The 54,971-nt window shown below is 64.7% G+C and carries 58 protein-coding genes (2 of these 58 only partly in view); 25 read left to right on the plus strand and 33 right to left on the minus strand.

The features are described 5' to 3' along the window. Positions 1-1,241 carry the beginning of an HWE histidine kinase domain-containing protein gene (locus tag L0F51_RS10185; protein ID WP_234629050.1) on the minus strand. 1,309 nt of this gene lie to the left of the window's left edge, so the window shows 1,241 of its 2,550 coding nt (coding positions 1-1,241); its start codon is at positions 1,239-1,241; its stop codon lies off the left edge, out of view. After that, on the minus strand, positions 1,234-1,812 hold the full coding sequence (locus L0F51_RS10190) for a biliverdin-producing heme oxygenase (RefSeq protein WP_234629051.1): 579 nt from the start codon (positions 1,810-1,812) through the stop codon (positions 1,234-1,236). The genes L0F51_RS10185 and L0F51_RS10190 overlap by 8 nt, the downstream gene beginning before the upstream one ends. 395 nt (positions 1,813-2,207) lie before the next feature. Here L0F51_RS10190 and L0F51_RS10195 point away from each other — a divergent pair, with 395 nt between their 5' ends. The 4 genes from L0F51_RS10195 to L0F51_RS10210 all read left to right on the plus strand — a co-directional run bounded on the left by L0F51_RS10195 (position 2,208) and on the right by L0F51_RS10210 (position 6,142). After that, on the plus strand, positions 2,208-2,969 hold the full coding sequence (locus tag L0F51_RS10195; RefSeq protein ID WP_234629052.1) for a Crp/Fnr family transcriptional regulator: 762 nt from the start codon (positions 2,208-2,210) through the stop codon (positions 2,967-2,969). Between the two features lie 197 nt (positions 2,970-3,166). After that, positions 3,167-4,639: an ATP-binding protein gene (locus tag L0F51_RS10200; protein ID WP_234629053.1), complete on the plus strand. Its 1,473-nt coding sequence runs from the start codon at positions 3,167-3,169 to the stop codon at positions 4,637-4,639. Positions 4,640-4,678: 39 nt separating this feature from the next. Then, a complete protein-coding gene (locus L0F51_RS10205; RefSeq protein ID WP_200170620.1) occupies positions 4,679-5,098 on the plus strand; it encodes a response regulator in 420 nt (139 codons plus the stop codon). Between the two features lie 24 nt (positions 5,099-5,122). After that, on the plus strand, positions 5,123-6,142 hold the full coding sequence (locus tag L0F51_RS10210; protein WP_234629054.1) for a histidine kinase dimerization/phosphoacceptor domain -containing protein: 1,020 nt from the start codon (positions 5,123-5,125) through the stop codon (positions 6,140-6,142). 133 nt (positions 6,143-6,275) lie between these two features. On the opposite strand, the gene L0F51_RS10215 is transcribed toward L0F51_RS10210, so the two are convergent. Then, on the minus strand, positions 6,276-6,533 hold the full coding sequence (locus tag L0F51_RS10215) for a YjhX family toxin (RefSeq protein ID WP_128290985.1): 258 nt from the start codon (positions 6,531-6,533) through the stop codon (positions 6,276-6,278). Between the two features lie 348 nt (positions 6,534-6,881). Between L0F51_RS10215 and L0F51_RS10220 the strand changes: the two genes are divergently transcribed. After that, positions 6,882-7,631, plus strand: coding sequence for a YebC/PmpR family DNA-binding transcriptional regulator (locus L0F51_RS10220; RefSeq protein ID WP_128290984.1), 750 nt, complete (start codon positions 6,882-6,884; stop codon positions 7,629-7,631). Between the two features lie 74 nt (positions 7,632-7,705). Here the strand turns inward: L0F51_RS10220 and L0F51_RS10225 are convergent, their stop codons facing one another. The 3 genes from L0F51_RS10225 to L0F51_RS10235 all read right to left on the minus strand — a co-directional run bounded on the left by L0F51_RS10225 (position 7,706) and on the right by L0F51_RS10235 (position 10,344). Further along, positions 7,706-8,467: a sulfite exporter TauE/SafE family protein gene (locus tag L0F51_RS10225; protein WP_234629055.1), complete on the minus strand. Its 762-nt coding sequence runs from the start codon at positions 8,465-8,467 to the stop codon at positions 7,706-7,708. A 46-nt stretch (positions 8,468-8,513) separates the two neighbouring features. Further along, a complete protein-coding gene (locus L0F51_RS10230) occupies positions 8,514-9,200 on the minus strand; it encodes a DUF1013 domain-containing protein (protein WP_092815458.1) in 687 nt (228 codons plus the stop codon). A gap of 139 nt (positions 9,201-9,339) precedes the next feature. Further along, positions 9,340-10,344: an NAD(P)H-quinone oxidoreductase gene (locus L0F51_RS10235; RefSeq protein WP_234629056.1), complete on the minus strand. Its 1,005-nt coding sequence runs from the start codon at positions 10,342-10,344 to the stop codon at positions 9,340-9,342. A 139-nt stretch (positions 10,345-10,483) separates the two neighbouring features. Between L0F51_RS10235 and L0F51_RS10240 the strand changes: the two genes are divergently transcribed. Together L0F51_RS10240 and L0F51_RS10245 are read left to right on the plus strand one after the other, a co-directional pair. Then, on the plus strand, positions 10,484-10,672 hold the full coding sequence (locus L0F51_RS10240; RefSeq protein ID WP_234629057.1) for a DUF1192 domain-containing protein: 189 nt from the start codon (positions 10,484-10,486) through the stop codon (positions 10,670-10,672). A gap of 319 nt (positions 10,673-10,991) precedes the next feature. Then, entirely contained in the window at positions 10,992-11,516 is a 525-nt protein-coding gene (locus L0F51_RS10245; RefSeq protein ID WP_234629058.1) for a DUF1465 family protein, read from the plus strand. 298 nt (positions 11,517-11,814) lie between these two features. Here the strand turns inward: L0F51_RS10245 and rpmE are convergent, their stop codons facing one another. Continuing rightward, on the minus strand, positions 11,815-12,036 hold the full coding sequence (gene rpmE, locus L0F51_RS10250) for a 50S ribosomal protein L31 (protein ID WP_092816464.1): 222 nt from the start codon (positions 12,034-12,036) through the stop codon (positions 11,815-11,817). 209 nt (positions 12,037-12,245) lie between these two features. On the opposite strand from rpmE, the gene L0F51_RS10255 reads away from it, so the two are divergent. Continuing rightward, positions 12,246-14,054 carry an ABC transporter transmembrane domain-containing protein gene (locus tag L0F51_RS10255; protein ID WP_234629059.1) on the plus strand — a complete coding sequence of 603 codons (1,809 nt, stop codon included), beginning with the start codon at positions 12,246-12,248 and terminating at the stop codon, positions 14,052-14,054. A gap of 137 nt (positions 14,055-14,191) precedes the next feature. On the opposite strand, the gene efeO (L0F51_RS10260) is transcribed toward L0F51_RS10255, so the two are convergent. From efeO (L0F51_RS10260) to efeU, 4 genes are read right to left on the minus strand one after another with little or no spacing between them, the layout of a single operon-like run. Continuing rightward, entirely contained in the window at positions 14,192-15,028 is an 837-nt protein-coding gene (gene efeO, locus L0F51_RS10260) for an iron uptake system protein EfeO (protein ID WP_234629060.1), read from the minus strand. A 29-nt stretch (positions 15,029-15,057) separates the two neighbouring features. Continuing rightward, the gene (gene efeB / locus L0F51_RS10265; RefSeq protein WP_234629061.1) at positions 15,058-16,389 is read right to left on the minus strand and encodes an iron uptake transporter deferrochelatase/peroxidase subunit; all 1,332 of its coding nucleotides are present in this window, start codon (positions 16,387-16,389) and stop codon (positions 15,058-15,060) included. Between the two features lies 1 nt (position 16,390). After that, positions 16,391-17,533, minus strand: a complete 1,143-nt coding sequence (gene efeO / locus L0F51_RS10270) for an iron uptake system protein EfeO (RefSeq protein ID WP_234629062.1) — start codon at positions 17,531-17,533, stop codon at positions 16,391-16,393. 31 nt (positions 17,534-17,564) lie between these two features. Beyond that, a complete protein-coding gene (gene efeU / locus L0F51_RS10275) occupies positions 17,565-18,431 on the minus strand; it encodes an iron uptake transporter permease EfeU (protein WP_128290976.1) in 867 nt (288 codons plus the stop codon). Positions 18,432-18,683: 252 nt separating this feature from the next. Between efeU and L0F51_RS10280 the strand changes: the two genes are divergently transcribed. Beyond that, a complete protein-coding gene (locus tag L0F51_RS10280) occupies positions 18,684-19,493 on the plus strand; it encodes a DUF2189 domain-containing protein (protein ID WP_234629399.1) in 810 nt (269 codons plus the stop codon). A gap of 3 nt (positions 19,494-19,496) precedes the next feature. On the opposite strand, the gene L0F51_RS10285 is transcribed toward L0F51_RS10280, so the two are convergent. The 9 genes from L0F51_RS10285 to L0F51_RS10320 form a co-directional block, all read right to left on the minus strand. Next, positions 19,497-20,612, minus strand: a complete 1,116-nt coding sequence (locus L0F51_RS10285) for a Tat pathway signal protein (RefSeq protein ID WP_234629063.1) — start codon at positions 20,610-20,612, stop codon at positions 19,497-19,499. 84 nt (positions 20,613-20,696) lie between these two features. Next, the gene (locus L0F51_RS19960; RefSeq protein ID WP_255701302.1) at positions 20,697-20,831 is read right to left on the minus strand and encodes a hypothetical protein; all 135 of its coding nucleotides are present in this window, start codon (positions 20,829-20,831) and stop codon (positions 20,697-20,699) included. Between the two features lie 37 nt (positions 20,832-20,868). Then, a complete protein-coding gene (locus L0F51_RS10290) occupies positions 20,869-21,897 on the minus strand; it encodes a peptidoglycan -binding protein (protein ID WP_234629064.1) in 1,029 nt (342 codons plus the stop codon). 3 nt (positions 21,898-21,900) lie between these two features. Next, positions 21,901-22,965, minus strand: a complete 1,065-nt coding sequence (locus tag L0F51_RS10295) for a flagellar motor protein MotA (RefSeq protein ID WP_234629065.1) — start codon at positions 22,963-22,965, stop codon at positions 21,901-21,903. Positions 22,966-23,048: 83 nt separating this feature from the next. Further along, entirely contained in the window at positions 23,049-23,843 is a 795-nt protein-coding gene (locus L0F51_RS10300) for an inositol monophosphatase family protein (protein WP_234629066.1), read from the minus strand. Between the two features lie 16 nt (positions 23,844-23,859). Then, positions 23,860-24,423 (minus strand): elongation factor P, encoded by a 564-nt coding sequence (gene efp / locus L0F51_RS10305; RefSeq protein WP_234629067.1) that lies wholly within the window; start codon positions 24,421-24,423, stop codon positions 23,860-23,862. 49 nt (positions 24,424-24,472) lie between these two features. Next, positions 24,473-25,582 (minus strand): 5-(carboxyamino)imidazole ribonucleotide synthase, encoded by a 1,110-nt coding sequence (locus L0F51_RS10310; RefSeq protein WP_234629068.1) that lies wholly within the window; start codon positions 25,580-25,582, stop codon positions 24,473-24,475. Then, positions 25,572-26,036, minus strand: a complete 465-nt coding sequence (gene purE, locus L0F51_RS10315) for a 5-(carboxyamino)imidazole ribonucleotide mutase (protein WP_234629400.1) — start codon at positions 26,034-26,036, stop codon at positions 25,572-25,574. Before purE ends, L0F51_RS10310 begins: the two co-directional genes overlap by 11 nt. 213 nt (positions 26,037-26,249) lie before the next feature. Then, entirely contained in the window at positions 26,250-26,477 is a 228-nt protein-coding gene (locus L0F51_RS10320) for a YdcH family protein (RefSeq protein ID WP_092816487.1), read from the minus strand. Between the two features lie 213 nt (positions 26,478-26,690). Here L0F51_RS10320 and L0F51_RS10325 point away from each other — a divergent pair, with 213 nt between their 5' ends. Then, positions 26,691-26,873 carry a YdcH family protein gene (locus L0F51_RS10325; RefSeq protein WP_128290971.1) on the plus strand — a complete coding sequence of 61 codons (183 nt, stop codon included), beginning with the start codon at positions 26,691-26,693 and terminating at the stop codon, positions 26,871-26,873. A 338-nt stretch (positions 26,874-27,211) separates the two neighbouring features. Here the strand turns inward: L0F51_RS10325 and L0F51_RS10330 are convergent, their stop codons facing one another. The 3 genes from L0F51_RS10330 to L0F51_RS10340 all read right to left on the minus strand — a co-directional run bounded on the left by L0F51_RS10330 (position 27,212) and on the right by L0F51_RS10340 (position 31,224). Then, positions 27,212-27,736, minus strand: coding sequence for a hypothetical protein (locus tag L0F51_RS10330; protein ID WP_234629070.1), 525 nt, complete (start codon positions 27,734-27,736; stop codon positions 27,212-27,214). 9 nt (positions 27,737-27,745) lie between these two features. Further along, the gene (locus L0F51_RS10335; RefSeq protein WP_234629071.1) at positions 27,746-28,744 is read right to left on the minus strand and encodes a crotonase/enoyl-CoA hydratase family protein; all 999 of its coding nucleotides are present in this window, start codon (positions 28,742-28,744) and stop codon (positions 27,746-27,748) included. 191 nt (positions 28,745-28,935) lie between these two features. After that, positions 28,936-31,224, minus strand: a complete 2,289-nt coding sequence (locus L0F51_RS10340) for a bifunctional diguanylate cyclase/phosphodiesterase (protein ID WP_234629072.1) — start codon at positions 31,222-31,224, stop codon at positions 28,936-28,938. Between the two features lie 208 nt (positions 31,225-31,432). Here L0F51_RS10340 and L0F51_RS10345 point away from each other — a divergent pair, with 208 nt between their 5' ends. Next, positions 31,433-32,167 carry a sulfite exporter TauE/SafE family protein gene (locus L0F51_RS10345; protein ID WP_234629073.1) on the plus strand — a complete coding sequence of 245 codons (735 nt, stop codon included), beginning with the start codon at positions 31,433-31,435 and terminating at the stop codon, positions 32,165-32,167. Positions 32,168-32,190: 23 nt separating this feature from the next. Here the strand turns inward: L0F51_RS10345 and L0F51_RS10350 are convergent, their stop codons facing one another. Genes L0F51_RS10350 through L0F51_RS10360 form a run of 3 tightly spaced genes read right to left on the minus strand, consistent with a single transcriptional unit; the run spans position 32,191 to position 33,709 of the window. Beyond that, a complete protein-coding gene (locus L0F51_RS10350) occupies positions 32,191-32,961 on the minus strand; it encodes a sulfite exporter TauE/SafE family protein (protein WP_234629074.1) in 771 nt (256 codons plus the stop codon). Positions 32,962-32,997: 36 nt separating this feature from the next. After that, entirely contained in the window at positions 32,998-33,393 is a 396-nt protein-coding gene (locus tag L0F51_RS10355) for a cell division protein ZapA (protein WP_234629075.1), read from the minus strand. A gap of 4 nt (positions 33,394-33,397) precedes the next feature. After that, a complete protein-coding gene (locus L0F51_RS10360; protein WP_128290965.1) occupies positions 33,398-33,709 on the minus strand; it encodes a DUF4164 family protein in 312 nt (103 codons plus the stop codon). A 255-nt stretch (positions 33,710-33,964) separates the two neighbouring features. Here L0F51_RS10360 and tkt point away from each other — a divergent pair, with 255 nt between their 5' ends. From tkt to L0F51_RS10410, 10 genes are all read left to right on the plus strand, one after another. Then, positions 33,965-35,965 carry a transketolase gene (gene tkt, locus L0F51_RS10365; RefSeq protein WP_234629076.1) on the plus strand — a complete coding sequence of 667 codons (2,001 nt, stop codon included), beginning with the start codon at positions 33,965-33,967 and terminating at the stop codon, positions 35,963-35,965. 9 nt (positions 35,966-35,974) lie between these two features. After that, positions 35,975-36,979 carry a type I glyceraldehyde-3-phosphate dehydrogenase gene (gene gap, locus L0F51_RS10370; protein WP_234629077.1) on the plus strand — a complete coding sequence of 335 codons (1,005 nt, stop codon included), beginning with the start codon at positions 35,975-35,977 and terminating at the stop codon, positions 36,977-36,979. A 13-nt stretch (positions 36,980-36,992) separates the two neighbouring features. Continuing rightward, positions 36,993-37,577 (plus strand): putative glycolipid-binding domain-containing protein, encoded by a 585-nt coding sequence (locus L0F51_RS10375; protein WP_234629078.1) that lies wholly within the window; start codon positions 36,993-36,995, stop codon positions 37,575-37,577. A gap of 56 nt (positions 37,578-37,633) precedes the next feature. Continuing rightward, positions 37,634-39,574, plus strand: coding sequence for a potassium/proton antiporter (locus tag L0F51_RS10380; protein ID WP_370642347.1), 1,941 nt, complete (start codon positions 37,634-37,636; stop codon positions 39,572-39,574). A 69-nt stretch (positions 39,575-39,643) separates the two neighbouring features. Beyond that, positions 39,644-40,843, plus strand: coding sequence for a phosphoglycerate kinase (pgk, locus tag L0F51_RS10385; protein ID WP_234629079.1), 1,200 nt, complete (start codon positions 39,644-39,646; stop codon positions 40,841-40,843). 59 nt (positions 40,844-40,902) lie between these two features. After that, the gene (locus L0F51_RS10390; protein WP_234629080.1) at positions 40,903-41,931 is read left to right on the plus strand and encodes a class I fructose-bisphosphate aldolase; all 1,029 of its coding nucleotides are present in this window, start codon (positions 40,903-40,905) and stop codon (positions 41,929-41,931) included. 76 nt (positions 41,932-42,007) lie between these two features. Continuing rightward, positions 42,008-42,694 carry a thiamine phosphate synthase gene (locus L0F51_RS10395; RefSeq protein WP_234629081.1) on the plus strand — a complete coding sequence of 229 codons (687 nt, stop codon included), beginning with the start codon at positions 42,008-42,010 and terminating at the stop codon, positions 42,692-42,694. Continuing rightward, entirely contained in the window at positions 42,691-44,052 is a 1,362-nt protein-coding gene (locus L0F51_RS10400) for a tetratricopeptide repeat protein (RefSeq protein ID WP_234629082.1), read from the plus strand. Before L0F51_RS10395 ends, L0F51_RS10400 begins: the two co-directional genes overlap by 4 nt. A gap of 98 nt (positions 44,053-44,150) precedes the next feature. Then, positions 44,151-44,435 carry a 30S ribosomal protein S21 gene (rpsU, locus tag L0F51_RS10405; RefSeq protein WP_370642386.1) on the plus strand — a complete coding sequence of 95 codons (285 nt, stop codon included), beginning with the start codon at positions 44,151-44,153 and terminating at the stop codon, positions 44,433-44,435. Between the two features lie 62 nt (positions 44,436-44,497). Continuing rightward, positions 44,498-45,328 carry a tetratricopeptide repeat protein gene (locus L0F51_RS10410; protein WP_234629084.1) on the plus strand — a complete coding sequence of 277 codons (831 nt, stop codon included), beginning with the start codon at positions 44,498-44,500 and terminating at the stop codon, positions 45,326-45,328. 36 nt (positions 45,329-45,364) lie between these two features. Here L0F51_RS10410 and L0F51_RS10415 read toward each other — a convergent pair whose 3' ends face one another. Then, positions 45,365-46,168 (minus strand): GntR family transcriptional regulator, encoded by an 804-nt coding sequence (locus L0F51_RS10415; protein ID WP_234629085.1) that lies wholly within the window; start codon positions 46,166-46,168, stop codon positions 45,365-45,367. 424 nt (positions 46,169-46,592) lie between these two features. Between L0F51_RS10415 and L0F51_RS10420 the strand changes: the two genes are divergently transcribed. Then, positions 46,593-47,477: a MaoC family dehydratase N-terminal domain-containing protein gene (locus L0F51_RS10420; protein ID WP_234629086.1), complete on the plus strand. Its 885-nt coding sequence runs from the start codon at positions 46,593-46,595 to the stop codon at positions 47,475-47,477. A 72-nt stretch (positions 47,478-47,549) separates the two neighbouring features. Here the strand turns inward: L0F51_RS10420 and L0F51_RS10425 are convergent, their stop codons facing one another. Genes L0F51_RS10425 through L0F51_RS10435 form a run of 3 tightly spaced genes read right to left on the minus strand, consistent with a single transcriptional unit; the run spans position 47,550 to position 50,057 of the window. Further along, a complete protein-coding gene (locus tag L0F51_RS10425; protein ID WP_234629087.1) occupies positions 47,550-48,479 on the minus strand; it encodes a U32 family peptidase in 930 nt (309 codons plus the stop codon). Between the two features lie 34 nt (positions 48,480-48,513). Beyond that, positions 48,514-49,500, minus strand: a complete 987-nt coding sequence (locus L0F51_RS10430) for a peptidase U32 family protein (protein ID WP_092816403.1) — start codon at positions 49,498-49,500, stop codon at positions 48,514-48,516. Continuing rightward, positions 49,497-50,057, minus strand: a complete 561-nt coding sequence (locus tag L0F51_RS10435; protein ID WP_234629402.1) for an SCP2 domain-containing protein — start codon at positions 50,055-50,057, stop codon at positions 49,497-49,499. The genes L0F51_RS10430 and L0F51_RS10435 overlap by 4 nt, the downstream gene beginning before the upstream one ends. 97 nt (positions 50,058-50,154) lie before the next feature. Here L0F51_RS10435 and L0F51_RS10440 point away from each other — a divergent pair, with 97 nt between their 5' ends. Then, positions 50,155-51,681, plus strand: a complete 1,527-nt coding sequence (locus L0F51_RS10440; RefSeq protein ID WP_234629088.1) for a UbiD family decarboxylase — start codon at positions 50,155-50,157, stop codon at positions 51,679-51,681. 15 nt (positions 51,682-51,696) lie between these two features. Here the strand turns inward: L0F51_RS10440 and L0F51_RS10445 are convergent, their stop codons facing one another. Together L0F51_RS10445 and L0F51_RS10450 are read right to left on the minus strand one after the other, a co-directional pair. Beyond that, positions 51,697-53,037: an ATP-binding protein gene (locus L0F51_RS10445; RefSeq protein ID WP_234629089.1), complete on the minus strand. Its 1,341-nt coding sequence runs from the start codon at positions 53,035-53,037 to the stop codon at positions 51,697-51,699. Beyond that, on the minus strand, positions 53,034-53,690 hold the full coding sequence (locus L0F51_RS10450) for a response regulator transcription factor (RefSeq protein ID WP_234629090.1): 657 nt from the start codon (positions 53,688-53,690) through the stop codon (positions 53,034-53,036). The genes L0F51_RS10445 and L0F51_RS10450 overlap by 4 nt, the downstream gene beginning before the upstream one ends. 158 nt (positions 53,691-53,848) lie before the next feature. On the opposite strand from L0F51_RS10450, the gene L0F51_RS10455 reads away from it, so the two are divergent. Both L0F51_RS10455 and L0F51_RS10460 read left to right on the plus strand, forming a co-directional pair. Further along, complete coding sequence (locus L0F51_RS10455; RefSeq protein WP_128290951.1) at positions 53,849-54,133, plus strand: PepSY domain-containing protein; 285 nt, start codon at positions 53,849-53,851, stop codon at positions 54,131-54,133. A 1-nt stretch (position 54,134) separates the two neighbouring features. Further along, on the plus strand, positions 54,135-54,677 hold the full coding sequence (locus L0F51_RS10460; RefSeq protein WP_234629091.1) for a cytochrome b/b6 domain-containing protein: 543 nt from the start codon (positions 54,135-54,137) through the stop codon (positions 54,675-54,677). 57 nt (positions 54,678-54,734) lie between these two features. Here the strand turns inward: L0F51_RS10460 and L0F51_RS10465 are convergent, their stop codons facing one another. After that, positions 54,735-54,971: the 3' portion of a TraR/DksA C4-type zinc finger protein gene (locus L0F51_RS10465; RefSeq protein ID WP_234629092.1), read on the minus strand. The gene runs 120 nt beyond the window's last position; the window shows 237 of its 357 coding nt (coding positions 121-357); the start codon falls outside the window, past its right edge; the stop codon is at positions 54,735-54,737.

Genomic DNA, 54,971 nt, shown 5'->3' on the forward strand with positions numbered 1-54,971 from the left:
TCGGCAAAGCGCCGTGCAGGTTCGTATTTCGCCCCGATCTCGTGCTCGGCGCAGACCTCGTTCACGCCCCTGTCGCGCAGATGCGCCGCAAGCCCGGCAAAGTCGTCTTCATTTGGCGTCAGGCCCCGCAACGTGGCGCGCCCCTCCACCCACAGGCCGATGCCGTCGCAGACGAGAAGGTCGGCGATCTCGTCGAGATGATCGACGATGCTCTCAAACCGCGTCGCTTCGGTCGCCATCACGGCAACGAGCTGATTGTGCAGCTTGCTGGAGCGCTCCTCGTATTCGGATTCGGTCTGGCGCTCGCGGTTTTCCACCAGAAGCGAAAACATCTGGCCGAAGAGTTCCGCCGCCGTCCGCCGCTCGAAGGTGACGTGATGCGGCGCGTAATGATGGCAGGCGAACAAACCCCACAGCCGGCCTTCGCGCAGGATCGACACCGACATGGAGGCATCGACGCCCATATTCTGCAGATATTCGATATGGATGGGCGACACGCTGCGCAGAATGCTCATCGACAGATCGAGCGGCTCACCGTCGCGATCGAGCGCCGGCTCGACGGGCGAGGGTTCCGCCGAGATATCCGGGATGATCCGCAGCCAGTTCTTTTCGTAGAGAATGCGCGCCTGGCGCGGAATGTCGGTCGACGGATAATGCAGGCCGAGAAACGAGCCGATGCCGGAACGCGCCGATTCCGCGATCACCTCGCCCGACCCGTCATGATCGAAACGGTAGATCATCACCCGGTCGAAGCCGGTCAGAGCCTGCATTTCGCGCGCGGCGATGCGGTAGAAGTTCCGGAGATCGTCCGTGCGCTGCAGTCGCGCCACCATGCCCCGCACCATGGCGGCTGCATTGGCGGCGGGCTCGGCCACGGAGCGTTCGCACTCCACCACCACCTCGTCGCCGGAGAGATGCACCGCCATGTCGCAGACGAGGCCCGCTTCCGTGACCGTCACGCCGAAGGCGCGCGCCACCGTCTCGCCCATCACCGCGCCCTGCAGATTGTTGCGGATCGTGTGCACGGCCTGACCGAGAAAGACCTGGTCGATGGGCAGACCGACGAGGTCCTCGCCCGGACGTCCGAGCCACTCCGCCGCGTTGCGCGAGACGCGCGTCACCACCCAGCTCGAGCGCGACACGGCCACGAGGAATCCGAACGGCTGTACCGCCCCGAGAAGATGGATCGGCTCGCGATCGCAATTCGTCAGATCGACTTCGAATTGGGTCGGATCAGACATGGCCGGGCACCCGGTCGGCCTTTGCAACGCTCTCCGCTGCTGCATCGAAAAGCGCAAAGACGGCTTCGGCGCCCTTCACGGCCTCGTCCGGCGCGTCGTGCACGGCGGCCGATTCCTCCAGTCTTTCGACGAAGCTCGGCCACAATTTCCGGCCTTCGCCGTGACGAAGAAACCGTGAGGCCACCTTCATCCGCGGGCCTGCATCGGCAAGGATGTCTCGTGTCAGGATCTTCGCGCCGAGGCGCGAGCCTTCCAGCACATAGACCGCCCCCAGCATGAAGGCTTCGCCATGCATCTCAGGCGCAGAAACGGGTTGCGGGCGCTCCGCCCCAAGAATCTGGATGTCGTCGAGAAGCGCCGCACTCCGCCGGCGTTCGTCCCAGTCGGGAAGCAGCGCCTCGATGCCGGCCCCCTCCAGCGTCTCTTCGACGGGCAGGATCGCAGCCGCATTCGCGCGCAGAAACGAAGCATACCCCGTCTCGCCTTGAACGAGCATCGGATTGAGACGCGCTTCGACCTCGGCATGAAGCTCGGCCGTAGCGGCGTGCAGAAGAGCGCGGACAGACCTCAATGAAAGAATTTCCTAACGAACGGTCGGGTGCAACCGCATCACGTGCCACTGGCTGTTACGCCCAGATGCGGTGGGCGGAGCGAATCTGACGCACGAATTCGGCCAGCTCTGGGCAGCTAGCAAGCACGAACTCCGCGCCGCTGTCTGTTCACTTGTGAACACAAGGGAGGGGAAGGATACCGATTTACCCGCAAAGGGCGCGAAAAACCGGCCTTTTGCCGGCTTCCGACATTCCCCCGAGCCTCCTGCGGGAGCGACAACCCTGCGCAACGAGGCGACAAGCTCGCCTCCGGATGCGACGGAGTGCGGCACAATCGCCACAGATCATGGGTTGCGCTGTGTTCACTACCGCACATAAAAGCGGGCAACTGACGACACGCGCGGGACGAGCGCCAATGTTACACGATCCTGCCCGGGAGACTTCGGCGGAGACGCGCCCTCTCAACAATCTCCTGAAGGTGCTGAAGGACGAAGACTACGCCCTTCTCGCGCCGCATTTCCAGCTGCTGCACCGCCACAGCGACCATGTCATGTACAATCCGGGCGATAACGTCGACATCGTCTACTTTCCGTGCGGACCGGCGCTCGCCTCGTTTCTCGTCGCCAACGAGGACGGCGAAGACACCGAGACCATTCTGATCGGCCGCGAAGGCGCCGTCGGCGGCATCGTCAGCGCCGGTCGCCTCCCCGCATTCTCACGCATCATCGTGAAATTCGAAGGCCCGTTCGTCGGCCTGAAACTCTCGGAGCTCGAGGCGGCGAAGCAGAAATCGCGGGCGGTACGGCACCTCTTTGCGCGCTACGCCGATTGCCTGGTCGCACAGATGCTGCAGTCGATCACCTGCAACGCCATTCATTCCGTCGACCAGCGGGCGGCGAAATGGATCGTCGCGACGATGGAGCGGACAGGCGACCACATCGTTCCGCTGACGCATGAGCAGCTCGCCCGCATGCTCGGCGTCGGGCGCTCCTATACGAGCCGCGTCATGCAGACCTTCAAGGCGGAAGGCATTCTGGAAACGCAGCGCGGCTCGCTGCTCGTGCGCGATCATTCCGCACTCCATGCGCGCTCGTGCAAGTGCAACGATGCCGTCAAACATCATTTCGACGCCGTTCTCAAAGACGTCTATCCGGAGCCCGACCAGGAGGCCAATTGAGGGCGACGGGCCTCGCCGTGCGCCTTGGCCAACGCGCCGAAAACGGCGACGAGAGGCCGAACCCCGGTCAGTCGATCCGTCGCCGGCCGCCGCTCGACAGATCAGGCGATCAATTTAGCCGGCGTCCCTCCCACCGATTGAGCCGCGCCTGCAAGCGGGCTATGGCCTCTTCTCTTCCTGCCGGGTGACCCAGAACCATGAAAAATTCGGAACGGCGCATCAGCCGCTTCATCTTGGCTGCAATCGTCGGCGGCTTTCTCGTGCTGCTTGCCGCAGGCGTCAGCTTTCTGGTCGTGCTGCGCCAGACCCAGGTCAGTGCGGAATGGGTGGTGCACACGCAGGAAGTCGCCGCAAGCCTTGCCGAGCTCGGGGCTGCGCTCGAACGCTCTGAGACGGCACGGCGCGGCTATCTTCTCTCGGCGGACGAGCGTTTCGCCAACGCCTTCGAACAACTCGCCGGCGAAATCGAGACCCGCATGGATGCGGTGGAAGGCCGTATCACCGACAACACCGACCAGCAGAAACGCCTCGCGCAACTGCGCCAGCTCGTCGCCTCGCACCTCGCCTATGCCCGCGACACGCTGCAAAACCGCCGCCAGAGGGCGGACGCTGCGGCCGGCACGACGACGTTCGATGACGACGACATCGCCGTCATTCGCCGGGCCCGCGCCGCAGCCGCCGAGATGCTGCAGGCGGAAGAAGCTCTCCTCGTCGAGCGGCGCGCCCGCCAATTCCGCAACGTGCAGCTCTCTTATGTCGTCCTGGCGCTGTCGGGCATCGTTTTCATAGCCCTCGCAGGCGGCACGATCTGGGCGACCCGCCGCAACGTTCATGCCCTGACGACTGCCGGCGAGCGCCTGCAGCTTCTCAACGAAGACCTGGAATCGGCTGTCGGCGAGCGCACGGCGGAATTGCAGCGGGCGAACGACGAGATCCAGCGCTTCGCCTACATCGTCTCCCACGATCTGCGCTCGCCGCTCGTCAACGTCATGGGCTTCACCAGCGAGTTGGAGGTGGCCGTCAAGCCGCTCACCGAGCTCATCGCAAAAGCCCGCGAAGAGGCGCCCGATCTCGTCACCGAAGAGGTGCGGCAGACGATCGAGGAGGATCTTCCCGAGGCCATCGGCTTCATCCGCTCGTCGACGCAGAAGATGGACCGCCTCATCAATGCCATCCTGCATCTGTCACGGGCCGGGCGCCGGGTTCTGTCGCCGGAGAAGATCGACATGAACGGCCTCGTCTCCGGCATCGCCGACACGCTGCAGCACCGCCTGCAGGAGCTCGACGCCGAGATCCGCATCGAGCCGATACCGACATTGGTGACCGATCGCCTCGCCATCGAGCAGATCATCTCCAATCTCGTGGAAAACAGCGTCAAATACCTGAAGCCCGGCCGCCCCGGTCTCATCAAGGTGCGGGGCCGCCAGCAATCCGGGCGCATCATCATCGAGGTCCAGGACAACGGACGCGGCATCGATCCGAAGGATCACGAGCGCATCTTCGACCTCTTCCGCCGTTCCGGATCGCAGGATCAGCCGGGCGAAGGCATCGGGCTCGCACATGTCCGTGCTTTGGCCTACCGCCTGGGTGGAATGATCGAGTGCGATTCGAAGCTTGACGAAGGCGCAACCTTCCGCCTTTCAATGCCGCCAGAATTGCAGAAAGCGTAGGAACCCGTCGTGTCGAGCCATCAACCGGTCACCATCATCATGATCGAAGACGATGAGGGGCATGCGCGTCTCATCGAAAAGAACATCCGGCGCGCCGGTGTGAACAACCCGGTGCTGCATTTTGTCGAGGGAACGGCCGCCGTCGAATTCCTCTTCAACAGCCCCGAGGGTCCGACCCACAACGGCCCCGCGCTCGTGCTTCTCGATCTCAACCTGCCCGACATGAGCGGCACCGACATCCTGAAAAGGATGAAGGAGGAAACGAGCCCGCTCCGACGCACGCCCGTCGTGGTTTTGACGACCACCGACGACAAGATGGAGATCGAGCGCTGCTACGATCTTGGCGCCAACGTCTATATCACCAAGCCCGTCGAGTACGAATCCTTCGCCCAGGCGATCCGTCAGCTCGGCCTGTTCATTTCGGTTATCCAGGTTCCCGAACCCGAAATCGAAGCCTGATTTACCCCTTGAAGACCGGATGAAATGCCGCGCATTCTTTATATCGACGACGACGAGGGGCTGCGGCGCCTGACGCGCCGCGCGCTTGCCCGCCGAGGTTACGAACTCACCACCGCCGGAAGTGCCGACGAAGGCCTCGCCCTTCTTGAGAAAGACAGGTTCGATCTCGTCGCCATCGACCATTACATGCCCGGCAAGACGGGGCTCGACGCGCTTCCTCTCATCAACGCGCTGCCCTCGCCTCCCCCGGTCGTCTATGTCACCGGTTCGGAGGAGAGCTCCGTCGCCGTCGCCGCCCTCAAGGCTGGCGCGCGCGATTACGTGGTGAAGACGGTCGGCGAAGAGTTCTTCGACCTTCTGGCCTCCTCCTTCGCGACGACGCTCGAACATCAGCGTCTGGTCGCGGCCCAGCATGAGGCGGAGCACGCGCTCAAAGCCTCCAATGAGCGCCTCTCGGCGCTTCTGCGCGAGGCCAACCACCGCGTCGCCAATTCGCTTCAGATCGTCTCTTCCTTCATCCAGATGCAGGCCAACGCCGTCGAGGCGGAAGAGGCGAAGATCGCGCTCAAGGACACCCAGCAGCGCGTTTATGCGATCGGCCAGGTGCATCGCCGGCTCTACACCTCGCAGGACATCAACAGCGTCGACATGGGCGATTATCTGAGCGCGCTCACCGCCGGCCTGGAAGAGACCTGGTCGAGCGAGACCGCGGCGCGGCGCGTCCATCTCACCACCGACGGGCTGCGCCTCACCACCGATCAGGCCGTCTCGCTGGGCGTCGTCGTCAACGAGCTCGTCTCCAATGCCTGCAAATACGCCTACGGAGAGGAAGAGGACGGCGACATCCGCGTCGACCTCACGACCCTGCCGGGCGGCTTCCGCCTCAGCGTCGAGGACGACGGCAAAGGCTTCAACGGCGCAGCGACTCCCACCGGCACGGGTCTCGGCACCAAGCTCGTCACCGCCATGGCGAGGAGCCTGAATGCCGAGATGTCTTATGAAGGCGGGCCACCGACCCGCATTCTGCTGGTCAAAACGGCGTAGCGCTGGAGAGCGCCTCGCCGGCCGATTTTTTTCACCGCCCACGGTTTTTCACCGCCCACGGTTTTTCACCGCCCGCGTGTCTTCACCGCCCGTGGGTCTTCACCGCCCGTGGGTCTTCACCGCCCGTGGGTCTTCACCGATTGTCGAGCTGTGCCCGCACGCTGCGGCGGCCCCGTTCAGAGATCTGATAGGGCGCGCCGCCGCGCGATTCGATCAGCCCCTTCGACAGAAGCCGGGAAAAGACCGGCAAGGTGCAATCGGAGAGCACGAAACCGTCGCGGGTGAAACAGGTGACGTGGGTGATCTTGCGACCACCGCTTCGTTCATGACGGATGCGTCCGCCCTGAGCGAGCGCGTGCAACACGCGCTGCTCGAACTTCGAGATATTCATGGAAAATGCCTGGATCGGAGAAAGCACGGGGCAGAGCGCGCACGCCGCCCTCAGGCCGCGCCCGTTCGTTCTGCCGCTTCGCGTCTCCACCTGGATAAACGTCCAGGGGAGCCTCAGAGGGCTCTGACAATCTCCAGCATCAAGGCTCCATCGCGCGGCAAAACCCCGCGCGTTGCCTCAGCACCTACTCACAGGCATCAATTGCGGCAAGTGACCGCTATGCCGCAGGCGCAAAATGCGGCGCGGCGACAGTCGATCGTCTCCTTCCCCACCTAGACGCCTTCGCCACTCCCCATTATATCCTCCGTTCCCCAGAGACATTCACGACAAGACGCAGGTAAAACCGCAATGGCGGGCCATTCACAGTTCAAGAACATCATGCACCGCAAGGGCCGCCAGGATGCGGCCCGCTCCAAGCTGTTCTCCAAATTGTCGAAGGAGATCACCGTCGCCGCCAAGGTCGGCGACCCCGATCCGAATTCGAATCCGCGCCTGCGCCTGGCCGTGCAGAATGCCAAGGCGCAGTCGATGCCGAAGGACAACATCGAGCGTGCGATCCAGAAGGCGACCGGCGGCGACGGCGACAATTACGAAGAGATCCGTTACGAGGGCTATGGCCCGGGCGGCGTCGCCTTCATCGTCGAGGCGATGACCGACAACCGCAACCGCACGGCCGGCGCGGTGCGCTCCTATTTCGCCAAGAACGGCGGCTCGCTCGGTGAAACCGGCTCCGTCGCCTTCATGTTCGAGCGTGTCGGCGAGATTTATTACCCGGCCTCTGCCGGCGACCCGGAGAAGGTGCTCGAAGCCGCGATCGAAGCCGGCGCGAGCGACGTCGAAAGCGACGAGGAAGGCCACACCATCCTCACCGAGTTCGAGGATCTGGGCGACGTCTCCTCCGCGCTGGCCGAAACGCTCGGCGATGCGGAATCCGTGCGCGCCATCTGGAAGCCGCAGACCCTGACGCCGGTCGACGAAGAAAAGGCCGGTACGCTGATGAAGCTCATCGCCACGCTCGAAGACGACGACGACGTGCAGAACGTCTATGCGAACTTCGACGTCGATGCCGATGTCATGGAGCGGCTCTCCGCCGCCTGAGCATCGGAGAAGCGCGGCTTCGGAAAGACCGCGCCAAAATCGGCAGCCGGCATCCGGCCGGCTGCATCGCACGCTTACCGCAGCACCCCGTCGAAGGCGGGCGAAGCCATGATGGCGGCGGCGACGATGAGGCCGAGCGCCACCCTCCGGAACACTTTTTCGGAGGCAAAGCCGAACATCTTCTGTCCGAGAATGAGCGCGACGAAATAGACGGGCGCGGCGATCGCTGCGCGGATCAGCGCGTCTTCGCTGAAGATGCCGTTCGCCCAGAACGACAGCCCCGTGATCACCGTCGACAGCGCGAAGAAGACGATGAGATTGGCGCGAATTTCCGCCGCCGCCTCGTGCCCGCTCATCCAATAGACGACGACCGGCGGCCCGGAGAGCTGCGTCGCACCGCCGAGAACCCCCGACAGCATGCCGACGCCGAAGGCGGAGGCGGGGCGCCGTGGCCCGGTGAAGCGCAGGCCGGAGCCGAGCAGGACGACGAGCGCGAGAACCACCCCCGACATGCCCCAGCGCAAGACGAGCGGATCGGCTGTCGCAAGGAGATAGGCGCCGAAGGGCGCGCACAGCGCAACACCGCCTGCCGCCGGCAGGACGGAGCGGTAATTGCACACCCGCAAAGCTGGAATGAGGATGGGAAGCGTCGGCAGGGAATCGATCGCCCACAAGACGATGACCGCGGCGCGAGGTCCGATCAGAGATCCTGCAAAGGGGACGAAGACGAGGCCGGCGCCGAACCCGGCAAAGCCTCTGACGGTGCCGGCAACGAGCACCACCAGGGTCAAAGAAAGGGTGGCGGGATCACCCGCCACCGTCAGAAACTTCTCCACAAGCCCTCCCGAAAACTCAGCTGCTCACAACTGAGCTCACGCGAGATCAGGTGACGTCGCTCGACTTCAAATTCTTGAGCTTGGCGAAAACCGAATCCGGATCGATGTCGGGCTCGCGCTCGTGTCCGGTATCGCTTTCGGAAGGCTGCGGACGGCGCGTCGTCTCTTCCGCGGACAGAAGGCGTGCGCCCTCTTCTTCCACGGCCGGGGCGTTTTTCGCCGCTTTGCGGACTTCGAGGTCGAGTTCGAGCTGCGAGCACAGGCCGAGCGTGACGGGATCGGCCGGCTGCAGGTTCGCCGAGTTCCAATGCGTGCGCTCGCGGATCGCCTCGATCGTCGGCTTCGTCGTGCCGACGAGACGGATGATCTGCGAATCCTTCAGTTCCGGATGGTTGCGCACCAGCCACAAAATGGCGTTCGGCCGGTCCTGCCGCTTGGAAACGGGCGTATAGCGCGGGCCGCGCCGCTTCGTCTCCGGCACGCGCACTTTGGAGACCAGGATTTTCATCCGATAGGTCGGATCGCGCTCGGCCTTTTCGATCTCATCGCGCGCCAGCTGTCCGCCGATCACCGGATCGATCCCTTTGATACCCTGGGCGGCGTCACCATCGGCGATCGCTTTGACTTCGAGAGGGTGCAGCCGGCAGAAATGTGCGATCTGCTCGAAGGTGAGCGAAGTATTGTCGACCAGCCATACGGCGGTCGCTTTCGGCATCAGAGGCGTTGACGCCATGGCATGATCCTCCTGTGTTCTCTGCCGGAGGGTCTCCGGCAGAGCGTGATTCACGTCGGTGGACGGGAAGTTGCCCGACATATACGGGCACCCGGCGAAGCACGCAATGCGCCGTTGCGATAAGCTTGAGGTCGCAAAGCTATGCGCGCGGATCGACTTTCAAGACGATCTTGCCGACATGTTCAGCATCAATCATCTGGTGCGCTTCCACGACATCGGCAAATGGCACCACCGCGTGAATGACCGGCGTGTAGCGTCCAGCCGCGATCGCCGGCCACACCGTTTCCTCCAGCATGCGCGCGAGTTCGGCCTTCGCTTCCACCGATTGCGGCCGCAAGGTCGAGCCCGTCAGGATGAGCCGTTTCTGCATGATCAGCGCGAGATCGAGCTCCACGCGCTGCCCTTTGAGAAACGCGATCTGCACGACCCGTCCGTCGACCGCCGCCGCCTGCAAATTGCGCTGCGTATAGCTGCCGCCGACCATGTCGAGGATGACGTCAGCGCCATCGCCGCCGGTAAACTCGCGCACCACCTCGACGAAATCTTCGCTGTTGTAATTGATCGCCCGGTCGGCGCCGATGCGCCTGGCCGCCTCGCAGCGTTCATCCGATCCCGCCGTTACCAGCACATGGGCGTTGAAGGCCTTGGCGAGCTGGATCGCCGTCGTGCCGATGCCCGACGTGCCGCCATGAACGAGAAGCGTCTCGCCGGGCCTGAGCGAGCCGCGCTCGAAGACATTGTGCCAGACGGTAAAAGTCGTTTCCGGCAAGGCCGCGCCTTCGATGAGCGACAGGCCTTGCGGCAGCGGCAGAGCGTTCGTCTCCGCCACCGTCGCATATTCGGCGTAGCCCCCGCCGGGCAGTAGCGCCACCACCGCATCGCCGACGCTGAAGCGTTCCGCGCCCTCGCCTGCCGCCACCACGTGACCGGAGATTTCGAGCCCCGGAATATCGGAAGCCCCCTTCGGCACGGGATAGCGGCCGAGCCGCTGCAGGACGTCCGGCCGGTTGATGCCTGCCGCCGCGACCTTGACGAGAAGCTCGCCTTCTCCCGGCTGCGGCACGGCGCGCTCTTCGAGCGCCAGCACCTCCGGCCCGCCCGGCTCGGTGATGGCAACGGCTTCCATCGTCTGCGGAATGTTCATGCATCCTCCCCACAATCTGAGTTCAACCTAGTGCGGGAAAGTCGGATTTTGAATGGGTGAAGCGTCGACAATGAAACGCTGACAGCCAGCGGATGCAGCGTTATCCTTCGCGCCAAAGGCCGAAACCAGATGGGCGACGATGTTTGCAGACGACGACAGGCCGGTGAAAAAGCCGGTCCATACGGTGGGGGAAGACCTCTCGCTCCTTTCAGAACACGAGCTCGAAGAACGCATCGCGCTTTGCGAGGCCGAGATTGGGCGCATCCGACAGGAGCTGACGCGCAAGCAGGGGGGACGCGCCGCAGCAGACGCAGTTTTCAAGCGCTGAGGGCCGATCGTTCGGCTTGTCGTTCCCCGCTTAACCGCGGATTAACCTTTCTAATTTCTAATGACACCATCCAATCAGGTTTGGATCTGAGTGATCCTGTTCACTCTGTTTGACGCCTCCCTGTATCAGCCTAAGAGCCGCCCAGCGGCTCTTTTTTTAGGCCGCGTCGCAATCTTTACTATTTGATTACAATCCGTTTGAATTCGGCCTCGTCGGGGTGTCGAACTGGCTCCACGATCGAGAAGCCGGTGGAGAACCCGGCTCCCGCACTTGCCGAGGCGCGGCCCTCGGCTTTGAATAGCCAAAAGGGATCAAGTCCATGCGTCAAACGGGTAGCCGCGAAGAGCCACTGTCTTTCGGGCGCGCATATGCGCATTCGCAGACATTCAGCGAATTGTTCCAGGCGGGCATGCAGCTCGTCGAGGAGACGGCAGCCTATCTCGATGGGGACGGGCGGGCCGCCGCGTCCGGGCTCAATCGTCCCGCGTCCATCGTCTATGCAACGGAATCCATGCGTCTCACCACGCGGCTGATGCAGCTCGCCTCCTGGCTCCTCCTGCATCGCGCGGTAAACGAAGGTGAGATGACGCTCGACCAGGCGGCGGAAGAAAAGCACAAGATCCGCCTCGATCAGGCGCTGACCGCCATGCGCGGTCCCGGCTGGGACGAGCTTCCGGAAGGGTTCAAGGCGCTGATCGACCGCTCCGTGTCCCTGCAGAAGCGGGTGCAGATGATCGACGCGGCGCTTTTCGACGATGGTCGTTCGACCCTGGAGGAAGCGCCGAGCCCGGTGGCAAGTCAGCTTGCAGCCCTTCAGGACGCCTTCGAGAAACGTGTCGGCTGACGCCTGCACGGCAAAGCACGCTCGAGCCGCCCCGCGGAACGACGCCCCGCGAAACGACGCCCCTCGCCAGGGCGCAGTTTCGGCTCGCATATCGGCATTGCCGGCTCCCTTCGCCGACGCTGCCTACGAAGATGCCGCCGACAAAGATGCCGCAGATAAAAATCGCGCCAGCAAAAAAGGCCGCCCCTTCGGAGCGGCCTTTTCGATTCTGACGTTCAACGAACGCAGGCGGCGTTTTGCGGCTGCCGCGCCTTGCCGCCCCTTTCGGAGCGGGCCCTTACGGAGCGGCCAACGCGACTTAGCCGAGGAAGCCGGCGTACTTGTTCTTGAAGCGCGACAGGCGACCGCCGCGGTCGATGAGGTGCTGGCCGCCGCCGGTCCAGGCCGGATGCGTCGAAGGATCGATATCGAGCTGCAGCGAGGCACCATCCTCACCATAGGTCGAACGGGTCCAGTATTCCGTGCCGTCGGTCATCACGACCTTGACCGGATGATAATCCGGATGGATGTCTTTCTTCATGTCTCGTCTCGTCGGTTGGAGCGGACCGCCAGCCTTCGGCGCTCTCGCCCAAGGCCCGTGCCCTTCGTCGCTGCGCCCATCGTCACGCCGCGGCTTTCACCGCGCAGAAAGGCAATTGTCGTCGGCGATATACAGAAGCCGGCATGCGCTATCAAGTCCGTGCAGCAACCCTTGCACCACATGTCCAATCGTGCTCCCTGCAAAACCAAATGACCGATCGCTCTTCTAAAAGGCCCCGCAAGGCCGGCCGCTCGTCGTTGCGCCCTCTCAAGGCGCTTGTCCCCTATTTCGCCAGATATCGCGGACGTGTCGCAGCAACGCTTGCGGCGCTGATCCTTGCGACACTGGCAACGCTCGCGATCCCGATGGCGGTGAGGCGTGTCGTCGATTTCGGCTTCTCCGCCGACAACGTCGGCTTCATCGACAGTTACTTCACCATGCTGCTCGTGGTGGTGGCGGTCCTCGCCGGTGCGAGCGCCGCGCGCTTCTACCTCGTCACCACGCTCGGTGAGCGGATCGTCGCAGACCTGCGCGACGGTCTCTTCACGCGGATGATGCAGCTTTCGGCAGGCTTCTACGACACGGCGCGCTCCGGCGAGATTTTGTCGCGCCTCACCGCCGACACGACGCAGATCCGCGCCGCGATCAGCTTCGCCGCCTCCGTCGCGCTCAGAAACATCATGATGTTCCTCGGCTCGGTCGTGATGATGGTGGTGACGAGCCCGGGCCTGTCGGCTCTGGTGCTCGCGGCGATCCCCTTCATCGTCGTGCCCATCCTGTGGTTCGGGCGGCGCGTGCGCCAACGTTCGCGCTTCGCCCAGGATCGCCTGGCGGAGGCCTCCGCCTATGCCTCGGAAGCGATTTCGGGCGTCCGCACGGTCCAGGCCTTCAATCAGGAGACCCCGGCGCGGCGTTATTTCGGCGTGCGCATCGAGGATGCCTTTCAGGCCGCCCGCAGCGCCACGGCGGCGCGTGCGGCCCTCACCGCCTTTGCCATCTTCATCGTCTTTGCAAGCGTCGTCGTCGTCCTTTGGTGGGGCGCGCAGGCGGTCGTCGACGGCACCATGACGGGCGGTCGCCTCAGCCAGTTCGTGCTCTATTCGGTGTTTGCGGCCGCCGGCCTCGGTGAGATCGGCCAGGTCTGGGGCGAGATCAGCCAGGCCGCCGGCGCCACCGAGCGGATCGTCGAGCTTCTGGAGACGAAACCCGAAATCAAGAAGCCGCAAAATCCTGTGGCCCTGCCCACCCCGGCCCGCGGCGAGGTGCGCTTCGACGACGTCTCCTTCGCCTATCCGCAAGGCTCAGGCCCGGTTCTCCACAATATCGCCTTCGACATCCGGGCCGGCGAACGGGTGGCGATCGTCGGACCTTCGGGCGCCGGCAAATCGACGGTCTTCGCGCTCCTCATGCGCTTTTACGACCCGCAGACGGGCTCGGTCATGGTCGATGGCGTCCCCATCACCAAGGCGGACCCGGAAGAGGTCCGCCGCCGCATCGCGCTCGTGCCGCAGGACGTGGCGATCTTTGCCGCGACCGCCCTCGACAACATCCGCTTCGGCAACGAGACGGCAAGCCGCGAGGACGTCGAGGCAGCCGCCAAGGCCGCCAACGCCGACGAGTTCATCCGCGCGCTTCCGGAAGGTTACGACACGGTGCTCGGAGAGCGCGGCATCACCCTTTCGGGCGGCCAGAAGCAGCGCATCGCCATTGCCCGTGCGCTTTTGAAGGATGCGCCGATCCTTCTCCTCGACGAGGCGACGAGTTCGCTCGACGCGGAGAGCGAGGTCGCCGTCCAGGCCGCCCTCGAAACGCTGATGAAGGATCGCACCAGCCTCGTCATCGCCCACAGGCTCGCGACCGTGCGCAATGCCGACCGCATCCTGGTGATGGAGAACGGCGCGCTCGTCGAGGAAGGCACGCATCAGGCGCTCATTTCCAAGAGCGGTCTTTATGCACGCCTCGCCGAGCTGCAGTTCAACGACGGTGGCCGCGAACCGGAATCTGCCGCCGCCGAATAGAACGGCGCGTCACGCCGCTTCCGAACCACGCATCGAAAAAGCCCCGCTGCGGACCAACCGCAGCGGGGCTTCCTGTTTCACGCGTGTTGTGAGCTGCCGTCGGAGAAGACGGCCTTTCCCACTCTCCGCAGGGGGGCTCAGCCGAGGCCGAGCTTGCCGCGCAGCGTGGAAAGATCTTCCGCCAGCGTATTCACCTTGGTGGAGAGGAGATTGCGATCTTCGTCGCTGAGCTTGGTGTAGGAGACGTAGCCGCCCTCGTCGGTCTCGTACTCTTCGAGCACCTCATAGACGTCGTCGAAATTGCCCTGCACCGTCTTGAGGAACTCCTCCGAATCCTTCTCTTCCAGGACCGGCTTCAAGAGATCGAAGATCTTGTAGGCGCCGTCGAAATTCGCCTTGAAATCCCACAGATCGGTGCGGCTGTAACGGTCTTCCTCGCCCGAGATTTTCGTCGCGGCAACCTCTTCCATGAGCGCCGCCGCACCGCCGACGACCACTTCCGGCGGGAAGGTCAGCTCGTTGATGCGGCTGTTGAGCTCCTTCACGTCTTCCATGAGCTGGTCGGCATATTCACCGAGACCTTCCGTGGAGCCCTCTTCCCACAGCCCGTATTCGAGGCGGTGGAAGCCGGTGAAGGTCGGATCCTCTTCGCCCTTTTCGTAATCGTCGGCGCGGGCATCGATCGAGACGTCGAGATCGGAGAAGAGCTCGGCGATCGGCTCCACGGCCTCGTAGCTCGTGCGCGTCGGCGCGAAGAGCTCCTTCGCCTTCTCCACGTCGCCGTCCTTGATCGCTTTGACGAAGGCCTCGGTATCCTTCACCAGCTCTGCGGTGTTTTCGGCCACGTAGATCTTGTATTGGGCGAGCGGCTCAACGAGGTCGAGGGAGGCGTCTTGCGCCATGGCCCCGGGGAGAGCCGTGGTGCTGAGGGCGAATGCCAGGGCGCCTGCGCGCAGATGTCGGGTGAAGTTCATAAGGGTATCTTTCCTTTCCCTGGGTGAATTCAGATCGGCGTATCGGCGGTCGAAGCCGCTTCGATGAGGTCCTGTCCGAGATAGCGATCGGGGCTTGTGACCCCGGGCAGGACGAAGAAGTACCCGCCGCCGACGGGCTTGATGTATTCCTCCAGCGGCTCGCCATTGAGCTTCGTCTGGACGGCGATGAAGCCCTTCTCCAGATCCGCCTGATAGGCGATGAACAGGAGCCCCTGGTCGAGCTGGCCGGACTTCGTGACGCCGTTCGAATAATTGAACGGCCGCCGCAGGATGAGATTGTCGTCGGCCTCCGGCGTGCGCGGATTGGCGAGCCGGATATGGGAATCGAGCGGCGTCAGCTCGCCCTGCGGATCGCGCGTATAATCTGGCACGTCGCTTTCGCGCGTCCCGCCGAAGGGCGCGCCGCTGTCCTTCTTGCGCCCGAATATCTCTTCCTGCTCCTTGAGCGGCGTGCGGTCCCAGCGCTCGACGAAATTGCGGATGATGCGCACCGCCTGATAGCTGCCGCCATGGGCCCATTGCGGCTCGTCATCGCCCTCGCCGACCCACACGACCTTCTGCATGAGGTCGCGATCGTTGGAATCCGGATTGGCGGAGCCGTCGCGAAAGCCGAGGAAATTGCGCGCGCTTTCCGTCTCCCCGTCGGGCTTTGGCGGAATGACCGGAACATCGCCTTCCTGCATCCAGCGCAGCACCAGATATTCGGGCAGGTTCTTCACGATATCGCGCAGCGCGTGGATGTTGGTGTCCTGCAGATTGGCGCAGAACTGCAGCGAGAGATCCCCGTGACAGCGCTCCGCATCGAGCGCGTCGTTCGGGAATTGCGTCATCCGCTGAAGCGTCCGCGGCTTCAGGGGCGTCAAGAACTCCCGCCGTTCAAACAAAGAGGCGCCGAGACCGACGGTGATGGTCAGATTGTCCGGAGCCACCACCGGCCCCAGAATTCCGGAATCCGGCGGCGGCAGCTTCGGATCGAGCTCCGGCACCTCGCCGCCCTGGGTCAGGAAGACGATGCGCTCCGTCAGCTTGCGCAGCATCGTCTCCAGGTCGTCCGGCGTGCGTGCGACGACATCGAAAGCCGCCATGATGCCGGTCGCCGGTCGCGGCGTGACGACCCCCGCCTGATGCTTGCCGTAGAACGGCACCCGTTCCGACGTGCTGTTGAGACCCGTCGGCGCATCGGTGACCTGATGCCCGTCGCCCTCTTCGGCCAGTGCCGGGACCGCTCCGAAGGCGAGCGCGCTGCCCGCACCCCCGAGCCCGAAGAGCACCTGGCGGCGGCTTGCAAACGGGCAGCCGAAGCCCAAACGCGCCGTGTTGTCCTTGATCCTGTCTGTCATCTCAGCTCACTCCGATCACCTGGTCGAGCCGGTCGAGGACGTCGGCGAGGTCCTGGAAAGCCTCAGAAAGCGAGGTGCGCGCGGCCTCGTCGACGCTGTCGTAGGACGGGTAGCCATCCGGCCCGGAAAGCTCCGAGAGTTTCGTCTCCACCGCCTTCAGCTTCGCGTCGATCTCCTTCTCGAGAGCCGGATCGACGGGCTCCACGACGGATTGCAAAAGCCCCGTGATCTTGGCGATGCCCTCGAAATTCGCGGCGAAATCGGCAAGGTCGGTATGGGCGTAATGGTCCTCGCCGGCCTTGATCTTCCCGCCCGAAAGCTGTCGCGCCATGTCGCCCGGGATCGCCATCAAAAGCGCCGGGTCGAGCTTGAGCTTGCCGAGACGGGATTTGAGTTCGCCCATATTCGCGACAAGTTCGTCCGCAACCGGCGCCAGCCCCTCCGTCGTCTCCTCGGAGAAGAGCCCGTATTCGAGACGATGGAAGCCGGTGAACGCCGGGTCGGCCTCGCGCTTTTCCAGATAATCCGCGACCGGATCGATGGCGTTTTCGAGATCCGACAGGCGGTAGGCGACCGGCTCCACGCGCTTATAGGGAAGCCGCGCCTTCACCCACAGATCCTGTGCCTCCTGCAGGTTGCCGGCCTTGATCGCCTCGGCGAGCGCCTCGCTGGCGGACACGGCGGCCATCCCCTGCTGCACGAGGTAGACCTTGTATTCCGACAAGGGCCCAAGGAAATTTCTGAGGCCGACGGTGCTCGCGGCCGTCCGCGCCTCTTCCGATTCCGTCACATGCAGAATGCCGCGCGGATTGGAGAGAAGGCCGCAGGTGATCTCGTAATCGCCCGGGCGAAGCTGCGCCGTCAGCGTCTGCTTGAAGCCGGGCGCGATGTTCTCGCGCTCCGCCACGACCATGACGCCGTCGAGGATTTCCCATTCGATCGGCCGTTCCGACGTGTTGAGGATCTCAAACGAGCGCTTGCCGCCGGGCACCGTGATTTCGTTCGGCTCGCAGGCCGTGGCGCTGACGGCGACGCGGAACTGATCGGTCGTGTCTGCCTGCCCCGCGGCATGCTGGCTCGCATAATAGAAGGCCGCGCCGCCGGCGATCGCGAGAAGCGCGGCACCGGCGATGGCAAGGGTCATGAGCCCCGAACGAGGCGTTTTGGGCTGAGGCTCAGGCGCCGGCATTGGGACGCTCCGCGGTTGGGCTCGGCGCGTAGACGCTCGCCTCTTTCCCCGGCCGTGCAGGCTTCAGGAAGAAGAAGAGGCTCACGCCGAGGAAGAGGACATAGAGAAGGATCTCGCCGACGCTCGGGCTCTCCTGATAGCCGAGGATGCCCGACAGGATGGTGCCGACGACGCTGGAGACCGGCAGAACGCGGCTGAGGTCGTAGGCCGGCGTCTGCAGCTCGTTCCACAGCCCCGCCTCGTGCAGATTGCCGAGCGCGCTCGCCAGGATGCCGGCGGCGACGAAGAGGATGAAGACGCCTGTCCAGCGGAAGAAGCGGCGCAGATTGAGCCGGAGCCCGCCCACGTAGATCGCAAAGCCCGCCGCGACGGAGACGAGCACGCCGGCAAGCGCTGCAAGCGGCACGCCGGGGCCGGAACTCTGCTGAAAAATGGCGAGCAGGAAGAAGATCGATTCAAGGCCTTCCCGCGCCACCGCGAAGAAGACCATGGCGATCAGCGCCCAGGCCGCACCTTTGGGCGCGGACAGCGCCGCATCGATGGAATCGTGCAATTCCGCTTTGATGGAGCGCGCCGCCTTGCGCATCCAGAAGACCATCGAGGTGAGGATGACGACGGCGACGAGACCGACGCAGGCCTCGAACAGCTCCTGATATTTCTGCGGGAATTCCGCGCTCACCCATTGCAGGGCGGCGCCGACGAAAAGCGACAGGGCGACGGCGAGAAAAATCCCGACCCAGACGAGCGGCATCCATGCGGAACGCCCCGTCTGACGCAGATAAGTCGCGATGATGCCGGTCACCAGAGCGGCTTCGAGGCCCTCGCGCAGCATGATGAGGAAGGAAGCGAGCATACCCGTCCTTTGGAAGATCACGGGCACAGCTAAAAAATCTGACTTTGAAATGCAATAATTAAATTTCGAAACGACAGCCTTCAAAACGCGCCGCCGTCGCAGTCTTTGGGCGCTTTTCTCCGCCGCCTCGCCCATCCGCTACGTGACACAAGAGCTTCCGTCAAAACGCGAACCGCTCTAGATTTTTCAACAAGACGAGCCGGAACGGCCGCTGAGAAAAGTCCATACGGTCCTGGGAGGGACGCTGTGACGATGACGGGAGAGCCGCGCGCGGCCGAGGCGCCGCGCATGCCGGATGTCCGCGAGATCGGCTTTGCCGATCTCAAGGTCGCGCTCAAAGACGGGTTCGCGGATTTCCTCGCCGAACCTCTCTACGGCCTGTTCTTTGCGGCGATTTTCGTGGCCGGCGGCTTCGTCGTCCTCGGCCTCCTCATCGCTCTCGACATGCCCTGGATGATCCTGCCCTTCGGCGTCGGCTTTCCCTTGCTGGGTCCTTTCGTGGCCGCCGGGCTCTACGAGGTGAGCCGCTGCCGCGCCCGCGGCGAGAGGCCGGGATGGCGGCGCGTGCTGACGACCGTCTCCCGCCAGCGCCAGCGGCAGATGAGCTGGATGGCCTTCGTCATCCTCTTCATCTTCTGGATCTGGATCTATCAGGTGCGACTGCTCCTCGCCCTCTTCCTCGGCTTCAAGAGCTTTTCGAGCCTTGCCGACTTTTTCGCCGTCGTCACGACGACGCCGGAGGGGCTGGGTTTTCTCCTCGTCGGCACAGCGGTGGGGGCCTTTCTGGCACTCGTCCTCTTCTCGTCGACGGTGATCGCCATGCCGCTCCTCCTCGACCGAGAGCTCGACTTCGTCTCGGCGATGATCGTGAGCTTCAAGGCGGTGCGCAAGAACCCGGGACCGATGCTCGCCTGGGGCGTCATTGTTGGCGCGCTCACCCTCCTGGCGCTCGCGCCGACCTTCCTCGGCCTCTTTATCGTCCTGCCGGTGCTCGGCCACGCCACCTGGCATCTCTTCGAAAAGGTCGTCGGCTCCAGGATGGGAGGGCCGGCGACGGCCTGAGCCTCACATCGTCACAGCGGCGGCGGGTCTTCTGAGCGACATCGGCACTTTGGCACCCCGGCCGAAACGGAGGACGAGCGCCGGTCTCAGCCCCTCGCCGAGCCAGGACGCGAAGGCGTGCCGCACCGAGGCGACCTCCACCGGCTGGTTGACGAAGCTCGTGCGGATGTCGCGCGCCTCCGCCTCCAGCATGAAGCGCTGCGCGGCGCGCCCGACCGCGAAGAGGCCAGCCGCATCGTTCTTCTCTGCGAAAAGAACGAGCGCACCGGCCGCCCCGTCGATCTGGGCGACATATTTCGGGTTCTCCGCTGCGGCGGTGAAGACATAAGGAAAGATCGCTCGCCCGAGCCAGCGCGGCGTCACCGGATTGCCCGAGACGCCGGCAAAGAGCCCGTCCAGCCGGCGCACCGCATCGCTCTCGTTGAAGCGCACCCAACTCCGAAGCTCTTCGACGAAGGCCGCGTCCCCGCATTGCGCCGTGTTGCCCCAGACGACGAAGTCTTTCAGTTCGTCGAGCTCGGTTCGGGCGGTCAGGAACCGCGTGCGCACGCCGGGCCGGTCGATCGCCCCCTCCAGGGCGTGAAGCTCTTCGGCAGAGAGGGGCGAGGCATCGAAAGGCGTGCGGGTCGATTGCCGGCGCGGGATGGCCTCGAACGCCGGCAAGCCATGCGCAGCTGCGGGGGTCAGCGAGATGACGGCCGCCTGCGCGTCGTCGTCGAAGCGCGCCTCCGCGGCAAAGCCCGCCGCGCCGGCTGCCAGCACGAGATTCTCGGCAGCGCAGCCGAGCGAAGCGAAGAGATGCCTGTCCTCGGGGTCGACCGCGGGGCAGCGGCGCGAAAAATCCGGCGCGATGCGGATCTCGCGGCCGGAGACGCCGAAGAGCCAGGGCTGCGTGTTGTGGCTGTTCGCGGCGAGGGTCGCATAGCGGATGAGACCGGAAAATGTCTCACCATCCCCCGCGCCAGACGCGGCTCCCGCGGCTTCGACGTCGAGCCTCCGCCGCGAGGCGTCCGCCGCCGCGGCATAGGCCGGGTCGGTGCCCGGCCAGAGAGAATAGCTAAGGCCCGCCCCGGCGAGGACCACACCGGAACCGACGATGATATTGCGCCTCGAAAGCATCGTATGCCTCCGTGAGCTTCACAGCGGAAGCTAGCAGGCAGCAGGCGGCTGAGCCTTGATGCGGGTCAAGCAGCCGGGAATGCCTCAGGCCGCCCGAGTGAAACACTCCGCCTTGATCTCGTCGTCGCGCAGCCGCGCCTCGGCGAGCTCATGCGCCGCCTGCATGCGAAGCAAGGTCTCGGCGCTGCCGCCAAAGTCCTTTTCGAAATGGATCGCCATCAGTGACAATCCTCCAGGTCGAGAGGCTCGATCGCCCTCACCGCTCCGTCAGCTTCAGCTCGATGCGGCGGTTCCTGCGATAGGCATCTTCGCTCTCGCCTTCATCGAGCGGCTGGTATTCGCCAAATCCGGCGGCGACGAGATGCTGCGGCGAAACCCCCTGGTCGATCAGATAGCGCACGACCGAAATGGCGCGCGCCGCCGACAGATCCCAGTTCGACTGGAAGCGTCCCGTGCCGGAAACCGGGCGTTTGTCGGTGTGGCCGTCGACGCGGATCACCCAATTGATCTCTTTCGGGATCTCCGCTTCCAGCTCCTTGATGGCGTCCGCAAGCTCGTTGAGATCGGGCTTGAAGGAATCGGTGATCTCGTCCGTCCCCGTCGGGAAGAGCACGGAGGCGGGCAGCACGAAGCGGTCGCCCACCACCTCGATGTCGGAGCGCCCGGCAAGGATCTCTCTGAGACGCCCGAAAAAGTCGGAGCGGTAGCGCGACAGCTCCTGCACGCGCTGGGCGAGCGCCACGTTGAGTCGGCGGCCGAGATCGGCGATCTTTGTCTGGCTCTGCCGGTCGCGCGTTTCGGAGGCCTCGAGCGCATCTTCCAAGGCCGCGATCTGCCGGCGTAGTGCCGAAAGCTGCTGGTTGAGAAGCTCGACCTGCGCCAGGGCGCGCTGGCTCACTTCCTTTTCGTTGGCGAGATCGCTGGTGAGCCCGGAGATGCGCTCCTCCGCCTCGCCGGCGGCCCCCGAGGAGGACGACAGCAGTCCCTGCAGCCGGTCGCGCTCGCCTTCGGCGCTCGAAAGGCTCGCCTGCAATGAGGCGATCGTCTCCGTCATGTCGCGATTGTCGGTGCGCTCCAGCGCCAGAAGCTCGGTCAGCTCGGCGATCTGCGCGTTGAGGCGGTTCAACACCTCGTCGCGCCCGGAAATTTCCTGGGAGAGGAAGAACTGCGCGATGAAAAAGACGGTGAGCAGGAAGACGAAGACGAGCAAGAGCGTCGCCATGGCGTCGACGAAGCCCGGCCAGTAATCCGTGCGCTGCATGCGCCGTGCGCGCGCGAGCGCCATGGATCAGCGCTCCCTGCCGGTTTCCGTCAGGCCCGGCATGCGCTGCGGATAGGGCTTGTCTTCCTCGCGCATCCGCCGCGTCTTGGCCTCGGCCCCGTCATGGCCGAGCCGCTCGGCGATCGCATCGAGCGTGTTCTGCAGATATTCGCGCTGCTCGGCCTGCCCCTCCATCCAGTCGCGCACCATCTGCTGCTCGTTGCGCATATGCTGGACGAGGCCCTGGATGCCTTCCGCGAGATTGGCCATCGCCGCAATCGAGGGCCGTCCCCCGCCCTCCATATTGCGCGACAGTCTTTCGACCGCGAGGCGGATCTCCTGCACCGTATTGCCCGTCTCCGCATCCTCGAGGTCGAAATCCTCGAGGTCGGTCATCGTGGACAGCCAGTCTTCGAGCTCGGTGTAGAAGCGGTTCTGCGCCTGCCCGGCCTGGAGATCGAGAAACCCGAGAACGAGCGAGGAGGCAAGGCCGAAGAGCGAGGACGAAAAGGCGATGCCCATGCCGGAAAGAGGCGCTTCGAGCCCGGCCTTGAGATCTTCGAAGATGACCCCCGCCTCGCCGGAATCGACCCGCAAGGATTGGATCGTCTCGCTGACGGAGCCGACGGTGCGCAACAGCCCCCAGAACGTGCCGAGAAGCCCGAGAAAGACGAGAAGCCCCGTCAGATAGCGCAGGATCTCGCGGTTTTCATCAAGCCGCGTGGCGATGGAATCGAGGATCGAGCGCCATGTGGAGGTCGACAGCATCGCCTCGCGTCGGTCGCGCAGAAGCGTCGCCATCGGCGCGAGAAGCCTGGGCGAATCCTCCGAAAAGCCGGCTTCCTGCCGGCGGAAGGAATTCACCCATTTGACTTCCGGCATCAGCATGATGACGCTTCGGAAGGCGAGCAGCACGCCGATCAGAAGCACGCCGATGATGAGCCCGTTGAGGCCCGGATTGGACATGAAGCCGACGGCGATCTGGCGATACAGGATGAGCGGCACGAAGGCCGCGATCACCAGAAAGATGAGCATCCGAACCAGAAAGATTCGGGGCGAAGAGAGCCGGTAGGGATCGTATTCTTTCGCCATATTATCCAGGGTTCGGCCGCGCTTTGGTCCAATCTAGCGTGATTTGCCGGAAGGACGAAACAGTCGCGGCCGATTCCGGCGATTTATCCGCCAGCGCCCTTGAGCAATCCGGCGAGATGCTGGTGCACCGCCTCATTGCCGGCAACGATGGTGCCGGAGGTGAGCATCGCGTCCCCGCCCTTGATATCGGTGACGAAGCCGCCCGCCTCGCGGATGAGGAGAATGCCCGCCGCCATGTCCCAGGCCGACAGATGGCTCTCCCAGAAGCCGTCGAAGCGGCCGGAGGCGACCCAGGCGAGATCGAGCGCAGCCGCACCGAACCGCCGGATACCGGCGGCCTCCGCCATGACCGCCGCCATCTGGCGCAGATACGGCCCATGCTCGCCGCGGCCGAAATGCGGGATTCCAGTCGCGATAACCGTCTCCGCAAAAATGCGGCGCTGGGCGACGCGCAGGCGTCGATCGTTGAAGAAGGCTCCTGACCCACGCTCCGCGGTATAGAGCTCGTCCGTGACAGGATTGTAGATGACACCCGCCGTCAGTCGCCCCTGGCGCTCGAGCGCGATCGAGACGGCGAACATCGGAATGCCGTGCAGAAAGTTCGTGGTGCCGTCGAGCGGATCGACGATCCAGCGGTGCTGGGGATCCTCCCCGATTGTCTCGCCGGATTCCTCCATCAGGAAGGAATAGCCGGGGCGCGCGCGCTCCAGTTCCTCGCGGATGATTTCCTCCGCGCGCCGGTCGGCGGCGCTGACGAAATCCGCCGGCCCCTTGCGCGACACCTGAAGGTGCTCGACCTCGCCGAAGTCGCGGGCGAGCACGCGCCCCGCTTTGGTGGCGGCGCGCACCATCACATTGAGAATTGCCGATCTTGCCATGTCGTGTGAGCCGTACCTACTCGGCCCGCTTGACGTAGGCGATCTCGTTGGTGTCGACGACGATCCTCTCGCCGGCCGTGATGAAGGGCGGCACCATCACGCGCACGCCGTTTTCCAGCATCGCCGGCTTGTAGGAGGACGCGGCCGTCTGGCCTTTGATCGTCGGCTCGGTCTCTGTGATGGCGAGCACCACCTGGTCCGGAAGCGCGATGCCGATCGGCCTCTCTTCATGCATTTCGAGCGTCACGGTCATGCCGTCCTGCAAAAAGGCGGCGCGCTCGCCGACGAATTCCTCGGCGAGATTGATCTGCTCGTAGCTCTCGGAATCCATGAACACCAGCACGTCTCCATCCTTGTAGAGAAACTGGAAGTCCTTGGTTTCGATGCGGACGCGCTCGACCTTTTCGTCGGAACCGAAGCGATTGTTGAGCTTGCGCCCGTCGATCAGGTTCTTGAGTTCGACCTGGTTGTAGGCCGGACCCTTGCCGGGTTTCACCTTATTGGTTTTCACCGCCACCCAGAGCGTGCCGTCATATTCGATGACATTGCCCGGGCGGATGTCGTTACCGCTGATTTTCATCGCTAATCCTGTCGAGAGATCGGCGGCCTTGCACCACACTTTGCGGGGCTTAGCAAGGCGCCTTGGTAAGCGGCTGAAGCCGCGTCACATGCCCCATCTTACGTCCCGGCCGGATTTCGCGCTTGCCGTAGAGCGTCAGGCAACAATTGTTCTCGCCCGCAAGTGCCTGCCAATCCTCGGCCTCTTCGCCGATGAGATTGGTCATCACCGCATCGCTGTGGCGGGAGACGGACCCGAGCGGCCAGCCGGCGATCGCCCGGATATGATTTTCAAACTGCGAGCAGACGCAGGCATCGCGTGTCCAATGGCCGGAATTGTGCACCCGCGGCGCGATCTCGTTGACGAGGAGCAGCTCGCTGCCCTTCACCTCGATGACGAAAAGCTCGACGCCGATGACACCGATATAATCGAGTTCGGTCACGATGGTGGCGGCGATTTCCGCCGCCTTCTGCCGCGTCGCGAGCGAGATATTGGCCGGCACGGTGGAGGTGTGGAGGATATGGTTGCGGTGGACGTTTTCCGGCACGTCGTAAACCGCGGTCTCGCCGTTCACCCCGCGCACCGCAATCACCGAGACTTCGCGCGAAAACGGCACGAAGGCTTCCAGAACCGCCGGCGCGCGCGCGATCGCCGCATAGGCCGCCTCGGCATCTTTGGCGTCGTCGATGCGCACCTGCCCCTTGCCGTCATAGCCGAAGCGGCGCGTCTTCAAGATCGCCGGCGTCTTCAGGTGTTGAAGCGCGGCCTTGAGGCCGTCGAGATCGTCGATCGCCGCATAGGGGCCGACCGGCACGCCGGCGCCGGTCAGAAAGCTCTTCTCGTTGAAGCGGTCCTGCGCCACTTCGAGAGCGCGCGGTCCGGGCCGCACCGGGCAGGTCGCCGCAAGCAGCTCCGCCGCATCGACGGCGATGTTCTCGAACTCGTAGGTGACGACGTCGACGTCGGCCGCAAAGGCTTCCAGAGCGCGCGGATCGTCATAAGGGGCGACCGTGTAATGCGCCGAGACGTCGAAGGCCGGACTGTCGGGATCCGGGCAGAAGACATGCGTGGAGAGGCCCAGCTGTGCGGCGGCGACCGCCAGCATGCGCCCGAGCTGGCCCCCGCCCAGAATGCCGATGGTCGCGCCGGGCGCGAGCGCCCCTGTGTGGTCAGCTGTCATCGCGCGGATCCTCGCCGACGGCATCGCTTTGCCGCAGCCGGAAGGTTGCGAGCCGTTCCGCCAGAGCCGCATCGCCGAGCGACAGGATGGAGGCGGCGAAGAGCGCCGCATTGGCCGCGCCGGCCTCGCCGATCGCGAAGGTCGCCACCGGGATGCCGGCCGGCATCTGCACGATCGAATAAAGCGAATCCTGCCCCGACAAAGCGCGCGATTGCACGGGCACACCGAGCACCGGCAGGCGCGTCAGGGAAGCGACCATGCCGGGCAGATGCGCTGCCCCGCCGGCCCCCGCGATGATCACCTTGAAGCCGCTCGTTTCAGCCCCTTTGGCGAAGTCGTAGAGCCGCTCCGGGGTGCGGTGCGCGGAGACGATGCGCGCCGCATAGCCGATGGCGAGCTCGTCGAGCTTTTCGGCCGCGCGCTGCATGGTGGCCCAGTCGGAACGACTGCCCATGACGAGTGCGACGGGAACGGAAGATGATGCGGTCAAGGCGACAATGTCCGCGTTGTCAGGGAAAGAAAACCGGAAAGACGCCGGATTAACGAATGCGGAAGCCTCCCGCAAGACGACGGACCGGCCCAAATATCAGGCAAAGAGTGAGCGCGTCATGCGGACGAACCTGCCGCAAACACCGCGCCCTCCACCAGGTCTTACGCCCAGCAGACCTTACGCGATGATATCCGGCAGAAGCCTGTCTTCGAGCGCCAGGATACGGTCCTTCAAGGAGAGTTTCTTGCGCTTCAGGCGCTGCAATTGCAGGTAATCGGGCTGTGGCGAGGCCGTATGAAGGGCTTCGATGGCATGATCGAGATCGCGGTGTTCCTGACGCAAGAGAGCAAGCTCCGCCCTGATCTCCTTCTGCGTCAGCTCCACGACGTTGTCGCTACCATCCATCATCACCTCCAGGGGCGGCAATCTATCACGAGGAATTGTCTCATGCAGCCTATCGGCCGCGGATGCCAGCGTACGGTTCGAAAAGCCGCAGCTTGAAGCGAAAAAAATGCGTGATCAAATGATCAGCAGATATTAACGGACCCTGCCACTCCGTTAGACAGAGTGGTGAAGCTATGTCACACTTTAACTCCCCCACCATAGATGGAGACGCAAATGCCCCTTGAAGCGCGCCTTGCCGAGCTTGAGCGGCGCCATGAGGCACTCGAAAAAGAGATCGAGGAAGCCATGGCCCACCCGGCCAGCGACGATCTTGAAGTCGCGGAGCTGAAGCGGCGCAAGCTGCAACTCAAGGACGAGATCTCGCGCCTGAAAGGCCAGCAGGAAGGCGCTCTCTAGAGCCTTTTCGAACGCTCATCCGGTCCTTCCGGCTCTCGGTCTGAGGGCCAGCCGGAAGGACAGAAAAAGGCCCGCGGGGCGCAGGGCCGCCCCGGTCCTCCCATCGCCCCTTCCGGCCACGACGGTGCAAACCTCTTCGGCCCGCCCGCATCCCCTTTCCGTCTCTGACCTGTCTCGCTTTGGCGCCTGTTTCGCGGCGGCCCATGTCGCATGAGGTCAGGACGATCTCGCGGCGCCTGCCCGGAGAACCGGCCGGCTCGAGCCTCGCGGCACCTTCCGTGCGCGCCGGCCGGGCTTCAACAGGTCTGAGTTTGCGGGAGATCGAGCTTGCGGGAGATTCAGGCCGCGATCCCGGCTCTTCCCGTCTTGCGCTCCCGCTCCGGAAGCTGCCCGTCGCCCGCATCGCGCTCCTGTCGCCGCGCCGCGATCTCGCGCCGGGCGACCCAGCGCATGATGTCGCGCCAGCGCCAGATCTTGCCGGCGCTCGCCCAGTTCCCGTCGGGCACCTCGTCGATCAGACACCAGACCCGGTAGGCGTCGTCCTCGGTGAAAGGCGTGCCTTCCGCGGCCAGGATCGCGTTCGTCGATTTTTCCACGAGCGAGCGCTTCTTCTCCTCGTTCAGGGCGCCGAGCGGCACCGTGTAGGAGAGCCGGTAGCACGGCGCATTGGAGAGGTTGCCGCCGACATAGGTGCGCCGCGGCTCGAACTCCGTCACTTCGAGGCGCGTGATCGAACGCGCCACGGCACTGCCCGGCCGCGCCCCCTGGTGCTCCAGGAGAATCGCCGTCAGATCGCGCGCCAGAATGTCGAGCTTCGCGTCCGACAGCGCCCCGCGCGTCAGTCTCAATTCAGCAAGAGGCATGGATCATCCTCATGAATGCGCGGCTGCGGGCATGGCCACGGCGCCTTTGAGCCGGTCCTGGGCTTTCACCAGCTTTTCCATCTTGCGCAGATCGAGATCCGTAATGCCGAGCGCGCATTCGACCCAGATATCCGTGACGTCGCGCAATTCCTCGTAGCTGAGCGGCATGACGCGGCGGCGCGTGCGATACACGCCGACCTGCGCGTTGTGGCGCCGTTGCGAGCGCTCGATCAGGTCGCGCACGGCCTTTTCGCCAGTGCCGTCCTCCACCACCTCGTCGATGACGCCGGCTTCCAGCATCTCGTCCGCCGAATAGGTGCGCCCGGACAGCATCAGCTTTTCCGCGATCCGGCTCGACACCTTGCGGCTCAGATAGGAATAGGCGCCCATGCCGGGGAAGAGATTGAAGAGCACCTCGGGCAGCCCGAAGGTCGCGCTTTTTTCGGCGACGATGAGATTGCAGGACAGCGCCGATTCCAGCCCGCCCCCGAGCGCCTGCCCCTGCACCAGCGCGATCGTCACGATCGGCAGATCGGCGCCGATCGAATTGAGGTAGGTCATCTTGGCGCAGGCATGCGCATAATCGCGCAGCCCTTCCTCGTCCCGCGCCCGGATCAACCGCGAGAAAAGGTCGAGATCGCCGCCGAGGCTGAAGATCGACGGCGTTCCGGATTGATAGACGATGTATTTGAGAGCGAGCGATTCCGCATCTGCGAAGCGCGCATTCAGCGACTGGAACAGGTGAATGTATTCGCTCACCAGCCGGCGCGTAAAGCACGGCCGGCCCGGCGGCACCATGGTCGACCACAAAGTCGCGCTCTCGGCCTCGAAAGAAAGAACGACCTCCCGCACGTCCTCCGCAATCTCGGAAACCGCGGCTCGAACACTTTCTACAGAACCTTTCGCCGGCATCGCGACATCAACTGCACCAGATGTACGCGCTGTCCGCTCACGTCCGACAATATCTTCGCCGCGGACTTCGCACGCCGCCGCTTCAAGTCTGGCCATATTCCACCCCCCGCCGCAGAGGAACACTGACACTTATTACAAAAATCTTCATGACGTTAATATAAACTTTAGGGTACCGGCAAGCACGCAACGCTTTGTTAAGGTTAACATTTAACCTGTGAAATGAAAACCCGTGCTGCACCGCAAAATCGTGATTTGGCTGAGATTCCCTGGGCCGCGGGCGGCTGGACCTAGGCTGCCGCCTGCTTCTCCTTCCGCGATGCAAAAAGCCTGCCAAGCTTCTCCGCCGGCACCGGGCAGCTGATCAGGAAGCCCTGCACCTCGTCGACGTAGCCGTCCGCCATGACGATGGCGAGCTGATCGTCGCGCTCGACGCCTTCGAGCGTCACGGCAAGCCCGAGCTCGGCAGAAAGTCGCGCCACACCGCGCAGCATGATCAGACGCTGCGGATCGGCATCGAGGCCGGAGAGGAAGGAGCGGTCGATCTTGACCTTGTGGAACGGGTAGTTCTGCAGATAGGCGAGGCTCGAATAGCCGGTGCCGAAATCGTCGAGCGAGATGCGGATCCCCATCTCGGCGAGTTCCCCGAGCGCCTGCCGCGTGCGCTCGGTCTGTTCGAGCAGCACAGATTCCGTGACCTCGATCTCCAGCCGGTCGGCCGGCAGCCCGGAATCCTTCAGGGCCGCCTCGACGGAGCGCACGATGTCGCCGCGGCGAAAATGCATGGGCGAGACATTGACGGCGACACGGATCTCCTCCGGCCATTGCACGGCCTGGCGGCAGGCCTGCACCAGCGTCCAGTCGCCGATCTCCACGATCAGCCCCATCTCCTCGGCGAGCGGGATGAACTCGCCGGGCGACACGATCCCCCGCCCCGCCCGCGGCCAGCGCAGCAGCGCCTCGCAGGTGGAGATCGTCCGGCTGCGCACATTGAGGAGCGGCTGGTAGTAGAGCTCCAGCTCTTCGTTGGCGAAGGCGCTGCGCAATTCCATCTCGAGCGAGCGGCGCTCCTGCGCGCGCACATCCATTTCCGGCTGGAAGACGCAGAACGTGCCGCGCCCGTTCGCCTTGGCCCGATAGAGCGCCATGTCGGCATTCTTGATGAGCGCATCGGCATTCGAACCGTCCTTGGGCGCAAAGGCCACCCCGACGCTCGCACCGGCAACGATGCTGTGGCCGTTGAGCGCATAAGGACGCGACAAGGCCGTAATGATCCGCGTCGCGAACTGCTCCGCCTGTTCGGCGTCGGTGACGCCTGAGGCGAGAAGCACGAATTCGTCGCCGCCGAAGCGGGCGAGAAGATCGCTCTTGCGCGTCATGGAGGCGAGCCGCCGCGCCGTGGCGCGCAGCAGGCTGTCGCCGACCGGATGACCGAGCGTATCGTTGACGCTCTTGAAGTGATCGAGATCGACGCAGAAAACCGCAAAGGACGAGTTTGCCTCGGCGCTCTTGCGCAGGAACTGTTCCAGCTCCTCTTTCAGGCGGACGCGATTGGGCAGGCCCGTGACGTCGTCGTGATGCGCCATATAGGAAATGCGCGCTTCGGTGCGTTTGCGCTCTGTCACATCCTCCGCGACGATGACGAAGCCGCCGTCCTTCGCAGGCTCGCTGGTGAGAGAGATGGTGCGGCGATCGTTGGTGACGAGCTGCAAGGTCTGCCCGACCGTGAACTCCTCCTGCAGCCGTTTCAGCTCCGAGCGCGAGAAGACGCCCTCGCGCACGCAGGCTTGAACCAACTCGCCGATCGGCATGCCATGCCGGATGACTTCGGGGTGAAGGCCGAGGAGGCTGAGAGCGCGCTGATTGTAAACCCGCAGCTTCTGATCCGCATCGATCATCAGCACACCATGCGACATGCTCGAGAGCGCCGCTTCGAGGCGGCCCGCAAGCAGCGTCATCACCTTTTCGGCGCGCAGCGCCGCAAGCAGCGTCTCGCTGATGGAAATCGAAACGCCGCGCATGCTCCAGAAGAAGAAGGCGAGGAGCATGCCGAGCGCCAGATAAGGTGGCTCGCCCTGCACCACGAAACCGGTGACGAGCGGCAGACAGGCAAACAGGATTTGGAGAGAAACGAGCTGCGGACGGCCCGCATTGCGCCCGGCGATCCCGGCGGAATAGCCGATCGTCACCGACACGGCGACCAGCTGCGCGGTCACATCGTCATAGAACGCCAGACAGATGTAGCACCAGACGCCGAGGAGAAAGGAGAACGCGCACGCCCCGATGCCGTAGAGCACGTCCCACAAAACCGGCCGCTCCACCGGCAGCGTATCGCCGCCACGACGGCGGAAGGCATAGGCGACCGCCACGCGCACGAAACCGACAAAGGCAATGACTGCGGCGCACACATAGAGAGGCAACCCGCCGATCTGGATCGCCGTGACAAGGACGGCCGCCGTCCCCCCGATCGCCCCTGCGACGAGAGATCGCATCGAGCTGTAGAGGGAATTGACCAGCGAGACATAGATATCCGGCTCGGCGCGGCGGTCGATATATATGTGTGAACCGTGCTCCATCATCCTGGCTGTCGGACGCTCTCATGCTAACGATCGGACGGGAGGATGAAAAAACCGCTAAGCTCGCTCCATTTTGTCAGACCATATCCCGGTCGGCAACACTTCCAAGATTTTCCGCCATGCCGGCCGCCCGTGAGACAAGTGGGGCGACAGCGCCGACGCCTTCGGCCTATTCGACAGGCCAGAGACAACTCACCAAGAGCGACCCACGTTGAACGAACTTCTTATCATCTTCTTCTGTCTCGCTGCGGGCGGCACCATCAAAGGCGTTGCCGGCATGGGACTGCCGCTCGTGGCGATACCGGGCATCGCGGCTTTTCTCGACGTTCCTTACGCGATCGCCATCCTGACCATCCCGATCCTGACGGCTAACCTTTCGCAGGTCTGGAGGTTCCGCGCGCACAGCGCCGACCTGCCCTTTCTCCCGCGGCTTGTGGTGATGAGCCTGATCGGCATTGCCGCGGGCACGTTTCTCCTGACGAGCCTGCCTGCCCGCTTCCTCTCGCTCGGGCTCGCGCTCGTCATGCTCGCCTATATCGCGCTCCGCCTCCTGCACCCTCAGGTGAAGCTCGCAATGGCCCGCGCCACACAGGTCGCCCCGGCCATCGGCTTCCTCGCCGGAACCCTGCAAGGCGCGACCGGCATCTCCGCCCCGGTCAGCGTCACCTTCATGAACGCCCTGCGTCTGGAGCGTCCGAAATTCGTCTTCGCAGTCTCCGTTCTTTTCACGAGTTTTGCCGTCGCACAGCTGCCATCGCTTGCCCTCGCGGGCATCCTCACCTGGCAGCGTCTCCTGCTCAGCATCGCAGCCCTCGTGCCGGTGTTTCTCGGCATGCGCCTCGGCCAATGGCTCGGCCGCGACATGAAGCCCGGCAGCTTCGACCGCCTCATCCTGGCGATCCTCACCATCATCACCGTAAAACTCTTCGCCGACGCGCTGTTCTGAGATCGCCCGTCCGAGACGCCGTCTCAGACCATCAGCGCCATGCCGGCATCGAAGATGAGCTTGAGCGACACCAGAAGCACGAGCGCATAACTCAGCGCATAGAAAAACTTCGGCGACACCACCTTGACCAGCCAGACCCCGGTCAAGGTCGCGACCGGCACCAGCGGCATCAGAACGAGCGAGGTTTCGAGGTTCGCCGCCGAGAACTGCCCGAGCATGAAATACGGCAACAGCTTGAGCGCGTTGACGACCGCAAAGAAGATCACGGACGTGCCCGCATAGATCGGCGGCGGCAGCCGGAGCGGCAGCATATACATCTGAAATGGCGGCCCGCCGGCATGCGCGACGAAGCTCGTGAACCCCGCCACAGAGCCCCAGATCATCCCCTTCGCGGGCTGATGCGGCCGCGGCGCCCGCTTCGCCGCGCCGCCGAAATAGTGCCCGAGATAATGATTGAGAGAGAAGACGAGCCCGATCCCGCCGACGATGAGGCGGATTTCCTCTTCGCCGATCGAGCCGGCGAGCACCCAGCCGATGCCGACACCAAGGGCGGCGCCGGGCAGCAGAATGGCGAGGCTCTTCGTCTGATAGACCCCGCGCCAGGCGTAGAGGCTGACGAGATCCATGGCGACGAGGATCGGCAGAAGGATGGCGGCCGCGCGCACCGGATCGATGGCAAGCGTGACGAGCGGCACACCGAGCATCGCCCCGGCACCGCCGATCCCACCCTTGGAAAGCCCGATCATGATGACGGCCGGGACCGCCACCAGATAAAAGAAGGGATCTTGGATCACGCAGGAACGCGCAGCATCAGGCTCGCCTGCGCCACGTCACTCCTCGTCGCTGCCGGATGAGCCGTTGCTTGCAGAACCACCGCGCAGCGCCCGTGCGAGCCGCGCAATGCGCCGGCCGGCCCGCTCCATCGCGTCGCTTGCCTGGCTCTCCAGCGCTTCGAAGCGATCGAGGGCCTCGTTGCGGCTTTCGCGCAGCTCGGAGATTTCGCCTTCAAGCCCGGCGATGCGGCCTTCCGCCTCACTCAGACGGTCGGTCATCAGCATCGCCGCCATGACGGTCAGGCGCTGATCGCCGATCTCGCCGACATTGGCGCGCAACTCGGTGACGGTCTGATCCAACCGCTCGCCGAGCTCCATGACGTGCTCTTCCTCGCCGTCCTCGCATGCGAGCCGGAAACGCCGCCCGCCGATGCTGACCGTTACGGTCGCCATGATGTCAGAAATCCTCTCCGAGAGCCGATTTCAGCTGAGCGATGGCGCGGTCGAGACGCTGGCCCACGTCGTGATTGGCCCGTTCCAGCTTGGACGAGCGGTCTCCGGCCGCATCCAGGGCTTCGGCGAGCCGCGCCCTGTCCTGTTCGGAATCGTGAAGCTGCTGCACGAGCGTTTCGTGATGGCCCCCGCGCGATTCGCTGCGTTCCACCGCAAGCTCGAGCTCGCTCAGAGCTTTCTCGAGAAGCTCCGTCGCTTGCGCGAAACGGCTCGGCGCATGGCCGGGCGTCGAATTGGCTGGGGAAGCAGGATCCATGGCAGCACACTATGCACGTCTTTGAGCCAAAGGTTCACCCCCGAGCCGTCAAAAATCAACGGATTGGGGCGAAGAGGTTATGCAGCGCTTGAAAGAGCAGTCAACTGCCCAAGATGCTTGCTACGCAGCTGCTTCATGGCTGTGACGTTGACTCGCATTGAGAGCCGTGTATGTCTCGCGGCGCCCGCCGGACGATAAGAAGCGCGGGTCAGCGCCTGAACGGCCTGATGTCCGGCACCATCTCGGAAGTTTTCCATGCCAGAGGCCGAAAAGCACGCATCCATGGCCAATGCGATCCGGGCGCTCGCCATGGACGCGGTGGAGGCTGCAAAATCGGGGCATCCCGGCCTGCCAATGGGTGCGGCCGATATTGCCACCGTCCTGTTTACCCGACATTTGAAGTTCGATCCCACCGATCCGAACTGGCCCGACCGCGACCGTTTCGTGTTGTCGGCCGGGCACGGATCGATGCTGCTTTATTCGCTCCTCTATCTTCTCGGCTACGACGAGATGACGATCGAGGAGCTGAAGAACTTCCGCCAGCTCGGCTCCAAGACGGCCGGGCATCCGGAAGTCGGCGAGGCGCCGGGCATCGAGACGACCACCGGCCCGCTCGGTCAGGGCATTGCCAATGCCGTCGGCATGGCCCTCGCCGAGCGCATGCTGAACGCCCGCTTCGGCGACGGCGTCGTCGATCACTACACCTACGTCCTGTGCTCCGATGGCGACCTCATGGAAGGCATCAGCCAGGAAGCCATCGCACTCGCCGGCCATCTGAAGCTGAGCCGCCTGATCGTCATCTTCGACGACAACCACATCACCATCGACGGCGACATCTCGCTGTCGGATTCCACCAACCAGGTGGCACGGGTGGAGGCTTCTGGCTGGAATGCGGTGCGCATCGACGGCCACGACCCCGAGCAGATCGACCGGGCGCTGACGGATGCGCGGCAATCGGATCGCCCGACCCTGATTGCGGCACGCACCACCATCGGCTTCGGCGCTCCCAACAAGGCCGGCAAATCGTCGGCCCATGGCAGCCCGCTCGGCGAGAAGGAAGTGCAGGAGGCGCGCGAGCGGCTCGACTGGCCCTATGAGCCCTTCCACATCCCCGCCGACATCCTCGATGCCTGGCGCATCGCCGGCCTCAGGGCGCGCCCGCGCCGCAAGGCCTGGCAGGAGCGCTTTGAAGGGCTCGACGCGGAATTGCGCGGCGAGTTCGCCCGCACCATGGCCGGCGACCTTCCGCCGCGCCTCGATCGTGCCGTCGCGGAGCTGAAGCGGGAATATTCCGCCGAGCCGCCGACGCTCGCAAGCCGCAAGGCCTCGCAAGCCGTGCTGGAATGCATCACCCCCGTCGTTCCCGAAATGATCGGCGGTTCGGGCGATCTGACCGGCTCCAACAACACCCGCACCAGCGAGATGAAGGCGGTGGCGCCCGGCGAGTACTCCGGCCGCTTCATTCATTGGGGTATCCGCGAGCACGGCATGGCCGCGGCCATGAACGGCATGGCGCTGCACAAGGGGCTGATCCCCTTCTCCGGGACCTTCCTGACCTTCTCCGATTACTGCCGGCCGGCCATCCGCCTCGCCGCCTTGATGCGTCAGCGCGTCATCTTCGTCATGACGCACGATTCCATCGGTCTCGGCGAAGACGGCCCCACCCATCAGCCGGTCGAACATCTGGCGGCGCTGCGGGCGATCCCGAACCTCACGGTTCTGCGCCCGGCCGATGCCGTGGAGACGGCCGAATGCTGGCAGCTTGCGCTCACCGCCTCGACCGGGCCGAGCGTCATCGTTTTGACGCGACAGGACCTTACGCCCTTGCGCGGTGAGTATGAGGAAGACAATCTCTGCCGCCGCGGCGCCTATGTCATCGCAGACTGCAGCGGTGACGCCGAGGTGAGCCTTTTCGCCACAGGTTCGGAAGTGGCGATCGCCGTCGCGGCCAAGGATCTGCTTGACGAGCGGGGCCATCCCGCCCGTGTCGTCTCGATCCCCTCCTTCGATCTCTTCGCTCAGCAAAGCGATGTCTATCGTCAGGAAATAATCGGGACCGCCCCCTTGCGCATCGGCGTCGAGGCCGCCATTCGCCAGGGATGGGACGCGATCATCGGGGAACACGGCCTTTTCGTCGGCATGACGGGCTTCGGCGCGAGCGGACCCTATCAGGAGCTATATCGGCATTTCGGGATTACGGCCGAGGCGATCTGCGAGAAGGCAATTGCCCGGCTTGAACCAAAAGAGACGGACTAGGAGACGCAAATGGTTAAGGTTGCCATCAACGGATTTGGCCGCATCGGGCGCAATGTTCTGCGCTCCATCATCGAATCGGGCCGCACCGACGTCGAGGTCGTGGCCATCAACGACCTTGGCCCGGTCGAAACCAACGCCCATTTGATGCGCTACGACAGCGTCCATGGCCGCTTCCCGGGCGAAGTAAAAGTCTCCGGCGACACGATCGACGTCGGCCGCGGCCCGATCAAAGTGACGGCCGAGCGCGATCCGACGAAGCTCCCGCATGGCGAGCTCGGCGTCGACATCGTCATGGAATGCACCGGCATCTTCACCGCCCGCGACAAGGCAGCCCTGCATCTTGAGGGCGGCGCCAAGCGTGTCCTCGTCTCCGCGCCCTCTTCCGGCGCCGATCTGACGGTCGTCTACGGCGTCAACGACGACAAGCTCACTTCCGACCACGTCGTCGTCTCCAACGCCTCGTGCACGACGAACTGCCTCGCCCCGGTCGCCTATGTGCTCAACAATGCCATCGGCATCGACAAGGGCTTCATGACGACGATCCACTCCTACACGGGTGATCAGCCGACGCTCGACACGCTGCACAAGGATCTCTACCGGGCCCGCGCCGCGGCGCTCTCGATGATCCCGACCTCGACGGGTGCGGCGAAGGCCGTCGGTCTCGTCCTGCCGGAGCTCAACGGCAAGCTCGACGGCGTCGCGATCCGCGTGCCGACCCCGAACGTCTCGGTCGTCGACTTCAAGTTCGTGCCGTCGCGCTCCACCTCGGTCGAAGAGATCCAGGAAGCGATCCGCACCGCCGCCGAAGGCGACCTCAAGGGCATCCTCGGCTACACGGACGAGAAGCTCGTCTCCTCCGACTTCAACCATGACAGCCATTCCTCCGTCTTCCACATGGATCAGACGAAGGTCATGGAAGGCTCGCTGTGCCGGGTCATGTCCTGGTACGACAACGAATGGGGCTTCTCCAACCGCATGAACGACACCGCGGTTGCCATGGCGAAGACCATCTGAGCCAAACTTTGCGATGGGCGGCTTCCGCTCTCTGCCGGCGCGCGCCGCGCGCTGGCGACCCGAACAAGGGATCGGCCTCGAGCATGTCAGCCTGGGGCCGGCCCCGACCGGATTTCTGATCCGCGGCACCATTATCGGCGAGCGCGGCGGAAGCCCCTACGGCGTCTTCTACCGCCTCAGCTGCGATGAGGCCTGGCGCACGCGCTCCCTGATCCTTGCAGCAACCTCCGGCCGCAGCATCGACATCCGTTCCGATCGCCAGGGCCATTGGCACGAAGCCGACGGACGCCCGCTCGACCATCTCGACGGTGCCATCGACGTCGATCTCGCCGGCTCCGCCTTCACCAACACCCTGCCGATCCGCCGTCTGAAGCTCGCCGAAGGCGCGTGCTCCGGCGAGCTCAACATGGTCTACGTACCCTTCGACACGTTCAGGCCCGTCCCCGACCATCAGATCTACACCTGCCTTAAGCAGGGATCTCTCTATCGCTACGAAGCCGCAGATCGCTCCTTCACGGCCGAACTTCCTGTCGATGAGGACGGTCTTGTGCGCGACTACCCGACCTTGTTCCGACGAATTCCTGTCGACATTTCGTAAAGAGTGAACACCACAAGGCCTTGCCTTTGCCACACCCTGCCGCAACAAGGGATGGGGTGCATCGGCCGTATCGGTTCACGGCGCGCAATGGCAGGGAGGGCAGCATCTACGAGCAGGGCATTTATCTCGTTGTTCTGATCGGCACGGCGCTCGTGCTGGTCGCGGCTTTTTCGAGCCTCATCGCTTTCCGCTTCGGCGCCCCCCTCCTGCTCGTCTTTCTCCTGATCGGCCTCGCCGCCGGCACGGACGGGCTCGGCCTCGATTTCGACAATGCACCCGTCGCCTACTTCGTCGGCTCGCTCGCGCTCGCCGTCGTCTTGTTCGATTCAGGTTTTCGAACGCCCCTTGCCGCCTTCAAGCAGGCGGCGCTGCCGGCCTTGTCGCTCGCCACTTTCGGCGTCGTGCTGACCGCAGGCCTCGTCGGGCTGTGCACGCATTACCTCACCGACTTTTCCTGGCTCGAATCCTTCCTTCTCGGCTCCATCGTCGCCTCTACCGATGCGGCGGCGGTCTTCTTTCTGCTGCGCGTCGGCAACATTTCGATCCGCGACCGCGTGCGCTCGACGCTCGAAGTCGAATCCGGTTCCAACGACCCGATCGCCATCTTCCTCACGCTGACGCTCGTCTCGGTTCTCGCCACCGGCGAGGCGATCAAGCCGCAACAGCTCGCGGGCGACGTCCTCACCGGCTTTCTCGTGCAGATGGGGCTCGGCGTCGCCGGCGGCCTCGTCGGCGGGCGGCTCATCCTGTGGCTCGTCGAAAAGCTCGACCTCGACCGCGGCCTGATGCCGATCTTCGTTCTGGCGCTGTCGCTGATGGTCTTCGCGGCCGCCGGCGCGATCGGCGGCTCCGGCTTCCTCGCCGTCTATATCGCCGGGCTGATCGCCGGCAATGCACGGCTGCGCGCGGCCGCAAGCCTCCTGCGCTTTCAGGATGGCATGACCTGGCTTGCCCAGATCATCATGTTCCTGGTCCTCGGGCTTTTCGCCACGCCGTCGCAATTTCCGATCATCGTCGGCGACGCGATCGCCATCGGGCTCTTTCTGATCTTCATCGGCCGTCCCCTCGCCGTCGCGCTGTGTCTCATCCCCTTTCGCTTTCCGCGTGCGGAGACGGCGTTCGTCTCCTGGGTCGGCCTGCGCGGTGCCGTTTCCATCCTGCTCGCGATCACGCCCCTCATCTCGGAGATCCCGAACGGCCGCGCCCTCTTCAACTTCGCCTTCATCATCGTGCTCGTCTCGCTCATCGTGCAGGGCTGGACGGTCGGCACGGTCGCGCGCCGCCTCGGTCTCGTTCTGCCGCCGCGGCTCGGACCGCTGGAGAAGGTCACGCTCGACCTTCCCGGCACACGCCACCACGAGCTCCTGACCTACCGCGTCATCGCCGACAGCCCGGTGGCACGCGGCGAGCGCATTCCGCGCTGGGCTCGGCCCTCGCTCGTGCTGCGCAGCGGCCGCTCGCTCTCCTTCCAGGATGCAGGACGCCTCCAACCGGGCGATTACGTCTACATCGTCATTCCCGGCGCCTTTCCGCATCTTCTCGACCGGCTTTTCGCAAGCCGCGCCGAGCTCGACCCGCAGGACGTCGAATTCTTCGGGGATTTCACCGTCGATCCGCAGCGTCCGGCGCGCGAATTGGCCGAGGCCTATGAGCTGGAGCTTGCCGCCGAAGAGGCCGATTGGACGATCGCCGAACTCATCGCGGCGCGTGTCAGCGGCACCCCGGAATATGGCGACCGCGTCGTTCTCGGCGATATCGAACTCATCGTCCGCGACGCCGATCCGAAGGGCCGCATCACCTCTGTCGGCGTGTCCCTCGACCCGCCGAAACCCTCCGAAAGCATCGTGACCATATTGAGCGTGGGCGGCATCTGGCACTGGCTCACCACCCCCTTCCGCCGCGGCAAAGACGAAGAAAAGCCGCGCACAAAAGCCCATCTCGACAGCCTGCAGAAGGAGGCGCGTCCCACGCGCACAGCCCCCGCCGAGGAAGCTTGAGCGCCGCTTGCCTTCGCCCGTTCTGCCTGTATGTTCCCGGGCGAATATTCATGTGATGGGGGAGAATTCATGGCCAGTTTCCGCACACTTGACGATGCGGGTGACATCACCGGCAAGCGCGTTCTGCTGCGTGTCGATCTGAACGTGCCGGTGCACGACGGGCGCGTCACCGACCGCACCCGCATCGAGCGGGTGGCGGGCACCATCCGCGAGCTCTCTGACAAGGGCGCGCGCGTTGCCCTCCTCGCCCATTTCGGCCGCCCGAAAGGCAAGCCCGTGCCGGAGATGTCGCTCGGCCAGATCGCCGGCGATGTGGCCGAGGTGATCGGCAAGCCCGTGGAATTCTGCGAAGATTGCATCGGCGACAAGGCGGCCCACGCCATCGACAGCCTCGGCAATGGCGGCATCGTGCTTCTGGAGAACACCCGCTTCTATGCGGGCGAGGAAAAGAACGACGCGGACTTCACCGCCGAACTCGCCAAGAACGGCGACATCTACGTCAACGACGCCTTTTCGGCCGCGCACCGCGCCCACGCCTCCACCGAGGGCCTCGCCCACCACATGCCGGCCTATGCGGGCCGTGCCATGCAGGAGGAGTTGGAGGCTCTCGAGAAGGCGCTCGGCCGTCCGAGACGTCCGGTCCTCGCCATCGTCGGCGGCGCCAAGGTGTCCACCAAGATCGACCTTCTCGCCAATCTCGTGAAGAAGGTGGACGCGCTCGTCATCGGCGGCGGCATGGCGAATACGTTTCTGCATGCCAAGGGCGTCGCCATCGGCAAGTCGCTGTGCGAGGCAGATCTTGCCGAAACCGCCCGCCGCATCATGACGGAGGCGGCCTCCTCCGCCTGTGCCATCGTGCTGCCGCAGGACGTCGTGGTCGCCAAGGAATTCAAGGAGAACGCGGCCTGCGAAACGCTTCCCCTCGACAAGGTGCCCGACGACGGCATGATCCTCGACGTCGGCCCTGAGAGCATCGCCGCCGTCAACGAATGGATCGACAAGGCCGAAACCCTCGTCTGGAACGGCCCGCTCGGCGCTTTCGAGACGAAGCCGTTCGACAAGGCGACGGTCGCCTGCGCCCGCCATGCGGCGGAGGCCACCAGGGCCGGTTCGCTCATCTCGGTCGCCGGCGGCGGCGACACCGTCTCCGCCCTGCATCAGGCAGGCGTCGCGGACGATTTTTCCTACGTTTCGACCGCCGGCGGAGCCTTCCTGGAATGGATGGAAGGCAAGGAACTGCCGGGCGTCACGGCCTTGAAGAAGGCCTGATCGGCCCAACATTGGCCACACCGGCCTGCATCCTGCGGGCACTTGGAACGGAGGATTGAATGACGGAACGCCTCGAAGACATCGCCAACAAGATGGTGGCGGAAGGCAAGGGCATCCTTGCGGCCGACGAAAGCACCGGCACCATCAAGAAGCGCTTCGATACGATCAGCCTCACCTCGACGGAGGAATCGCGCCGCGACTATCGCGAAATGCTGTTCCGCGCCGACGCGATGAAGGACTACATTTCCGGCGTCATTCTCTTCGACGAAACTCTTCGCCAGGCGGCGCGCGACGGCACGCCGTTTTCCAGGATCATTCAGGATGCGGGCGCGGTCCCCGGCATCAAGGTCGATCAGGGCGCCAAGGACATGGCGCTCTCGCCGGGTGAGAAGGTCACGGAAGGCCTCACGGGTCTGCGCGGTCGCCTCAAGGAATATTACGAACTCGGCGCGCGTTTCGCCAAATGGCGCGCCGTCATCACCATCGACGGCCCGCTGCCGTCCTGGAACTGCGTCAAGGCGAACGCCCATGCGCTCGCCCGCTATGCGGCGCTCTGCCAGGAAAACGGCATCGTCCCGATCGTCGAGCCGGAAGTGCTGATGGATGGCGAGCGCGCCAAGCACGACATCGACCGCTGCTACGAGGTCACGGAGTGGACCTTGAAGACGGTCTTCACCGAGCTCTACGACGCCAATGTCATGCTGGAAGGCATGATCTTGAAGCCGAACATGATCGTCCCGGGCGATCATTCCGGCCAGAAGGCGAGCGTCGAAGAGGTCGCGGAGAAGACGCTGCGTTGCCTCAAATCCTGCGTGCCGCCGGCCGTTCCGGGCATCGCCTTCCTCTCCGGCGGTCAGTCGGACGAACAGGCGACGGCGCATCTCTCCGCCATGAACGCCATGGGCCAGCTTCCCTGGAAGCTCACCTACTCCTACGGCCGCGCCCTGCAGACGGCAGCTCTCAACGCCTGGGGCGGCAAGATGGAGAACGAGGCCGCCGGTCAGCGCGCCTTCAACCACCGTGCGCGCATGAATTCGCTTGCGGCGACGGGCCGGTGGAGCGAAACGGAGGAGAAGAAGGCCGCCTGAGGCCTCTCTCAAACAATCGCCGAATTTGCGACGTTGAGGAGGCGGAGACGCCTCCTTTCGTTTATGTGCCAGGACGATGACCCAGAAAACCGATGCCGATCAGATGACGCCCCGGCCGGCGGAAGACGAAGCCCTCCCACCGCAGATCTTTTTGATCGCGCCATCCTCCGGGGACGAGACGAAGGACGTCGAGGCGCTCGAAACCGCCCTTGCCGCCGCGCCCGTGGCGGCCGTCCTCATCACCGCCTCGCCGAGCGAGACCGAGACCGAGGCACGCGCCCGCCGCCTCGTCCCCGTTATCCAGGCGGCCGGCGCTGCAGCGCTCCTTGAGAATTTCACCCGTGCCGCGGGCCATGTCGGCGCCGACGGGGTGCATATCGCCAACGGTCACCAGAACCTCGTCATCGCCGCGGAGAGCTTTCGCCCGCAGCGCATCGTCGGCGCGGGCAAGCTCAAGACGCGCGACATCGCCATGCTCGCCGGCGAACTCGACATCGATTATCTCTTCTTCGGCGAACCCGACGGCGACAGCCACGATGAGCCGCATCCGAAGGCACTCGCTCTTGCCGAATGGTGGGCGAGCATGATGGAGGTTCCGGCCGTCATCATGGCCGGCGCGAGCCTTGAGACCCTGCCTCAGGCCGTGGCGACGGGGGCCGAATTCGTGGCCCTCCGCCGCGCTGTCTGGGAAGCGCCGGACGGCCCGGCGGAAGCCATGCGGCGCGTCTCCGACATCATCCTGCAGCGGCCGGTGGCGGCATGAAGCCTCTCTCCGCCCCGGCCCTTGTCGTTGCCGCGACGCTCCTCTCGACGGGCTTTGCATCGTCTGCGTTCGCCCAAAGCGGCACGCCTCTGACACCGCCCGATGCGGCCGGCGGGCAGGCCCCTGGAAGCCCCAAAGCAACGCTGCCCTCGCCCATTCCACCGAAAGCGCCCGGAACCCCGACGGTCGATGGCCTCGGCGCCTCGATTCCGTCGGAAGAGATCGACAGCCGGCAGCTCGAAAACCGCATCGACCAGTCTCTGAAGGATGCCGGCCTCGTCCCGGACAGCAATGTCGATCGGGCCTATGGCGCGTTCCAGCGCGGGCATTTTCTGACCGCCTTCGCGATCGCCCTGCAGCAGGCGGAAGCCGGCAGAACGGCGGCCCAGACCCTTCTCGGCGAACTCCTGTCCCGCGGTCTCGGCGTCAAGACGGACTACAAGGAAGCCGCCGGCTGGTACGAACTTGCGGCCAAGGCCGGCGACCGCGAAGCGCTCTACGCGCTCGGCCGGCTTTATCTCGACGGCCGCGGCGTCGAGCAGGACGACGCCAAGGCGGCCACCTATTTTCAGCGTGCGGCAGATCTCGGGCAGCCGGTCGCCGAGCGCGAACTCGCCTATCTCCTCTTGCAGGGCAAGGGCGTCGAGAAGAACGCCATGCTGGCCGCAGCGCATTTGCGCAATGCCGCGCGCGCCGGCGACAGCGATGCGCAATACGCCTTGGCCGGCCTTTACCGCGAGGGCGTCGGTGTCGTTGCCAATCCCGCCGAAGCCGCCCGCTGGTATGCGACGGCGGCCCGCAATGGCCATATCGCCTCGCAGATCGAATACGCCATCATGCTGTTCAACGGCGAAGGTCTGAGAAAAGACGAAAAGACGGCCGCGCAATGGTTTCGCCAGGCCGCTCTTGCCGACAATCCGGTGGGCGAATTGCGCTACGCCAAGCTCCTGAAGGACGGGCTCGGCGTCGACAAGGACGAGGTCGAAGCCGCGCGCTGGTATCTCATCGCCCGCTCCCACGGCCTCAAGGAGCCGTTCATGGAAGGCTGGCTGATGGGTCTTCCCTCCGGTATCCGCAAGGAAGCCGACGCCAGGGTCGCCTCATGGCCGGGCGTGCCGACGCCGCAACCCGCCGCCGCAGGCTCAGGAACAGGCGCCACAGGCCGCCAGGGCGCCCGAGCCCCTCAAGACCCAGCCCCGCAAAGAAAAATGGAACCCGAGGCAGCCGCTGCCGGTTCTGCGAATGGGAGTGATGGGCCTCGGACCAAAGAGCCCGACCGGCTGCCGACGGGGGCTTCGCCGAAAGTGACGCACTCTCCTGGGGAAACAGGAGCTGCTGTGGACAAGCCAGGCGAATAGGGCTATATCGCCTCCGCCCGGTCGTACGGCGGCAGCGGGCACTCCAACTGTTATTCTTTGGGCGTATGCGGCGGCGGACGCGGTCTGCCACCTGCCCGATACTTCCGCCGCGGGTTTCTGTGGCAAGTGAAAGAGACGAAAGGAACGGGATCAACGTGCAAGTCGTCGTCAGAGACAACAATGTCGATCAGGCGCTGAAAGCGCTGAAGAAGAAGATGCAGCGTGAAGGCATCTTCCGTGAAATGAAGCTGCGTAACTTCTACGAGAAACCGTCTGAGAAGAAGGCGCGCGAGAAGGCCGAGGCGATCCGCCGGGCGCGCAAACTGGCCCGCAAGCGGGCGCAGCGCGAAGGCCTCATCCCTGGCAAGCGGCGCGGCCGGTAAGCTTCCCTCGACACATCCGCCCTTATTCGCATTGGGCTCGCGACTTGAGGAACACCGCTTCTATGGCGAAAGCATCCTCTTTGCGTTCTTGGCTGGCCGCCGGTGCTCTTGCACTGGCCGTGGCCGGCTGTCAGTCGCTCGGCAATAACGGGCTGTCGAACATCTCGGTCGATCCCGATACGGGGTCGGAAGCCAATATCGGATCTTTGACTTCGGTCATCGAGCGCAATCCGCGCGATCCGGCGGCTTACAATGTGCGCGGCGCAGCGTACGGCAAGGCGGGCGAATACAAGCGGGCGTTGGATGACTTCAACACCGCTTTGCAGCTCGACCCGAATTTTGCGCCGGCCTATGCCAATCGGGGCCTCATCCACCGCCTGCGCGGGGATACCCAGGAGGCGTTCAACGATTACAGCCGGGCGATCCAGGCCGACCCGAACTACGCCACGGCCTATGTTGGGCGCGGGACGATCTATCGCCAGCAGGGCCGCCTCAGCGAAGCTCTGTCGGATTACAGCTCCGCCGTGCGCCTCGATCCAACGGATCCGCAGGCCTTCCACAACCAGGGCCTCGCCTATCAGGCTTCGGGCAACCATACGGCCGCGATCGAATCCTTCACCAAGGCGATCGGCCTCTCGCCGCTGGCCTCCGAGCCCTTCAATGGCCGCGGCCAGAGCTACATGGCCATCGGCGATTTCAAGACGGCACTCGACGATTTCGATGAAGCCGTGAAGCGCGATCGCAATTCCTACATCGCCTGGACGAATCAGGGTCTGGCTTTGGAAGCCCTCGGCGACCGCAAGAAGGCGTTCAATTCCTTCGCCCGCGCCTCGACCCTCAACCCGCGCTATCAGCCGGCCAAAGAAGGCATGCACCGCACCAGCTCGACCTGAGCCGCGGGGACCTTCCCTCGCCTGCGTGATCAGAGCTCAGGCGATTTCATCCACATCGGAATGATCGGCAGGCAGGTTTTCTCGGCCTGCATCGTCACCGTCTGGCGCGTCGTCGCATGCCCCAGCGGAGAGCCTCCGCGCCTTTCCGGCCGAGGCGGAGCGGCTGCCGCTCTTCTCCGCAAGGCAGGAAAGGGCGATCTTCAGGAGGTTGGCGCAATGGCGGTGGCAGGCGGCCTCCGCGGCAATCGCATCGTGCCGGTCGATCGCGGACGCGATTTCCCGCATCCCCCTCAGACATTCTTCCATATAGCGCTCGCCGCCGACGCCGGCGGCGCGCAATTGCCGCTGCCGCAGATAGATTGAACTGAGTGCGCTGGCGGCGAGCCGATTGCCCGCCCCCTCCATGATGGTCGCACCGAAGCGGCCGGCGATTTCGAAGAAGCCGGGCCCGTCGAGCGGCGGCTCGATCTCGGCCAGCTCATCGGCGATGTGGCGGAGTTCGGCGCGGCTCTTTTTGCTCGCCTTGTCGGCGAATTGCGCGGCGACCAGCCCTTCGAGAACCGCCCGGGTGGCGTAGATGTCGTCAGCTTCTTTTTTGCCGCAGGGCGCCACGATCGCGCCCTTGTGCGGCACCGAGACGGCAAGCCCCTCGCTCTCGAGAGCGCGCAGCGCTTCGCGCAGCGACGTCCGGCTGATGCCGAGGGCCTGGCAGAGATGGCGTTCGCGCAAAGGCGTTCCCGGCGGGAGCTCGCCCGAGGCAATGGCCTCGCGCAACCGCTCCGTCAGCCGCGCGCGCAACGGGGTCGCAGACGCCACGTCGGAGACGATCTTCGTCAGCATGGCGCAGCCCCCGCGCTGCGACGGAGATGCCGCCACGGTCGCGCAACTGACTCGTTAGCTCGCCTTGAGACAATTCCGGCACGAAAAACTGTGCAGTATCCCAATATATGAAATGTCGCGGTGAAGCCGGCCCGCACCCGCCCTGCTCCATAGAATGCGGGAGCCGCTGACGCCTGCCGGCTCTTTGGAAGGAAGGTCATATCCCCCTGGAGCGTTTTGTATTTCTATGTCCCGCCGCAATAAGCCTTTTACTGCCGCTGAATGACTGGATCAATATTCCTGAGTGATTGCGGCCTGCGACCATTGGCGGATTGAATCTTAAGCTGACGAGCGAACGCAGAATAAATTGCCAAGGCCGTTCAGCTCGCCGCCCCTTTCGGCTAGACAGCGTCATCATAAAAGGAAACGCCTGAAAGGTTCTCTCATGCCCCCATCGACTGCAGCAGGATCGCTCGATCTTGAGCACCTTCGCGAATGGATCGGCCGCAGCGAGACGGTGCGCGACGTCGTCACACCGCATCTCGTCGCCGCCTTCCGCGCCACGATGGATGTGGAGCCCGGCACGCCGAAACCGGGCGAGGAGGCCCCCGCCGCAATTCACTGGTGCCTCGCGCCGGCCACCGTGCCGATGTCCGGACTTGGTCCGGACGGACATCCAAGCCGCGGAGGCTTTCTGCCGCCCGTGCCGCTGCCGCGCCGCATGTGGGCCGGTGGTCGCCTCGAATTGGAAGGTCCGATCGTCGTCGGAGACGAGGTCGAGCGGCGCTCGCTGGTGCGCGACGTCGTGCGCAAGGAGGGCCGCACCGGCGAGCTCTGCTTCGTGACCGTCGACCACGAGATCTCCACGAGCCGCGGCCTCGCCATTCGCGAGCGCCAGGATCTCGTTTATCGCGAGGCAGCCCCGACAAGCCCGGCCGCGTCACCGCGTTCTCAGCAGGCCGCGGCAAAACCGTCGCCGGAGGCTCCGCAGGCGGAACAGCAAAGACCGGTCACCGCCGATGCGGTGCGCCTCTTCCGCTATTCGGCGCTCACCTTCAACGGCCACCGCATCCATTACGATCGCCGCTATTGCATCGAAGAGGAAGGCTATCCGGGCCTCGTCGTGCACGGCCCCATGCAGGCGACCTGGCTTCTGCATTACGCCGCCGAGCTCAAAGGAGAGCTTCCGAAAACCTTCGATTTCCGCGGCGTCAAACCGTTCTTCGACGGCACTCCGGCCACGCTCAACGCCACGGAGAAGGACGACGGCCTTTCCCTCTGGGTCGCAGCCGACGGCGCCCCCACCATGCAGGCCTCCGCCGCCTGGTAGGCAATATCGATTGCCGAACCGCGCCTCAGCACTTCGCTGAGGCGGAGGATCTGGGATTGGTGCGAAAGGGTCTTAGGCGACCTGGCGCTCGGCCTTTTTCACCATTTCCGCGCCGTAATCGCCGAAGAGGAAGCCGTTGGCGAATTCCGCTTCCGGCAACAGCGCGGCGAGCTTCGCCTGCGCCTCGTCTCCCGAAATCTTGCGGTCGAGGCGCTGGCGATAGAGCTCCGCCACCGCGACCATGTCGCAATCGTGCGGCGACAGGCGGAAGGAATTGACGCCGGCCTGCATCAGGATGTCGAGCTCGCCGAGGGCGCTGCCATAAGCGAACGACAGCGTCTGCACGCCGTTGATGGCCAGAAAATCCCCGCCGTCGAGCGTCTTCACCGGCAGCCCGTCGGCATCGAGGCCACAGACGAACTGGCAGGAATCCTTCGACACTTTGTGGATGCGCGCGTGATAGCAGCGCCCGGAAATGGCGAGCGGCACGCGCCCGAAAGCCCACACTTCCGTGTCGAGATCGAGGGCAGAACCCGCCTTTGCCAGGCTCTCCACCGAGGCAATCGGCAGTTCCGGCGGCAGGCACACATGCTTGGCCCCGCGTCCGGCGAGCCAGGACAGCGTGCCCTCGTTGTAGACGTTCACGAGCGGCCCGACGGCGATCTTCCGCCCCGGCTCCAGATAGCGCAGCATGGTGAGGTCGTTGACCTCGATCACATGCTCTTCGTCCTTGGCGAGCCCGGCGCCCGCCTTGCGCTCGCGCGGCAGTGTGATGAGCGCCAGCGACGACAGCACGACCTCCTTGCCGGCCGCCTCCAGCCGCTCCACGGCCTCGCTGATGACGTCGTTGTAGAACGGCAGCCGTTTGGAGCAGACGACTTCGCCGAGACAGACGCGATCGACCGGCGCTTCGTCGGCGATCCGGGCATAGAAGTCCGCCCATTTCTCCACCGGCCAGTTGAACAGGACGGGTCCGAGCGTGAGCAATGCTTGTCCGGCCACGGTTACACCTCTTATCGTTTTGTGAGACCGGCGCTCAGCGCCAGGTCTTGCTGTAAGCGCCGGAGGTCGTCGTCTGACCCTCCGTCAGCCGCTGGAGTTCGTTCGCCATGATCGGCAGGCCCTTGGCCTGTGCCTCCACCGCTTTGCGGAAGGTGTGCACCACGGTCTTCGTATAGGAGCGGCTGCGCTGCCGGCCCTCGATCTTGAGCGCCGTCACGCCGGCGGAGGCGAATTCGGTGATCAGCGTCGCCGCGTCGAGGCTCGCCGGATCCTCGAACACATGCCCCTGATAATCGCCGGCCTGGAAGCAGCCCTTGCACAGCGTCGGATAAGGCGCCGGCGCGTCCTTCTTCACCCGGTTGATGGTGAAATCGCCAAGCCCGCAGACGAGCTCGCTGCCCTCTTCCTTGTAATGCACGTGGCTTGCCGGCGAACAGGCGCCGTTCATGTTGGGCGAGCGCCCGGTCGCGTAAGCGGACAGCGCGCAGCGCCCCTCCGCCATCACGCACAGCCCGCCGAAGACGAACACCTCCGTCTCGCATTCGATCTCGCGGTTGATCGCGGCGATCTCCTGCACGGTCAAAACGCGCGGCAGCACCACGCGCCGCACGCCGAAAGTCTCGGCATAGAAATTGATCGCGTCGGGATTGGCGGCGGCCGCCTGCACCGAAAGATGCCGGCGCAGCCCCGGCTGATGGTTGGCGGCGTAATCGAGCAGCCCGACATCGGCAAGGATCACCGCGTCGGCGCCGAACCGGGCCGCATCGTCAACGGCCGCCCGCCAGAGTTCGGGCGCGCCGGCGCGGGGAAAGGTGTTGATGGCGACGAGAACCTTCGAGCCGCGCCGATGCGCGTAGTCGATCGATTCTTCCATCTCGGCCCGCGAGAAATTCAGGCCCGGGAAGTTGCGCGCATTGGTTTCGTCGCGGAAGCCGCAATAGACCGTGTCGGCGCCCGCCTCGACGGCGGCGCGAAGCGCGGCCGGAGTGCCGGCCGGGCAGACGAGCTCAAGGGGTTTCACGTAAAGGCCTCGTTCTCATCGCTGCGGGAAAGGGGAAGCCCGGTGATCCGGGCGGCAACGGGCGTCACGCCGCGCAGAAACGGCTCGATCGCCGGCCGGAACGGCCCGAAGGCGATCGCCGCCTCCTCCATCAGATCGATTTCGGCATCGTCGAGCGCATTGCGCAGCGCCAGCACCGCCTCCGTATCGCCCTCGATGATGATATCGCGCGAGAAGAACAGCGCGTCGCCATCGAAGGTGCCGTGGATCATGCCCATCAGCGCGCCGAGCGGACCGGCGATTCGGCCGTCCCACGCGCCTGCCCGCTCACGCCGCAGTGGCTCCACGGTCGGATGCTCCGGATCGGGCTTCAGACGAAAGACGAAAGGCAGATCCGTCGGATCGATCAAAAACACCTTCTCGGCATGATGATCGAGCCGCAGAAACAGCCCCGGGCGACGGCGAATCAGCCCGGAAACCAGCCTCTCCAGCATGAGCCGCAACGGCAGAAGCGGCAAAGGACGCATGAGCAGGCGCACGGGCGCCGGCACTGCGACGATATTGGGGGAAGTTTGCATCACCGTCCAATCCAGCGACAAACAAACGGGAACGTCCTTGATCTAGCTCAAAGCAGCCGCCCTGCCCCTGCCGCATCGAGCCACAGAGGAGGCGCCGGTGACCTTTCGAGACCTGCCACATTTCCGCAATCTGCGTGACTTCCTGAGGCATCTCGAAGGTGCGGGGGACTTCCGGCACATTTCGGCGCCGGTTTCCATGGTGCACGAAGTCACGGAGATCCACCGCCGCGTCCTGCAGGCGGGTGGACCGGCGCTGCAGCTCGACAATGCGCGCGATGCGGCAGGCGAGCCGGCCTCGATGCCGGTCGTCGTCAATCTCTTCGGCACGGTCGAGCGCGTCGCCGCCGGCTTCGGGGTGAAGAAGGAGCGCCTCGGAGAGCTCGGCGAGATGATGGCGTCGCTGCGCGCGCCACAGCCGCCGAGCGGCCTGCGCGATGCGATCGCGCATCTGCCCATGCTGAAGGCGGCGCTCAACACGCGCCCCGACAGCGTGCGCAACGCCCCCTGCCAGGCGGAGGTGCTGCGCGGGGCGGACGCAAAACTCTCCCGCCTGCCGATCCAGACCTGCTGGCCGGGCGAACCGGCACCGCTCATTTCCTGGCCGCTCGTCATCACCCGTCCGCCCGAGAACGGACCGCTCAATGTCGGCGTCTACCGGCTGCAGGTTCTCGACGACACGCATCTCATCACCCGCTGGCTTGCCCATCGCGGCGGCGCCGCCCATCACCGCGCCTGGGCGAAGCAGGGCAAGGACATGCCGGTAGCGATCGTCATCGGCGCCGATCCCGCCACCCTCCTCTCGGCCGTGATGCCGATCCCCGAAACCCTGTCGGAGCTCGATTTCGCCGGCCTCATCCGCGGCGAACGACCGAAAGTGGTGCAGGGGCTGACGGTCCCCCTCCCCGTGCCGTCGGAAGCGGAGATCGTCATCGAAGGCTATGTTTCGGCGGAAGAGACGGCACCCGAAGGGCCTTACGGCGACCACACCGGCTATTACAACGCCGTCGAGCCCTTCCCGGTGATGCGCGTGACGGCGATCACCCATCGCCGCGATCCCTTGTATCTTTCCACCTTCACCGGCCGCCCGCCGGACGAGCCATCGGTCATGGGCGAGGCGCTCAACTATCTCGCCAAGCCGCTCATCATTCAGCAGATGCCGGAAATCTCCGACGTCTGGCTGCCGCCGGACGCCTGCTCCTACCGGCTCGCCATCGTCTCCATCAAGAAGCGCTATCCGGGCCAGGCGCGGCGCGTCATGATGGGCATGTGGGGGATGCTGCCGCAGTTCAGCTACACCAAGGGCATCGTCGTCGTCGACGACGACATCGACGTCCACAACGGCGCCGACGTCCTGTGGGCCCTGTCGACGCGCATGGACCCTTCGCGCGACCTCGTGCAGCTGGAATCGACCCCCATCGACTATCTCGATTTCGCTTCGCCGGAATTCGGCCTCGGCGGCAAGCTCGGCATCGATGCGACCAACAAGATCGGCGCGGAGACGCACCGCGAATGGGGCACGGTTCTCGACATGTCGCCGGAGGTGAAGGCGCGCGTCGATCAGATGTGGCCAAAACTCGGCCTTTCCGGCCTCGATCAGATCCGCTCCCTGCGCAAGACCGGCTGAGCGCAGAACCTCTCTCTACTCCGGCAGCCGGAGCACTGCCTCGAACCCGTCTTCGCGCCCCGCGGCCGGCGAGGACAGCGTGAGCTCCGCGCCCGAGCCCGCCGCGATCGCCTGCGCGATGGCGAGACCGAGCCCGGCGCCCTTGGCGCGCGTCGCCCCGCGTTCAAAGCGCCCGCGCAGGCGTTTCAGCTCGTCGGAGCCGACGACGGCCCCACCATTGACGACCCGCACGACATTGTCGCTCGGCACCTCGATCTCGATCATCCCCTTCGGCTCGCCGTGCTTCAGCGCATTCTCGATGAGATTGCGCACAAGGATCGCAAACGCGTCGGCATCCATATGCGAGACGAGGCAGCCGTTTGTGACAAGCCGCAGACGCGCGTTTTCCGGTTCGGCGCGGCGGAATTCTTCGACGAGATGCTCAAGAACCACCGTCAGATCCTGCTCAACCTCGGCGATCAGCCCGGCGCCTTCGGCGCGTGCGAGCTGCATCAGCTTTTCCGAGAGGGACGACAGCCGCGTCAGCCCCGCCTCGATGTGGCGCCCACGCTCGCGCACCGCCTCGTCCTTGCTGACGGCGATGAGCCGCTGCGTGTGGGCGAGTGCCGCCGCGATCGGGGTGCGCAGCTCATGGGCGCTGTTCGCCGTGAAACTCCGCTCCGCCTCGAGCGCCCGCCGCAGCCGCTCCATCAGCCGGTTGACGGCATCGGCGATCGGTTCGATCTCCGCCGGCAGTCCACCGTCCGCGATCGGCGACAGATCGCCCTCGCCGCGCGCTTCGATGGCACCGCGAAACGACCGGATCGGCCGAATGCTGACGCGCACGAACCACCACACGCCAAAAAGACTTGCCGGGATGAGCCCGAGGAGCGGCAGGAACAGCGTTCCCGCGGCCTCGAGCGCCGCCTCGCGGCGATGGGCGAGCGTTTCGGCGACCTCCATGATGATCGTGCCGCTCACCGCCTTCTCGCCATAGATGCGATGCGTCTTCGTCGTGCGGAAACCATGCGCCGGCGTGTCGGGGAAATCCGCCGGGACGGCATCGTGCGATTGCATCAGAATCCGGCCCTTCGAATCGCGCACGAGATAGGTCAGAAACTCCTTGTGCTCGCCGATCGGCGTGACCCGGCGCCCACCCGCCCCCGCGCTCCTTTCCACGATATCGAGGACGGCGAGAGGCAACAGCCGTTGCGCGGTCTCCTGCAGCGCGCTGTCATAGGCCTCGTCCAGCTCTTCGCGGATCACCAAGCCGGCCGCGATCGCTGCCGCCAGCCACATCGCCGTGACCCCGATCGCCAGCCCGAGGCTCAGGCGGCGCTGCAGGCTCGGCGCACCCGTCCAGATCCGCCACATCATCGTTTCAGCCGGTAGCCCATGCCACGCACGGTCTCGATCCTGTCATGCCCGAGCTTCTTGCGCAGGCGGCTGATATGCACCTCGATCGTGTTGCTCTCCACCTCCGCGCCGAAGGGATAAAGCCGCTCTTCGAGCTGCGTCTTCGACAGAAGCGTCCCGGGATGCTGGAGAAGGCCTTCGAGCAGCGCCCACTCGCGCGCCGTCACCTCCACCGGACGCCCGCTGCGATAGACGGAGCGGCCGGCGAGATCGAATTCGATGTCGCCGAGCGTCACGAGCGGATTGGGATTTCCGGCATAGCGTCGTGACACGGCGGCAAGCCGCGCCGACAGCTCCGACAGATTGAACGGTTTGACGAGATAATCGTCGGCGCCGGAATTGAGCCCGGCGATCCGGTCGGAGATCTGGTCGCGCGCCGTCAGGATGATGACGGGCGTCACGTCTCCGCCGCTGCGCAGCCGGCGCAGCAGGCCGAGCCCCGGCCCGTCCGGCAGCATCAAATCGAGAAGCAAGAGATCGTAAGGCGTGGAATGGATCGCCGCGTCCGCATCGGCGATCGTCTCGACCCAGTCGATCGCATGTCCCTCATCGGCGATGTGTTCATGCACGGCGTCGCCGAGAAGCCGATCGTCTTCCACGAGCAGAACCCGCATCGTCGCCCCCGAACTTTATGCGCGAAACTTCCCCCGATACGGGGGGAACCTGAAGCCAGCCTGAAGCCCAGAAAATCGTGCTTCAGGCTGGCTTCAGGCACCACCCCCATCTTGCTCCCATGGCCGATGCGCAAAGGCCGATCCGACTGGAGAGCAAGATGAAGAAGCTTATCACCGCAACCGTTCTGACGCTCGGCGCAATGACCGCCGGCACCGCTTTCGCAAGCGACGACGCACGCTGCAACGCCCCGATGGCCGAATGGCAGCCGCGCGAAGCGCTGCAGCAGCAGCTTGAGAGCAAGGGCTGGGAAGTCCGCCAGATCAAGACCGAAGACGGCTGCTACGAAGCCTATGCGATCGACGATCAGGGCAAGCGCGTCGAAGCCTATTTCGACCCGAAGACCCTCGAGATGGTGCGCCAGGGCCGCGGGGACCGCGACTGAGATGGACGCACCGACGATCAAGGTCTGGGACCCCCTCGTCAGGCTCTTTCACTGGAGCCTGGTGGCGAGCTTCACCGTCGCCTGGCTCACCGGCGACGAAGTGATGTCGGTGCATGAATGGGCGGGATATGCGGCCGGCGCCCTCGTCGCCTTCCGCGTCCTTTGGGGTCTCGTCGGCCCCAAATATGCCCGCTTCGGCCAGTTCGTCCGCTCGCCTGGCAATGTCACCCGCTACCTCAAGGCGGCGGTGCGAGGCGATGAGCCCCGCTACATCGGTCACAACCCGCTCGGCGCCTTGATGGTCCTCGCTCTCATCCTGGCCATGGCCGCGACGGCCGTCACCGGCTGGATGATGACGCTCGATGCCTATTGGGGCGTGGACTGGGTGGAAGAGACCCATGAAGCCCTCGCCAACATCATGCTCGTCATGGTGCTCGCACATGTCGTCGGCGTGCTCTTCGAGAGCTACCGCCACAAGGAGAACCTCGTCAAAGCTATGATCGGCGGCAGCAAACGTGCCCCCCGCCCCGCCGACATCGCTTGACGAGCGTTGCGGCGCCCCGGCCTCGCCGGGGCGCCGTTTTCATGTCTCTCGCCATGTTCAGGTTTCGCCAAGCCGCGCACAGGCAAGACAGAGCCGCGCCATCGGATCGGCCTTCAGACGGCCGAAGGCGATCGGCTCCTCGCAGCTCGCGCAATAGCCGTATTCCCCGTCAGACAGTCGTCTGAGCGCCGCCTTCAGCCCGTCGATGCGGGCCGTCCTGCGTTTCTGGGAGGCAAGCGCCATCGCCTGCACCTGCATCGCATCCATACGCGAAATCCGTCCGACGCTCTGCTG

This window comes from Afifella sp. H1R (genome assembly GCF_021462425.1).
GTDB classification, from domain to species: domain Bacteria; phylum Pseudomonadota; class Alphaproteobacteria; order Rhizobiales; family Afifellaceae; genus Afifella; species Afifella aestuarii.

What these genes read in the sequence shown, in the direction of transcription:
- efeB (WP_234629061.1), bottom strand. Translation starts at nt 16,389, where the DNA reads ATGACAGACAGGATCAAGGACAACACGGCGCGTTTGGGCTTCGGCTGC.
- L0F51_RS10335 (WP_234629071.1), bottom strand. Translation starts at nt 28,744, where the DNA reads ATGGCCAGACTTGAAGCGGCGGCGTGCGAAGTCCGCGGCGAAGATATT.
- L0F51_RS19960 (WP_255701302.1), bottom strand. Translation starts at nt 20,831, where the DNA reads ATGGCGATCCATTTCGAAAAGGACTTTGGCGGCAGCGCCGAGACCTTG.
- L0F51_RS10205 (WP_200170620.1), top strand. Translation starts at nt 4,679, where the DNA reads ATGATCGAAGACGATGAGGGGCATGCGCGTCTCATCGAAAAGAACATC.
- L0F51_RS10280 (WP_234629399.1), top strand. Translation starts at nt 18,684, where the DNA reads ATGACGGGAGAGCCGCGCGCGGCCGAGGCGCCGCGCATGCCGGATGTC.
- tkt (WP_234629076.1), top strand. Translation starts at nt 33,965, where the DNA reads ATGCCAGAGGCCGAAAAGCACGCATCCATGGCCAATGCGATCCGGGCG.
- L0F51_RS10330 (WP_234629070.1), bottom strand. Translation starts at nt 27,736, where the DNA reads ATGCCTCTTGCTGAATTGAGACTGACGCGCGGGGCGCTGTCGGACGCG.
- efeO (WP_234629060.1), bottom strand. Translation starts at nt 15,028, where the DNA reads ATGAACTTCACCCGACATCTGCGCGCAGGCGCCCTGGCATTCGCCCTC.
- L0F51_RS10245 (WP_234629058.1), top strand. Translation starts at nt 10,992, where the DNA reads ATGCGTCAAACGGGTAGCCGCGAAGAGCCACTGTCTTTCGGGCGCGCA.
- L0F51_RS10325 (WP_128290971.1), top strand. Translation starts at nt 26,691, where the DNA reads ATGCCCCTTGAAGCGCGCCTTGCCGAGCTTGAGCGGCGCCATGAGGCA.
- L0F51_RS10235 (WP_234629056.1), bottom strand. Translation starts at nt 10,344, where the DNA reads ATGAACATTCCGCAGACGATGGAAGCCGTTGCCATCACCGAGCCGGGC.
- L0F51_RS10355 (WP_234629075.1), bottom strand. Translation starts at nt 33,393, where the DNA reads ATGGCGACCGTAACGGTCAGCATCGGCGGGCGGCGTTTCCGGCTCGCA.
- L0F51_RS10410 (WP_234629084.1), top strand. Translation starts at nt 44,498, where the DNA reads ATGGCGAAAGCATCCTCTTTGCGTTCTTGGCTGGCCGCCGGTGCTCTT.
- L0F51_RS10195 (WP_234629052.1), top strand. Translation starts at nt 2,208, where the DNA reads ATGTTACACGATCCTGCCCGGGAGACTTCGGCGGAGACGCGCCCTCTC.
- L0F51_RS10200 (WP_234629053.1), top strand. Translation starts at nt 3,167, where the DNA reads ATGAAAAATTCGGAACGGCGCATCAGCCGCTTCATCTTGGCTGCAATC.
- L0F51_RS10240 (WP_234629057.1), top strand. Translation starts at nt 10,484, where the DNA reads ATGTTTGCAGACGACGACAGGCCGGTGAAAAAGCCGGTCCATACGGTG.
- purE (WP_234629400.1), bottom strand. Translation starts at nt 26,036, where the DNA reads ATGGGCAGTCGTTCCGACTGGGCCACCATGCAGCGCGCGGCCGAAAAG.
- pgk (WP_234629079.1), top strand. Translation starts at nt 39,644, where the DNA reads ATGGCCAGTTTCCGCACACTTGACGATGCGGGTGACATCACCGGCAAG.
- L0F51_RS10360 (WP_128290965.1), bottom strand. Translation starts at nt 33,709, where the DNA reads ATGGATCCTGCTTCCCCAGCCAATTCGACGCCCGGCCATGCGCCGAGC.
- L0F51_RS10455 (WP_128290951.1), top strand. Translation starts at nt 53,849, where the DNA reads ATGAAGAAGCTTATCACCGCAACCGTTCTGACGCTCGGCGCAATGACC.
- L0F51_RS10230 (WP_092815458.1), bottom strand. Translation starts at nt 9,200, where the DNA reads ATGGCGTCAACGCCTCTGATGCCGAAAGCGACCGCCGTATGGCTGGTC.
- L0F51_RS10215 (WP_128290985.1), bottom strand. Translation starts at nt 6,533, where the DNA reads ATGAATATCTCGAAGTTCGAGCAGCGCGTGTTGCACGCGCTCGCTCAG.
- L0F51_RS10420 (WP_234629086.1), top strand. Translation starts at nt 46,593, where the DNA reads ATGCCCCCATCGACTGCAGCAGGATCGCTCGATCTTGAGCACCTTCGC.
- L0F51_RS10300 (WP_234629066.1), bottom strand. Translation starts at nt 23,843, where the DNA reads ATGGCAAGATCGGCAATTCTCAATGTGATGGTGCGCGCCGCCACCAAA.
- L0F51_RS10255 (WP_234629059.1), top strand. Translation starts at nt 12,246, where the DNA reads ATGACCGATCGCTCTTCTAAAAGGCCCCGCAAGGCCGGCCGCTCGTCG.
- L0F51_RS10340 (WP_234629072.1), bottom strand. Translation starts at nt 31,224, where the DNA reads ATGATGGAGCACGGTTCACACATATATATCGACCGCCGCGCCGAGCCG.
- efp (WP_234629067.1), bottom strand. Translation starts at nt 24,423, where the DNA reads ATGAAAATCAGCGGTAACGACATCCGCCCGGGCAATGTCATCGAATAT.
- L0F51_RS10310 (WP_234629068.1), bottom strand. Translation starts at nt 25,582, where the DNA reads ATGACAGCTGACCACACAGGGGCGCTCGCGCCCGGCGCGACCATCGGC.
- L0F51_RS10445 (WP_234629089.1), bottom strand. Translation starts at nt 53,037, where the DNA reads ATGATGTGGCGGATCTGGACGGGTGCGCCGAGCCTGCAGCGCCGCCTG.
- L0F51_RS10460 (WP_234629091.1), top strand. Translation starts at nt 54,135, where the DNA reads ATGGACGCACCGACGATCAAGGTCTGGGACCCCCTCGTCAGGCTCTTT.
- L0F51_RS10450 (WP_234629090.1), bottom strand. Translation starts at nt 53,690, where the DNA reads ATGCGGGTTCTGCTCGTGGAAGACGATCGGCTTCTCGGCGACGCCGTG.
- L0F51_RS10435 (WP_234629402.1), bottom strand. Translation starts at nt 50,057, where the DNA reads ATGCAAACTTCCCCCAATATCGTCGCAGTGCCGGCGCCCGTGCGCCTG.
- L0F51_RS10210 (WP_234629054.1), top strand. Translation starts at nt 5,123, where the DNA reads ATGCCGCGCATTCTTTATATCGACGACGACGAGGGGCTGCGGCGCCTG.
- L0F51_RS10390 (WP_234629080.1), top strand. Translation starts at nt 40,903, where the DNA reads ATGACGGAACGCCTCGAAGACATCGCCAACAAGATGGTGGCGGAAGGC.
- gap (WP_234629077.1), top strand. Translation starts at nt 35,975, where the DNA reads ATGGTTAAGGTTGCCATCAACGGATTTGGCCGCATCGGGCGCAATGTT.
- L0F51_RS10290 (WP_234629064.1), bottom strand. Translation starts at nt 21,897, where the DNA reads ATGGCGCTCGCGCGCGCACGGCGCATGCAGCGCACGGATTACTGGCCG.
- L0F51_RS10400 (WP_234629082.1), top strand. Translation starts at nt 42,691, where the DNA reads ATGAAGCCTCTCTCCGCCCCGGCCCTTGTCGTTGCCGCGACGCTCCTC.
- L0F51_RS10375 (WP_234629078.1), top strand. Translation starts at nt 36,993, where the DNA reads ATGGGCGGCTTCCGCTCTCTGCCGGCGCGCGCCGCGCGCTGGCGACCC.
- L0F51_RS10320 (WP_092816487.1), bottom strand. Translation starts at nt 26,477, where the DNA reads ATGGATGGTAGCGACAACGTCGTGGAGCTGACGCAGAAGGAGATCAGG.
- efeO (WP_234629062.1), bottom strand. Translation starts at nt 17,533, where the DNA reads ATGACCCTTGCCATCGCCGGTGCCGCGCTTCTCGCGATCGCCGGCGGC.
- efeU (WP_128290976.1), bottom strand. Translation starts at nt 18,431, where the DNA reads ATGCTCGCTTCCTTCCTCATCATGCTGCGCGAGGGCCTCGAAGCCGCT.
- L0F51_RS10220 (WP_128290984.1), top strand. Translation starts at nt 6,882, where the DNA reads ATGGCGGGCCATTCACAGTTCAAGAACATCATGCACCGCAAGGGCCGC.
- L0F51_RS10285 (WP_234629063.1), bottom strand. Translation starts at nt 20,612, where the DNA reads ATGCTTTCGAGGCGCAATATCATCGTCGGTTCCGGTGTGGTCCTCGCC.
- L0F51_RS10395 (WP_234629081.1), top strand. Translation starts at nt 42,008, where the DNA reads ATGACCCAGAAAACCGATGCCGATCAGATGACGCCCCGGCCGGCGGAA.
- rpmE (WP_092816464.1), bottom strand. Translation starts at nt 12,036, where the DNA reads ATGAAGAAAGACATCCATCCGGATTATCATCCGGTCAAGGTCGTGATG.
- L0F51_RS10415 (WP_234629085.1), bottom strand. Translation starts at nt 46,168, where the DNA reads ATGCTGACGAAGATCGTCTCCGACGTGGCGTCTGCGACCCCGTTGCGC.
- L0F51_RS10295 (WP_234629065.1), bottom strand. Translation starts at nt 22,965, where the DNA reads ATGGCGAAAGAATACGATCCCTACCGGCTCTCTTCGCCCCGAATCTTT.